The following is a 57,671-nucleotide window of genomic DNA, read 5'->3' on the forward strand; positions in this document are numbered from 1 at the left end:
TAGAAGATATTCACAATGATGTTATTACCAGTTTGCTAAATTCGGATTTATTTACAGAATTTAAGCAGATGATCGAACAAGATAACCAAACCCCTATTTCAGCATCGGATGTACTTGTGCTTGAAAAGTTAGTTCTGTTTCATAAACATCTTTATCGTTTACTGGTTAATTTTGCCTCGTTTGCTGATTTCTTCTCACTTAAAAAAAGAGCCGCTTTCCAGCTTGGTAAACTGTATATTGATGGTCGTTGTGCTACCCTATGTGTTGCCGTCGATAATATTGCCAAACATGCCAATATGGCAAATTATTCTGAGCTCTGTTTACTCTACTGCGAATGCACTCGTCAGGGTGAAAAGAAACTGATTGCGGCAGCGATGACCGCTGGACAAGGTGATTTATTGATCGAAGGTCGTAATGGTGTATTTATTGATAATAATGGCAATGATTGGGATGCCAATGTGGTTAAAATAATCACTAAGCCAATTAGCATTCAACAAGCCATTTGGGCGCCTTATCAACGTATTGGTCGTTTAATTACCGAACAAATTAATAAGTGGGCAACAGACAAAGATGCTGATATCGATAAGTCTAGCGAACAAGCCTTACAAAATCCTGCTAATAAATTTGATATCGGTAAAAGTATGGGGATTTTTGCTGCAATTGGCTTAGCCATTGGTGCTATTGGTACCGCTTTGGCGTCTATCTTTCAGGCTATCTTTTCGCTCGCTTGGTGGCAATTTCCATTAGTCATTATTGGAATATTTTTGATTGTATCCGGTCCTTCGGTGATTTTAGCATGGTTAAAACTACGTCGTCGTACTCTCGGACCATTACTTGAAGCATCGGGATGGGCCATTAATGGACAAGTAAAAATCAACTTAATGTTAGGGGGATTGCTCACAAGCAAAGCCGAACTGCCTGACAATGCTAAACGCAATTTAAGCGATCCATTGAAGCAACATCATTATAAATTCATCATTATTCTATGGTTAGCCATATTATTAGGTGTGGGTATTAGTGGTGGCTGGCTTTGGCACGAAGGTTATTTAGATAAAATTTTTGAACCACAACATCATACTCAACAAAATGTGCAACAGCAGTCAGAGAAGCAAAACAATAGTAACACAAGTGAAAATCATTAAAAAACAAAATGGCTATTGGAGATTTAATCCGATAGCCAATACAAACTAATTGCCGATCGATTTATCGGCAATGCTTAACTAAATAATAGTTAATCAGTGTTGATAAACCGGTAAACGGCGACAAATATCTAACACTTTAGCTTTTACTGCTTGAATGATTCGCTCGTCATCAATGTTATCTAACACATCACAAATCCAATTTGCCAACTCACGTGATTCTGCTTCTTTAAAACCTCGACGTGTAATGGCTGGTGAACCGATACGCACACCTGAAGTTACAAATGGACTTTGTGGATCTTTTGGTACACTATTTTTATTTACCGTAATGTTTGCGCTACCTAACGCGGCGTCTGCTTCTTTACCGGTAATTTTTTTATCGACTAGATCAATTAAAAATAGATGATTTTGCGTTTCGCCTGAAACCACTTTATAACCACGTTTCAAAATTACATCAACCATGGCTTGCGCATTTTTAATCACTTGATGTTGATACTCTTTATAGGCTGGTTCCATCGCTTCTTTTAAGGCTACAGCTTTGGCGGCAATCACATGCATTAAAGGCCCGCCTTGTGCACCAGGGAAAACCGCCGAATTTAATTTTTTATAAAGTTCTTCACTGCCACCTTTGGCTAGAATTAACCCGCCACGTGGTCCGCCTAATGTTTTATGAGTTGTCGTGGTAACAACATGAGCAAAAGGTACTGGATTAGGATATACGCCTGCTGCAACTAGACCTGCCACATGCGCCATATCCACAAACAAGAACGCTCCGACACTATCAGCAATTTCACGCATACGTTTCCAATCGACCACGCCTGAATAAGCAGAGAACCCACCAATAATCATTTTAGGTTTTGAATCTAAGGCTATTTTTTCTAATTGTTCATAATCAATATGGCCAGTTTCGTCTACACCATAAGCGACGACATTATATAATTTACCAGAAAAACTTACAGGTGAACCATGTGTTAGATGCCCGCCTTCTGACAAATTCATGCCTAGTACTGTATCACCTGGTTTTAATAATGCCATATAAACAGCAAAATTAGCCTGTGAACCCGAATGAGGTTGCACATTAGCATAATCAGCACCAAACAAAGTTTTTGCTCGCTCAATAGCTAAAGTCTCGACAATATCAACATACTCACAACCACCATAATAACGTTTGCCAGGGTAACCTTCGGCATATTTATTGGTTAATTGCGATCCTTGTGCTTGCATTACTCGAGGACTGGTATAATTTTCCGATGCGATTAATTCAAGATGATCCTCTTGACGTTGCTCTTCACCTTTAATTGCATCCCATAATTCTTTATCATAAGTGGCAATGGTCATATCTTTACTGAACATATTGACTCCTAGTTATTAATTGCATTAACTATTAAGCTTTACTGCACTGATTTAAAAAAAAAATCATCATTAGCAATTATCCTCACTTAATCAGCGTATTATTTCAATCTTTTTTTTTAATTATAAAAAAAATTTATATTAAAACGGTAATTAAATAAGGCAGTTTTTATTATTACCCTAATCTTTGAAAACTACTAGGAGTGACAATTTTAAGTCTCAAAATCCCCCTTCTTTTGAGACAAAATAAAATTCGCTAAAACCACCATACGAACAATCAATCCTATTTTTAGGTGATTCAACTGTATCAATTTTAGTGATAACTTGATAACTTTTGCCATCATCGTCATAAAAAACGAAATTATAGATATTTGTATAGATAAACTTCTTTTTAATCATTTTATTGGTGTTAATTTTTTTTTCTGATGCCAATAAATTTATTTTAGTTTTTGAAGAAGCTATATCCTCCTTAGCAAGGATGCCTTCATTCTGCATCCATGTCGCGGCAGTATTCATCGGAAAAGAAGCACAATCGGGTGCTTTAGCAAAGGAGTATGTTGACCATAACATTACTCCTACAATAAGAAAAATTTTTTTCATTTTATAACCTTATGTTTTAATTTTATTTTTACCTGTTTCCTTGACAAGTAAAATTGAACATTAATGGATTAAATCTTTTTTTAATTTAATTGTTTAGTTTAAATGGTTGATCTGGCGTTTTGAAATAAAATAACTATCTACGTCACCAAAACATTCTGTTTTAGAGGCATTACTTTTAGTGATCACATCATAAGCTTTATTTTGATTATCATAAAAAATAAAATGATAAATTTGTGTATAAAGATTTTTACTTTTTTGTTCAGTCGCTAAAAGTGTGATCCTCATTTTTGATTCACTCAAGTTTTGACTATCAACAATATTACTACTTTTTAACCACTCTTTGGCTTTATCTAAAGACCAAGCTTTGCAATCAAGCTCTTGGGCGTGGGACATCAGTGGAAGTGATACCAACAGCATTAGAATAGAAAGTTTCCTCATATTATTACCTTAAAATTCCTTTGTTACTTTATAACAAGCATTAAAAATATTGAATTTACTAATATAATGTTATATTCACCATTAATGTACATTACTTTGTGATACTAAGTAATGATTGACCTGACTCATTGAGCATTCTTCGTCCGAAGCATTATTTTGAGTAATAACTTCGTAACTATTCCCTTTGTTATCGTAGAAAACAAAATGATAAATTTGATTATATAAACCTTTTTCGATCTCTTGTGATGCTAATTGGATAATTCGAGTTTTCGATTCATCTAAATCCACAATATCCACAATATTCATATTTTTTAACCAACCTTCGGTCATATTCATAGGCCAAGTATAACAATCAGGTCCATTAGCAAAGGAGAGTAACGGACTAAACATAAACAATACAAAGATAGTTAATTTTTTCATATCATCACCTTTAATTATTCCTTTTTACTTGATGAGGTTAATATTCAAACTAAAAAAGTTAATTGCCAATTATTTAATTAACATAAATCAATTTTACCTGTAGATTATTATATAGAAATAAATAATTAAGTAATTATAAAAGTAACATAGCAAATCAATTTTGATTATCACAAAATTACAATAGCACTTTTTTATTTATTAGTATTATGTATATACTGTTACCAAAATTGATTATTGAGTAATACGTTTTATGCCCTTATCTACGCTCGTTATTTTGCCTTTTTTGGTATTAACTATTATTTTTGCTTCACTATTTCAACAAAAAAAATGGCAATTAGTGACCATCACATTCATGACCGTTCTTATCGTGATGGAACTCACCTCTGTCTACTTTAGTGGAGGTTTTATTGACTATCAGTTTTATGTGAATTTAAATGTAAATGATATCATTGAAGGGTTATTCATTTTCAAACTGCAAGCAGTATTAGTTATTGCGGTCTTTTTAGGATTGGTATTTTTATTGTCAAAATTAGCCAATCTATGCAAATCTAAATGTCGGTTATTTATCCGCTTATTATTTGCCAGTCTTGCAATCATCTCAATAAGTTACCATAACGGCCCTTTAAGTCGTTTATATGAAATATATCAAGTAACAAGTGCACCTCGCGAACCATTTAAACAAGCACTAGCATCATTAAATATGGTTGATTATCCAACCAAAGATCAGATTGTGAGTCAAAAGGGCAAAAATATTATTGTTTTATCTCTTGAATCCTTTGAACAAGGTTTTTTTGATTTTGAAGAAATTACACCCAACTTACGACAGTTACGCCAAGATTATACTTTCTTTGCTAATATGCCAATGAGTGCTGGCAGTAGTTGGACTACCGCTTCAATGTATACTTATATGACAGGCATGCCGTTTCTAATTGGAGGATACACAACTTCCCCATTAATGAAAGCAGATCAAACACAATTAGTAAGCTTGGGTGATGTATTAAGACAAGCTGGCTACCAAACACGTTATGTAATGGCAGGCCCTAATTTCGCTGGAATTGGTCATACGGCAGGGTTATTTGGTATGCAAATCATCTCGGAAGAAAATTATGTTGGTCAATACCCTAATGCCCCATTTGGATTATATGACAAGGATATTTTAGATATAGCTCAAAAACAAATTACCGAGATGAATCACTCAGGTAAACCATTTGCGTTATTTATCTCAACAGTTTCAACTCATGCGCCTAATGGCTTTAATGATGAGCGCATGAAGTCAGTTATATCACCTAAAAATGATAACATGTCATTTGTTGCTGCTTCACTCGATTATAATGTTGGACAATTTATCCGACATTTAAAAGATAATGGATTATTAGATAATACTGTATTTTATATTTTTCCCGACCATTTAATGATGGGAGCTGGTACAGCAACAATTAATCGCCTATCAGAAAAAGAGCGTAAACTTTATTTACTAACCAATGCTAAGAGTGAAAATTTACATAAAACGCCCGATCAAGTCATCTACCAAATTGATTTACCGCGTTTAATTTTAAATGGTGCACAAGTTGAAAGTAATGCTAAATTTTTAACAGATTACCTAAATGAGCCAAATTTCAATAAAAAACAGTTTATTGAACGAAATAAATCAAAAATTGCAACAATAAATAACTCTGCGCAACTATTTAAATAGGTACAAAATGACGGCTGATACATTAATTTTAGTCATTACTATCAGTTTTTTAGGGATGATTTCTCCTGGGCCAGATTTCTTTCTGATTTTAAAAAACAGTTTAAGTTATAGCCGAAAAATCGCGTTGTTGTCTTGTCTGGGCGTAATAATGGCAATATTAATTCATATGAGTTACTGTGTTGCAGGTATTGCCATACTCATTGCAACAACACCAATACTTTATAATGGGTTACGTTATGCAGGTTCAGCTTACTTGTTATGGCTCGGAATAAAAGCATTACTAGCAAAAAACACCAGTACAACTTATCTTACACAGCAATCAAACAACAAATGTATTTCTGCTAAAACAGCCTTTATGCAAGGCCTGTTTTGCAACCTACTTAATCCTAAAGCAACATTATTTTTCTTAGCAATTTTCACTCAGGTATTGAATGCCGATTCATCAATAATAGATAAATTACTCGTAGCACTTATTATTTGGATAGAAGCTGTTTTTTGGTGGCCTTTTGTTGTCTATATATTTCAAACACAAGCTGTACAAAGAAGATACTTTAAAATACAAATTATTATCGATAAATTATTAGGTATTATTTTAATAACTTTGGGGATAAAAGTTGCTTTAGGATTTTAGGGTAAATTCATCAATAATTTTTTACTGAAACGTTATCTTTTCCTGAAACTTTTTTACATAAAAACTTTCTTTTTTTGAATCTTGTATAGTTAATTGATACACTGTTAGCCATATGATTGACTGTAATCAGCTACTCTTTTTTATCGATTATAGTATTATGATTTAATTATAGTTAATTACATTAGGTTAGTAAATATGAACAAATTGTTACAATATGGTCGAGAACTTCTTGAATTAGAACTTCATGAAGCCCAAAAATTACCCGATAGACTAGGTAAAGATTTTGTTGAAGCTTGTCAGCTTATTTTATCGAATAAAGGGAAAGTCGTGGTATCAGGTATTGGAAAATCGGGGCATATTGGAAAAAAAATTGCAGCATCATTAGCCAGTACTGGTAGCCCCGCTTTTTTCATGCACCCATCTGAAGCCTTACACGGGGATTTAGGTATGGTCACTAAAAATGATGTAGCGATTCTTATCTCATATTCTGGACGAGCAAAGGAATTTAATTTTATTCTACCGATACTTTCATCAATGGACGTACCTGTGATAGCAATTACAGGTGGATTGGATTCGCCGTTAGCTAAATCAGCACAAGCTGTGCTTGATATATCTATCGAAGAAGAAGCTTGCCCAATGGGACTTGCACCGACTTCAAGCTCAACCAATACGCTACTAATGGGTGATGCACTTGCTATCGCCGTGATGCGCGCTCGTGGATTTAAAGAAGAGGATTTTGCTCGCTCTCATCCTGCGGGTAGTTTGGGGGCTAAATTACTCAACCATGTTAAAGATGTCATGCGACAAGGTGATTTAATTCCAAAAGTACCGCACACTGCAACCGTATTTGACGCCATGTTAGAATTAAGCCGTACAGGAGTGGGGTTAGTTGCAATCTGTCAGGATAATAATAAAATAATTGGTGTTTTTACCGACGGGGACTTACGTCGGTTATTGCTCAAAAATGGTACATTGCAAGATAGCATTAGCGCTGTTATGACTAGCCCTGGCTTTCAAATACCTGAGAATTGGAAAGCGGTCGAAGCACTAAAATCATTTAATGATCATAATATTACTGCAGCACCTGTTGTTAATAGTGCTGGTGAATTAGTAGGCGCATTAAATATTCATGATTTACACCAAGCAGGAATAAGCTAAAAACTATTATAAATACTTATTGCAAAAAGGTACTATCTATTGAGATAATTACCGACCTAAATTTTTGTCGTTAGACGGAGATCCAAGAAAAGTTACACCGTTAACAATGTAAATGATTAAATAAATCATAGAACGTTAACGTTGTGTTGTATATTTTAACCAAAATTAATAGATGATGAAACTACAATGGCAGAAAAGCGAAATATCTTTCTAATTGGCCCAATGGGGGCAGGAAAAAGCACAATTGGCCGACAGATTGCACAACAGCTAGGCATGGAATTTTTTGATTCAGACCAAGAGATTGAAAAACGTACAGGCGCTGATATTGCATGGATTTTTGATTTAGAGGGTGAAGACGGATTCCGAGCCAGAGAAGAAAAAGTCATTAATGAATTGACTGAAAAACAAGGTGTAGTACTTGCTACTGGTGGTGGTTCAGTGCTATCGAAAGAGACGCGCAATCGATTATCGGCTCGTGGCATTGTTGTTTATCTTGAAACAACCATTGAGAAACAAATGGCTAGAACTCAAAAAGATAAACGTCGCCCACTTTTACAAGGTAGCAATACTCCAAGAGAACTTTATGAAGAACTTGCTGGAGAGCGCGAACCTCTTTATGAAGAAATTGCGGATATTACAATCAAAACTGATGAACAAAGTGCTAAAGGTGTTGCAAGTTATATTATTGAGAAAATAGAGCAAATTTAAGTCACTTATTTTAGAAATAATGGTGCTTTGTGAGGCTATAAATCTTTTGATAGGTTAAGGAGTCAATATGCGTGTAGATAAAGACGATCGTTATATATCAGAACAACCTAACAAGGATTCAATGCTCCCATTAAAATGGCCAGATTTTCTTCAAAATTATCCAAAGAAAAAACTTATTATTTGCGGTTTAATAATCCTAATTATTTTTTTATTACTTAGCTTGATTATTTTCCGACCTTCACAAACAAGCGAACCAACGCCATTAACGCCTCCTGTGGTTAACGGTGTTGCTTCAACAGATGAAACGGATACAACTAATGCTATTCACAATGGGCAAAGCAATGTTACAGATAATGGTAAGACACCTGATAATGCTTTAGCGAATTCAGAAAGATCAACTCCATCTAAACCTGATGTGCCAAAACCATCTGAAAATAGCAGTAATAGTATAAATTCAACTGATAATCCAAATGTGGCGTCAAATGCCAATCGTAATGGCGAAAAAAAACCAACTAAAAATACAGCTAATCTAAACGATGACAACAATAGTTTAGCTAAAAACTTTAGGATAAGAGATGATCATTATGTGATTCAAATTACTGCATCTAGGTCGGCTGAGGGCTTAAAAAAATTTGTTACACAAAATAAAATAACGGATTACCAGATTTATGAAACTCAATACAGCAATGGTAAATGGTTTATTTTAGTTAAAGGTAATTATTCATCACTTGATGAGGCTCGTAAAGCGATCAAATCACTACCCGCTGCTCTCCAAAAAGATAAACCATGGGTTAAATCTGGAGCAGAAGTAAATAAAGAAAAAATAGTAAATTAATAAAGGATATCGTCCATTTATCCTACTAGCAACGAAAAAATAGGAGCAACCGTTGAAGAAGCAACGAGCCTTTTTAAAATGGGCCGGAGGAAAGTATGCGCTTGTAGACACAATTAAGCAATATCTACCAGAAGGGGAGCAATTAATTGAACCTTTTGTAGGCGCAGGTTCTGTTTTTTTAAATACCGATTACAAAAGTTATATTTTAGCTGATATCAATCATGATTTAATTGCACTATTCAAACTACTAAAAACAAACCCTGATCAATTTATTAATGATCTTAGACCATTATTTAATGAGCAAAATAATCAATCTGAGGCATTTTACCAACTCCGAGATGTTTTTAATGGTAGCAACGATCAGTATTTAAGATCGTTACTCTTTGTCTATTTTAATCGACATGGTTATAACGGTTTATGTCGTTATAATACTAACGGAAAATTTAATGTACCTTTTGGTCGATATAAAACAGTCTATTTTCCTGAAAAAGAACTCTACTTTTTTGCTGAAAAAGCACAAAAAGCTGAGTTTATTTGTGCGCCCTATCACGAAGTGATGCAAAAGGCTGGACAAAATTCGGTGATATATTGTGATCCACCTTATATTCCACCTAATAAATCAGGGGGATTTACATCTTATTATTCCAATATATTTGGCTTTGAAGAGCATGAAAATTTGTCAAAATTAGCGGAAACAGTGGCATACAAAAAAAATATACCCGTACTGGTGTCTAACCATTATACTGATTACACCATGACGCTATATAATAAAGCGAGTCATCTTTATCGAGCAGAAATGCGTCGTTCAATCAGTTGTGCTGGTGGAAGTAGAAAAAAGATTGATGAAATTTTAGCTTTATATAAAAAGTCATGAGTAGACTCATATGTAAAGTTGATTATTTAGAGGTAGGTTATGAAAGAATTTATTATAGCACCATCCATACTATCCGCTGATTTTGCTCGTCTTGGTGAAGATACTCAAAAAGTACTTGATGCTGGTGCCGATGTTATCCATTTTGATGTAATGGATAATCATTTTGTACCCAATCTAACTATGGGTTCAATGTTTTGCAAAGCGTTACGTAACTATGGGATCACTGCACCCATTGATGTGCATTTAATGGTTTCACCGGTTGAAGAATTAATTACATCTTTCGCTAAAGCGGGTGCTACTAATATTTCTATTCATCCCGAGGCGACCATCCATTTGGATCGCTCAATACAATTAATCAAAGATCATGGTTGCAGTGCTGGTATTGTGCTTAATCCAGCTACCCCTTTAGATTACTTAGATTATATTATTGATAAAATTGATATTATTTTATTAATGAGCGTTAACCCTGGTTTTGGTGGACAGTCTTTCATTCCATCTACCTTAAAAAAATTACAACAAACCAGAAAACGCATTATTGAATCAGGACGAGATATTCGTTTAGAAGTCGATGGTGGCGTAAAAGTTGACAACATTGCCGAAATTGCCAAAGCTGGGGCCGATATGTTTGTTGCGGGCTCAGCTATTTTTGGTGAACCCGATTACAAAGCAGTAATTGACGCTATGCGCCAACAGTTAGCAGGAGTAACACATGCATAAATTACAAGATATTCAAGCAATCGCCTTTGATTTAGATGGTACACTCGTTGATAGTGTGCCAGGACTTGCACTTGCTGCACAAAACATGCTTGCAGATTTAAAACTACCCACAATAACAAACGAACAAGTAAAAAACTTTGTTGGCAATGGCATTGATGTAATGTTAGAGCGCATTTTTAAAGCGATCAATGTTGTTCCATCAACTGAACAACTTGCCCAAGCTAAAACCCTGTTTAATCAACATTATGACAAAGTGATGGATGCTGAAACTAAGCTGTTTCCGCATGTGAAAGAAACCTTAAAAACGCTGCATGAGAATCAATATCCACTGGCACTGGTAACCAATAAGCCCGCTCAATTTTTGCCTGCCCTATTATCGTCGCTTGGCATAAAAGAGTACTTTTCCCTAGTGCTTGGTGGTGGTGATGTTATTAAATTAAAACCCCATCCTGCTCCGTTATACCAAGTCATGGCAACCTTTGGTTTATTTAGCGATCAATTATTGTTTGTAGGCGATTCTAAAAACGATATTACTGCCGCACAAAATGCCAAATGCCCGACGGTTGCACTAACTTATGGGTATAACTATGGCATCTCGATTGCAACGAGCAATCCCGATTTTTTATTGGATGATTTTAAAGATATATTAACCTTATTACCTCAGCCTAAAGCTGAAGCTAAGAAATAATAAGCAAAGATAAAAAATAACTAGATTAGGAATAAATTATGAGTAAACCGATTGTATTTAGTGGCGCTCAGCCATCAGGCGAACTAACACTTGGCAACTATTTAGGGGCTTTAAAAAACTGGGTAGCGTTGCAAAACGAATATGATTGCGTTTATTGTATCGTCAATCAGCACGCAATTACTGTACGTCAAGACCCACAAAAATTGCGTAAAGCGACCCTTGATACATTAGCCTTATATTTAGCATGTGGCATCGATCCGAAACAAAGCACTATTTTTGTACAATCTCATGTACCCGCTCATGCTGAACTGGGTTGGGCATTAAACTGTTACACCTATTTTGGTGAACTCAGTCGAATGACGCAGTTTAAGGACAAATCAGCTCGCCATGCCGAAAACATCAATGCGGGTCTATTTGATTATCCAGTTTTGATGGCTGCCGATATTTTATTATACCAAGCCAATTTAGTACCTGTTGGTGACGATCAAAAGCAACACCTTGAATTATCGCGTGATATTGCTATGCGTTTTAATGCGCTTTATGGCGATATCTTTACTGTGCCAGAGCCTTTTATTGCTAAAGTTGGTGCACGGGTCATGTCATTACAAGATCCAACCAAAAAAATGTCTAAATCAGATGAAAACCGCAATAATGTGATTGGATTACTTGAAAATCCTAAAGACGTTGAGAAGAAAATCAAACGAGCAATGACCGATTCTGACGAACCACCAGTCGTACGTTACGATTTAAAAAATAAAGCTGGTGTATCTAACTTACTTGATATCTTAACAGGTATTACAGGTAAACCTATTGCTGAACTTGAAAAAGAGTTTGAAGGCAAAATGTACGGACACCTTAAAACTGAAGTGGCAGCTCAAGTGATTGATATGTTAACAGCGTTACAAACTAAATATCACCAATATCGTGATGATGAAAATTACTTACATTCAATCATGCAAGAAGGTGCAGAAAAAGCACGTTCAAAAGCCGAACCAACCTTGAAAAAGGTTTATGACGCAATTGGTTTTGTATAAACAATTTTAATAAACTGTTTTAAACAAAATAAACCATTAACTGCTAAACCACAAATTGATAGTTATAACTTAAAATCGCTAACTATCACAAAAAAATAGTATAGATTGGCTTTAATCAACGAAGTTAGTGAATAACGATTAAAGCCATCTAAATATATGGGTTAGTTATGAAGATTATTATTCTTGGTGCTGGACAAACAGGCAGTGCTTTAGCTGAATACCTTGTTACCGAAAAACAAAACGATGTAACGGTGGTCGATGAAGATCATGATAAATTGCAATCTTTACAAGAGCGTTTTGATTTACAGGTTATTTGTGGCAAATCATCTTATCCACAAGTATTAGAAAGTGCGGGTGCTGAATCGGCTGATATGCTGGTTGCCGTCACTAATTCGGACGAAGTGAATATGATGGCCTGTCAAATAGGTCACGTTATGTTCAATATTCCGCAAAAAGTCGCACGTATTCGTGCACCAGAATATAACGACGAAAAATATCCATTTTTCAATAAAGATTGCATTAATATCGACCATATTATTGCTCCAGAAAATCTAATTACTAATCACGTAAGTCAGTTAGTACAATATCCAGGCTCGTTACAGTTTGCCTCTTTTTACGATAACCGTGTATGTTTGGTTGCGGTGACGGCCTACTATGGTGGAGCCTTAGTCGGAAGCGAATTGTCTGAACTGAAAGAACATTTACCCCATGTTGAAGCCAGAGTGGTTGCAATATATCGAAAAAATCGCTTTATTCGCCCATTAGGCTCTACACTCATTGAAGCGGGTGATATGGTTTATTTCATCACCCCACCTAGCAATATCAAAGCAGTAACAAGTGAATTACAGCGGCTGGAAAAACCTTATAAACGCATCATAATTAGTGGTGGTGGTGGCATCGCGATTGCTTTAGCTAAACGTTTAGAGAATGACTATCAAGTTAAATTAATTGAACGTAACGCTGAACGTGCCGAATTAATTGCCGAACAACTGGTTAATACCACTGTTTTACATGGTGAATCGTCAGATCAAGAGCTGCTATCACAAGAACAAGTTGAACTCACAGATCTGTTTATTGCTGTAACAAGTGACGATGAATCTAACATTATGTCATCCATGTTAGCTAAAAGAATGGGCGCTAAAAAAGTGATTGTTTTAATCCAAAAGCAAGCCTACCTTGAACTGATTAATGATAGCGTTATAGATATTGCTATTTCACCACAACATGCCACTATTTCAGAGCTATTAAGCCATGTAAGACAATCGGCGGTTGTTAAAGTGGTCTCTTTAAGACAGGGCGAATCTGAAATTGTCGAGGTGATTGCACATGGAGATAAAGAGAGTTCCAAACTGGTGGGTAAAAATATCAACGGTTTAAAATTACCTTCTGGTGCTACCATTGGTGCGGTAGTGCGTGGTGAAGATGTAATTATCGTTAATACGGATTTAACCATCGAAACGAACGATCATCTCATCATCTTCTTACCTGACCGACGTGACATAACCGATATAGAAAAATTATTACAATAACTTGTGTTAAATTATTAGTCAGTCCATAATAAAAGCTCTTTTGACTCAGGGTGTTTTTTGTTACCCACAAAAAACTGAGATTTTACCCGTTGAACCTGATCTGGATTATACCAGCGTAGGGAAGTCTAAGCCTTAAAAGTCCTCAATTGGCACACTCTTCCCTAAGCTAACTTTATAACTTGTTGTAAGGAAAGAATATGTCTGCCACTCAAGCCCTGCAAATAACCCAAGCAAGATCTTTTATCGATCATGTAAAACAACAACATCCATTAGTACACTGTATTACTAATGATGTGGTTCAAAATTTTACAGCGAATGTATTATTAGCAATTGGCGCATCACCAGCCATGGTCATTGCTAAGCAAGAAGTTGCCTCATTTGTGCAAATTGCCAATAGTTTACTAATCAATGTTGGCACCCTTGATAGCAATAGTGCAGAAAGCATGTTATTAGCAGCTGCCAGTGCTCAAAAAAATCACATACCATGGGTACTCGATCCGGTCGCAGTCGGACCAGCACTTGCTTATCGTACCGATATAGTCCATCAATTAATTGGTTATAAACCTACCGTTATTCGTGGTAATGCTTCAGAAATATTAGCTTTAAATGGTGATAACTCATCTGCCAAAGGTCCCGACGGCCAAGATTCTACTGAATCGGCCTTAAATGCAGCTAAACAGCTTGCCCAAAAACATCAAACCATCGTTAGCATTACCGGAGATATTGATTATATTACTGACGGTAAACAGACTTACAGCATCACAGGCGGGGATATAGCATTAACTAAAATTACTGGTACTGGTTGCTCATTATCAGCCATGGTTGCAGCTTTTATTGCTGGCTCATCTAATACCTTACTTGCTACAGCATCAGCCTGTTTTATGATGAAAAAAGCTGGAGAGCTTGCCAACAAACAACAAGGGTTAGGCACTTACGCAGTATCGCTGATCGATCAGCTTTCACTATTTAACCCATCACAAATATAAGGAAATCAGATGAATAAACTTCTCGACTTAAGTCTCTATTTAGTCCTAGATCCAATTTTATGTGGTGGTATTACTGGCATGGTAGAGACCACAAAAATCGCTGTTGCTAATGGGGTAACCGCCGTTCAATTAAGATCAGAACATGAATTTTCTGGTAAAAATTGGTATTACGCAGCAGAAGCGTTAAAAGAAGTGTTAAGCGATACCCGTGTTCCTTTACTTATTAACGATCATGTTGATATAGCCCTAGCAATTGATGCCGATGGTGTCCATATTGGGCAAAGCGATTTACCAGTCGATGTCACACGTAAATTAATTGGCAATGACAAATGGTTAGGATTTTCGGTTGCTAATCGCCAACAACTTAATGAAGTCCCATGGCAACTTGTCGATTATATTGGGATTGGTCCAATTTATCCTACCAGCACTAAACAAGATGCCGCACCAGCAATGGGCATGCCACAATTAACTCAATTAGTTAAGCTAAAACAGCGCCCTGCTGTGGCAATAGGTGGCATTAATGCCAATAATGCTACCCCAATATTGCAAAGTGGTATTGAAGGCATTGCTGTCGTTTCGGCAATTTGTGGTCAAAAAGATATACAACAAGCCACATTATCGCTAATTGAAAAAATCCAACAAGCTCAAAAAAAATAAGGGGTAATATTATGACAACCGTTGCTTTAACCATTGCCGGTTCTGATCCAAGTGGTGGTGCAGGTATCCAAGCAGATTTAAAAGCCTTTTCAGCTCTCGGAGCCTATGGAATGTCAGTAATCACCGCCCTTACCGCACAAAGTACCCAAGGCGTTGATAGTGTATTGGCAATTGATCCTACATTTGTGGCTGAACAATTTAATACCCTATATCACGATATAAAAATTGATAGCGTGAAAATGGGAATGCTAATGAATAAAGAGATCATAACGACTGTTTATCATCTGCTGAACAATAACCCTATTGCTAACATTGTGCTTGATACGGTGATGATCGCTAAAGGGGGACATACGCTGTTAAAATCTGACTCTGTTAGTGCTATTCGTGAACTATTAATACCTTTATCAACGGTAATAACACCCAATCTTCCCGAAGCAGCAACGTTACTCGATTGTGAAGAAGCAAAAAACGAAGATCAAATGCAACAACAAGGTCATGAGTTATTGAAATTAGGTTGTAAAGCAGTTTTAATGAAAGGTGGGCATTTACCCAGTCCAGAGAGCCCGGATTATTTAATAACCCCAATGCAAACGATTAGAATGGTCTCACCGCGAATTCAAACTAAAAATACTCATGGTACGGGTTGCACATTATCGGCAGCAATTGCGACACTGCTGCCTAAACATGGTTTAGAAGATGCCATACAGCAAGCGAAAGACTATTTGCAAGGTGCAATTACTCATGCAGATGAGTTAAACATTGGTCAAGGAATTGGTCCAACGCACCATTTTTATCAGTGGTGGTAGATTAAATTTTTTAATAAATACTGAAACTGGTGTGTCGAAAAAAGAGTTAATATGATTTTTAAACATAACAACACACCAGCAGAACATAAATATCTAAAATTATCTTAATCCCAATTTCAATTAATCAATGGAATTGCTTTTTTATTACTCAAAGACCAATAACCATCAAAAACATAGGAATTAAAATCACAATTACATCTAACATGAATCACAAATACGCTATCTTTAAGAAGTAATCCTTAAAGATACGGGTCATGATTCAAAAGGTTTTGCTCTCTCTTTCCATGCAATCATAATTTTTGTATTGAAAGATTTGTACATCAAATAAACTAATGCAGATTCTTTGCTTCACTCACACTACAGTGGAGCGATCCTTGTTTTGTATCTTTATCTTCTGAATAGAGCGCCCAGCAACTCTTCATTGAAAGATCAATCTTTTTGGTGATTGCAACTCCGCTCGCATATTGACAAACAACATAATAAGGAGCGGTATCTTTGACATGATTTACTTCCCATACTAATTTTTGTTGTTTACCATCAATTGTGCCTCTTGCAGGTACCAACGAAGCTTTGTTAGCGGGTTTATCATAAAAAAGTCCTAAATTAAAAAAAGATGAAGTGTAAGTTCTATCTTCCGAAATTTCCCATCCATCTGGCATTTCTTCAACTTTGACTTTGATTGTCATCTCTTTTGGGCAATCAATCTGATACGCATTTATAGTAAAAGCACTCGCCAAACAAGCGATGGTTATCATAGCGCTGTATAATCTTTTTCCTTTCATATTCTATTTTCCTTTAAAAACTGTCTTTGCTATTCATAAATTGGAAAAACAATTAATATTAAAATAATTACGACAATTACATAAAAATATTGGGTCGTTATAATTGCCCTTTTAATAAATTCGATTATTAATTATTCTAGTTTGATAATAAAGTTTAGACCTAATTATTTGTTTCGTTTGTTTCATTATTGGTACAGTTAAGTGAAACAATACTATTTTCTACTTTGCCGTATTTATCCTCAGAATAAAAACTCTTGCAAATATTCACCGAACGATCAATTTTTTTTATCAATTGGATAAAACTTCCATCATAACTACAATTGACATAAAATGGCACATCTTCAAGAGGCGGACTTACTAGCCATGTAAGCTCAAACTGTTTACCCCAATTTTTACGACCGATTAAAGTTTCTTCAGGCTTTTGTTCTATCATTTTAACGGGTTTATTGTAAAAAACAGATAGGCTAGCAGGTTCATATAAAGCACTATCTTCACTCTCAATAACTTCCCAGCCATCAGGAAGGTTTTCGACAGATGTTTTAACTTTGAGTGCTTTAGGACATTCAATTTGATAAGCATTCACAGCAAAAACGGCAGCCAACCAAGCCATTGAAACGACAGTAATGCGTAAGATTTTTTTATTCATCTTATAAATCCTTTTAAAATCAATTATTACTTAAATGATTATGCCAACACCGTAACAAAGATCAAGATGAATTAATCTTTTAAATAAAATAAGAAATTTTTCATAAAACAAATTTGTTAAAAAGTTTCAGGTAACGCATACGTTTCAGTAAAAAACCGTGATATTTGTAAAAATTATTCAGGAGTCTATACCGTTTCATTATCAATTTGAAAGGCAATTTGTTTACTATTACGAGATATTTTTTTAGCTATATTCATTAAATCATTCAGAATGATAAATGATATTTTCCGCTCTATCTTTCACTGAACTTTTCTTCGGAAATCTGCCTGCATTGATATCCATATAAAACGGTTTAAAGCAAATCTCAATTTAATGCCATATTGGATTAGTTTAAATAGCATTATTTAGTCAAAAAACAGACCGATAAGTATAACATTATTAATAAATATTAACCTGTTTTATTAAAAAATCCCCAAGTTAAGTTTACTAAGGTATCAATCTTTTCGATAAGAATATCGAAATTATCTGTTAGCATAAAATAGATATTATTTTAATAATATTTGAGATCCTTAAAAGTAAGAAAACTTATCTGGTACTAAAACCAAAGTCATATTTATTAATAACTGTAGTTAATAATTTGCATATATCGTAATAATAAAAGAGGAACTCAAATGCCAAGTATTACAATTTATACATCAGAAGATCAAAAGATTGGAACGAATGCTTTTTCTGAATTTTCAGTTTGTTTAAAAAATATAACAAAAAAAGTGTTACAAGCTGAAGATAATAATATACACATAGCCTATTTAACATCCGATATCGGCTATGGAAAACCAATCTACTTTGAAGCTAAGTTGAGAAAAGAAGTTTTTCGTAGTGAAGAGGTGATGATAACCTATTTACATCAAGTTGATTTATTAATTGAAGAAAAGATGGGAGTTAAAGCCAGAATTCGTTGTTTTATGTATGACGTTGATTACATATTTGCCAAAAATTGAAGGTAACAAGCTATGAATAAAGAATTTTCAAAGAAAGAACTAGGAAATATTTTAGTTACAGCAATAAGTGATGGTTATTTGGATGCTAACTTTAATTTACTGGCTAATATTAATGTTAAAGAGTGTGAAATTATCCAGCGAAATGCACATCAAAAAAAACTAAATTCTGTACATATCAATACGTTTTTAGTACAACAACAAGGAATGAATATTTTAATTGATGCTGGCGCAGGTGGGGTTAAAGGTTGGGGAGGAGAGTTAGTTAATAATCTAACTAAATTAACTCTTAAACCTAAAGATATAGATGCTATCCTACTTACTCATGCTCATCCAGATCATATTGGTGGTTTGCTTACTTCTAATGGAGAAGTTGTTTTTCCAAATGCAAAATTATTGATTAGTCAGGAAGAATATCATTATTTGGAAGATGAAAAATCTTTTCTCTCGGCTTCTGACCGTATAAAAAATAACATTATTTTTGCTCGCAATGTTTTCAAACAGTATCAAGATAGTTTGTGTTTCATTAATAAAAATGAGGTATTTCCTAATATATTTGCTATTCCGATGCAAGGCCATACACCAGGACATACAGGTTATAAAATTATTGGTAGCAAGCAAAGTTTATTAATTTGGGGTGATATTGTCCATTTTCCATATATCCAATTATTAAAACCAAACGTCTCGATCGCTTTTGACTATGATCCAAACTTAGCTATAGAAACACGAACTCAAGTTCTAAATATGGTTTGTCGCGACAATATTCTTGTTGGTGGAATGCATTTTGGACCTAAAGGTTTTGGTTATATCAAAAAATCTCAGACAGGATACAAAATAGTTACAGATGGTTAATTAAACATTGTTATTTACTAAAATCATTATTTCTTTGAATGGTGATTTAAGAATATTTAATTATATTAACGGTAATATCAATTAGAGTTATTTAAAAAATAACAGAGTAATTGCGAGTAATATTTTTATAATATTTATTAAATAAATATTGTGGCATTAATAACCGATATAGCTTAATCGTGGGTCTTGAAAAACCGAAATCATCATATTAATTAATTTATTGATATCAAAATAAGAGTAATTAGTATGATGAACCAATTCAATTTTAAAATCATTGAATGGAGTATCTAGTTTATGTACTTTAATCTTGCGTTTGATCTCATTACTAATTGAACAACGTAATACCAATGCAACACCTTTACCTAAAGCGATATTTGAAAAAAGCACAGGATAAGAACCACATTCAATTACACGTTCTGGTTTAATATTACCAGCATTAAATAACATTTCGAAGTTTCGTTTTGATGTTGCACACTGTTTGCTACTAACTAAAAAAGTTTTGCCATTTAGATGAGAAATATTGGTAATTGTTGGGTAACTTTTGTCTGTTACTATGACGAGTTCAGTCGAAAGTAAAATTTTACTTGTATGTTTTTCATTTGAAAAACCAGCACCAATAATTACAGCATCAAATTCATTTTTATCATAGGCACTAAGTAAACTAATAGTGTTGCCTATTGTAACATTAATATTCAATCCAAATTCTTGACCTAAATTAATCAAAGAAGTAATGATATAAGGTGGTAAACACTCAATTATTCCTACATTTATACTTAAATAATTTTCTTTAGTATTGGCTATATCTTTTTTACAATCTTCCGCTAATCTTAAAATTTTCAGTGCATATTCATACAATATCAATCCTTGTTTAGTTGGAATGCATCCCCCTGTTTTTCTATCCAATAAAAGGGTATCAAGATTATCTTCTAGACTTCGTATTCTGTGAGAAATACTGGATTGTACACGATTCAAACGTTCAGCAGCTAGAGTGATATTTCCTGTCTCAACAACTGTTACGAATGCTTGAAGTTCACTTATTTTCATTCATCACCTTTTGTTATTAATTAATTTAATATAGAGACTGATTTATATATTTTGAGTTGGGAACTATTTTCAAATAATTGTATTTAAATAACAGAGTTCGTACTAAGTACCATATTTTAGTCTAGCTAATATCTATTTCATTATCCATTTAGGATCAACACCATTATCGAATTAATCATCTAAAAATAGGTATGTTTAAGGTATCAATCTTTTCGATGAATACTTCGATTTTATTCGTTGGTTTTATTGCATTTTAATAAATATAATTTTTAGCAATAAGTTCATTTAATTACTTTATAGCAAAATGGTTACACGATCAAATGACGAAACATGATTATGGATTATTAAAAAATTGTGCAACCTTTTAGTGCTGTGTGAAAAATAAACCAGTGATGCTATGGCAATCTAAAATAAATAACTTTAAAAAAGACATATTAGAATGATAAAAAAACTTCATAAACAGGAATTCGATACCTCAAAAAGTTACTTTGCTACAGCAGCAATTTTGATCGGAGTCGGGATGTCGGCATTAGATAGTTCAATAGTGAATATTGCATTACCTTCTATTGTTAATGCATTAAATATAGAAGTTTCATCAAGCATTTGGATTGTCAATAGTTATCAGATTGCTAGTGCTGCAACTATGTTAATTTGTGCATCATTATCTTCAAGAGTTGGAGAAAAACTTTTTTTCAAATTAGGAATGCTATTGTTCACACTCTCATCACTAGGTTGCAGCCTTTCTCCAAACTTTTCAATTTTGATTGCTATGCGAATGGTACAGGGAATCAGTTATGCAATAATGATAAGTGTTGGGTTAGGTTTGTACCGAACCATTCTTCCGACAAATATGCTCGGAACAATATTAGGATTGAATGCAATGGTATTTGCTGTAGGTACAGCCATTGGGCCTGCATTAGGAGGATTGATTATTTCATACTTATCTTGGCCTTGGTTATTTTATATCAATATTCCCCTTGGTATCATTGCAATTACTTTATCTTTTATCTTTCTAGGAAAAGATAGCGAAAAAGAAAAAGGGTTTGATTGGTTAGGTGCAATAAGCTCTGCAACTGCATTGGGGTTAATTGTCGTTGCAGTTGATCAAATAGGGCATTGGAATAATAAAACACTTATATCTTGTGTTTTTATTGCTATGATTTTATTTATAATATTTATTAAAATTCAAAATCATTCTAAATATCCCTTATTGCCGTTAGATATATTTCGTTCCAAGATATACAGTTTGGCAGTAATTTCTTCAATTTTGATTTTTATCTCTCAAGGAATAGCATTGGTCAGTTTACCATTTGTATTACAGCATACTTATGGTTATTCAGTACTTGTATCAGCATTTATATTTACTCCATGGCCTATAGCTGTGGCTTTTTGTGCACCACTAGCGGGCATACTTTCTAATCATTTTAATCCAACTAAAATATCTTCAATCGGTGCAGTCCTTTTTTGTTTAGGATTAAGCTCATTAGCTTTTTTACCTGAAACTGTATCTACGATTAATATTTTATGGCGAGTCGCTATTTGTGGAGTAGGCTATGGTTTATTTATCCCTCCTAATAATAAAGAAATGTTTACTAATGTTAAAAAAAATCGAACTGTTATTGCTTCTGGAATGTTGTCGACAGCCAGAACAACTGGTCAGTCAATGGGTGCCGCCATTGTGGTAGTGATAATTATCGCATTAGATGGTGTTGGAGGAATAGACTTTGTACGATTTGTTTTTTATGTTTTTAGTTTTGCAAGCCTTATAGCTGCATTCTCGTCTATAGTGAGTATATCACGTATCCACCGTTAACTAAGTTACGCATCCACTTGTGACGGTATAGACTCCTGAATAATTTTTACAAAAACTAAACATAATCTATTAAAATTTCTAGAGAATTTGCTTTAGCGTTTCTTCAATTATTCTGTGAGATAAAAAAGGCGATTTTTAAATTAATCGCCTAAATTTATTAATATTTAAGTAGATATTATTAATTTCTAATACGAAATACCCACAAATTCAAATCCAGCGTCATTAATTGCTGCAATTGCTGCTTCTTGCGAGATTGTACCACCTTCTATATCAACTTCATGCTTAGCAAGATCTACCGTTACTTTCGCTTTGGAATCGATAGCATTGATTGCTTTCGTGATGGTATTGACACAATGTTGGCAACTCATATTATCGACTATTAATTTCATCATTAACCCCTTTTGGTTATTTAATAATTTAATTACTCATTTAGCAAAATTAAGGTATCCCCTAAATAAAAATAAGTTTGCTAGCTAAGTAAGGCGTAATAACTATATTACGCCAATAAACTGATAAAAAAAATAGTTTGGAATATTATTAAAACCACTCAATTAAATACACTGTTCCAATAAACAACTGATCATCATAATTGAAATAAATAACGGTACTAATATTAGCTCGTGACCTTCAATAAAGCTATCTGACTTATTTTTTTAAATATATCGTCATATCCGCCATATGTGTAGGAATAGATGGTAATGCCAAATGTTGCTGTATTTATTGTGAGTAATCTCCCTTTATTTTAGCTGCTAAGCTAGCCATACCACTAAAAAAGACAAATTGATGTTGGAATTTACGAAGTAGGTAACTGATATAAAAAATCCCAGTTTTTAGACTGGGATCTTAATTATTTGCCAATCATATTAATTCCTAAACGACGGCACTCTAAATACCAAAGATAGATCCCGATTGGAATACCTAAAGGAGCTATTTTGCAGGCTATATATATATCTTCAGTGTTAATTACAAATTGATTTGTATTAAAATAAAACAAAATTGAAGATATTAAACTTGTAATTAAAATAATCAAAAACAACAGTAAAGGCATCGCTATACATAAAAACAATAATGCTAAATATTTTCTATACTTCATCTTACTTTCTCCTTTTTAAATTATTAATTTTATTATCAATTAATTCTCATCTAGCGAAATTTACGACTCTTTTAGTAATAGTGGATATAAAGCTTTGCGCAGCAGGTTTAGTAATTATCAAAATACTAATTAAGACTTATTTATATTGCTTCAAAATAAAACAGTAACTGTGTTTGACTTACTTATCAGATCAAAATGAAAGAAAATAACTTAAAAAAATTATCGGTAAATATAACCTCAATAGTGCCACAAGCTCTAAATGACTATTTAAAAAAGCCAGATAAAAAAGGGCATCTAATGAAGTTACCTAAATTAAAAAACATTTGTTGTCTATTTTATCAACAAATCTATGAATATTACATCTAATTCAGATAAAAAAAGCAAACAGCACAGAAATAAAATTGGTAACGATATAATTAACTTTGAAATATAAAAAATTAATCATCCTTTTGATAGGTTAACGTAAAAAACTATTTAGAATAAATCGATAAAAGATTATTGATAATTGCAACACATACCTTTTGAATTTAGTTAGTCGATATTTTATGTAGAAATAATTTAGACATGCATACCATTTAATTAATATTTTTACATTTGATATGATTATATATGTTTGATAATTTGCCGTATATTTTAATAATATACCTTGTATTACTTTTAATAAAAGATAAAATCAAACTTATTATTTAACCGTTCAAATATTAATTGCATGAGTAAAAAATCAAATATTAAATGTACGAGTAAAGATTTAGAGAAGATTAGTCGATTTTTAAGCTATATCTTAAGGCATAAACCAGAAGCGATAGGTATCACATTAGATAGTAATGGTTGGGTTGGAGTAGATGTTTTAATTCGGCAAGCGAAGAAACATGGTATGCAAATTTCTCAAGATTTAATTACCGAAGTCGTGAGAACCAATGATAAAAAACGCTTTACTCTGTCCGAAGATAATCTAAAAATTCGTGCAGCACAAGGGCATTCAACTAAGCAAGTTAATATAGCGTATAATGAGAAAACTCCGCCTGAATATTTGTATCATGGTACAGCAACCCATTTTCTTGATTCAATTTTTCAACAAGGTTTGATTGCAGGCGAACGCCATTATGTTCATATTTCAATTGATGAAAAAACAGCCGTAACCGTTGGTAAACGTCATGGAAAACCAATTGTCTTAAGAATTAACGCATTAGCAATGTTTCAACAAGGTTTTAAGTTTTATTTAGCCGATAATGGGGTTTGGTTAACGAATAATGTGCCAAGCCAATTTTTAGAAGTTATTTAAAATAAATCAGTATAACTAAAAAAATAATTTCTATTCATTTGCATAAAAATAATTTAATTAAGGTAGAGCACACTTTTAGATTAATTAAAAGTATCTCTATTAGTCAAATCTATTTCTATTTTTTAGAATCGATAATAGTGCGGTTAGTTTAACGTATTCTTTCCTCATCCTTCGTAAGTTCATATCTTAATACAAGTTTGACATAACAATTTTCAAATATTACATGATAGAAATCATCGACATCAGCAAAAATTGAGGGTATTGTATATTTATTCATCTAAGCAGGTGTTGTGATTAATTTGTCTGCTGTTTTTCATTTTGATCTTGGCTCAGATGTGTAGTCGTCTTTTTTTTATTTTTTTCATAAACGATATTCAGGTTAATTAGGAGCCGAAAAATGCAACATATTATGGAAACAATTAGGAAAACAGAACAAGAATTTATTGAGATTCGACATCAAATTCATCAGCACCCTGAAGTAGGTTTTGAAGAGAATAAAACCAGCGATTTGGTTGCAAATAAATTGGATGAGTGGGGATACGAGGTTCATCGAGGGTTAGCCAAAACAGGCGTCGTTGGTGTTTTGAAAAATGGTACCAGTAATAAAAAAATTGGTATCCGAGCCGATATGGATGCTTTACCTATAGTTGAAGCCTCCGGAAAACCTTGGAGTAGTCTTATCCATGGCAAATTTCATGGTTGTGGTCATGATGGGCATACCACTATTTTACTGTGTGCAGCTAAATATCTTGCCCAAACCCGTAATTTTGATGGCACGTTACATGTCATTTTTCAACCTGCAGAAGAGTTATTGTATGGTGGAAAGGTGATGGTGGATGATGGCTTATTTAAAAAATTTCCTTGTGATGTTATTTTCGGTATTCATAATATGCCCGGATTTAAAGAAGGCCATTTTTATTTTAGAGCCGGTGCACTTATGGCTTCATCCGATACCATTCATATCAATATTAAAGGGAAAGGTGCTCACGGCGCCATGCCTGAACGAGGAATTGATGCGACCCTTGTCGCATGTTATATCGGCACTGCACTGCAAAGTATTGTTTCTCGTAATGTTTCTCCGTTTGAGCAAGCTGTTATAACCATTGGTTGTATTCAATCTGGTGAAGCGCCGAATGTTGTTAATAGCGATGCACTTATGAAACTAACCGTTAGAGCATTAGATAATGATACTCGAACTTTATTACTTAAACGTATTACTGAAATTGCCACTTCTCAGGCGGAAAGTTTTGGTGCCTGCGTTAAAATCGAGCATGTCAATGGTAGTCCTGTTTTACATAATGGTGCGGATGCAACAAAATTTGCATTTGACGTTGCCCAAAAATTATTCGGAGAAGATCGTGTTCATGATAATTGTCATCCTTTTATGGGCAGTGAAGATTTTGCATTTATGTTAGAGAGTAATCCAAACGGTTGTTACATGATTATTGGCAATGGTGATGAACCTGGTTTTTGTAGTGTACATAATCCTGGTTATGATTTTAATGATAAATGTATTGTTCCTGCTGCGTCATATTGGGTTGCATTAACTGAAACATATTTAAGTAAATAAGGATAGCGTACATCTATGGCTAATTTAAATATGTCAAATTCAACAAATTCTGAAGCTGTGCCATTTAAAAATGATAACCGGTTAATATTAGGTATTGTATTAGGGGTCATTACTTTTTGGCTTTTTGCTCAATCAATTGTCAATGTTGGGCCAGCAGTTCAGCATTCTGTCGGTATTACACCTGCGTCTTTTAATTTGGCGGTGAGTTTGACCGCCCTCTTTTCTGGTTGTTTTATTGTGGTTGCTGGCGGACTTGCTGATCGTTTTGGGCGGGTTCGTTTTACCTATTTAGGTTTTATTTTAAGTATTATTGGTTGCCTTTGTTTGATCTTCGCTCAAGGTGAAGTGTTATTCATCATTGGACGCATTATTCAAGGTTTGTCTGCTGCCTGTATTATGCCCTCGACTTTGGCATTAGTGAAAACTTATTTTCAAGGTAAAGAGCGCCAGCGCGCATTAAGCTTTTGGTCGATTGGCTCTTGGGGCGGTTCAGGTACTTGTGTGCTTGCTGGCGGTGCTATAGCAACTTATTTGGGTTGGCAGTGGATTTTTATTATTTCTATCATCTGTGCTGTGCTCGGTATGCTGTTATTGAAAGGTACACCAGAAACCAAAATCGAAGATCCTTCAAGTTTGCCAAAATTTGACTATGTAGGACTATTTGTTTTTGTTATTACTCTGGTTTCATTAAATCTTGTGATAACTAAAGGATCAACATTTGGTTGGACAAGTGTCGTGACATTATCCTTGGCTACGGTATGTTTTGTTTTTCTTATTTTATTTTTTGTTATTGAAACACGTAAAGCGAGTGGCGCTTTTATCGATTTTTCATTATTTAAAAATGTTCCTTACCGTGGTGCTACCTTATCTAACTTTCTGCTTAATTCTGTTGCCGGTACATTAATTGTTGCCAGTACTTATACCCAACAAGGACGAGGCTTTACACCTTTCGGAAATGGATTATTGACCATTGGTTATTTAGTGTCAGTGCTATGTATGATTCGAGTTGGAGAAAAAATCTTACAAAAAGTAGGCGCAAAAAAACCAATGTTACTCGGACCATTAATTACTGGTTCAGGAATTGCGTTGATGACGCTGACTTTCTTACCCGATACGCTTTATATTATTTCGGTGTTGGGGGGCTATATTTTATTTGGTCTTGGCTTAGGTTTTTATGCAACGCCATCAATCGATACCGCAATATCAAGCGCTCCTGAAGATAAGGTTGGTATTGCATCAGGAATTTATAAAATGGCAAGCTCATTAGGCGGTGCATTTGGTGTAGCCATTTCAGCATCCACCTATTCAGCAATTATTGCCAGTGGTCAAAGCATAGCAATAGCTGCAGCACTGGGACTCTGGATTAGTGTTGGATTTTGTCTGTTATGCTTTACTTCAATTTTAATTTTAGTTCCAAGCAATGCCGGTAAGAATAAATAAATCAGGTTAACTTTTTATAATATTAAAACTTATCATTGGGGTGGAACTTTTAACTTCTATCCCTATTTTTTTAAAGATAGATGAATTAAACCCATAAAGCTTAAAAAGCAATATGGGGTTAATTATGAGAAATATTCATTAACAGTATGAATTTTTTGGCACATTTAATTTATTTGCCAATACAGAATGAACTGAATATTCTTCCTAATAAATCATCAGAAGTAAACTGCCCAGTGATTTCACTTAAGGCTTCTTGAGCTAATCTTAACTCTTCGGCTAAGAGTTCGCCTGCATGGAATGTTATAATTAGCTTCTATCCCTATTTTTTTAAAGATAGATGAATTAAACCCATAAAGCTTAAAAGCAATATGGGGTTAATTATGAGAAATATTCATTAAAATATGAATTTTTTGACACATTTAATTTATTTGCCAATACAGAATGAACTGAATATTCTTCCTAATAAATCATCAGAAGTAAACTGTCCAGTGATTTCACTTAAGGCTTCTTGAGCTAATCTTAACTCTTCGGCTAAGAGTTCTCCTGCATGGAATGTTATAAGTTGGTATTGACCATTATTTAAATGCTCAGAGGCTTTTTCAAGTGCTTGCAAGTGACGACGTCTAGCCAAAAAGCCACCTTCTGTACTACTTGAAAATCCCATAGCTTGTTTTAGATGCTCACGCAATAATGTCACACCCTCTCCTGTTCGAGCAGATAATTGAATAAGCGCATATCCCTCTTCTTCGCTATAACCAAGTGCCTCGCCCGTTAAGTCTGCTTTATTGCGAATCACTGTAACAGGTATATTTTTTGGTAATCGTTCAATAAATTCTGGCCAAAGTTTTTCGGGATTAGTTTCATTCGTTGTTGTGCTATCGACCATAAATAAAACGCGATCGGCTTGTTCGATTTCTTGCCATGCACGCTCAATACCTATCCGCTCTACTTCGTCACTTGCTTCACGTAGTCCAGCGGTATCAATGATGTGCAAAGGCATACCATCAATGTGAATATGTTCACGAAGTACATCGCGAGTAGTACCTGCAATATTGGTAACAATAGCTGCATCACGTCCAGCTAACGCATTAAGTAAACTGGATTTTCCGGCATTTGGTCGACCAGCAATAACCACTTTCATCCCTTCGCGCAATAGAGTGCCTTGTTTAGCTTCTTGGCGAACTTCGTTTAATCGTTCAATAACTTGATTCAGTTCTGCTTCTATTTTACCGTCAGAAAGAAAGTCAATCTCCTCTTCCGGAAAATCAATAGCCGCTTCCGTAAAAATACGCAAATGAATCAAGGATTCAACCAGTGCATTAACCTTTTTAGAAAATACACCTTGCAAAGATGAAATAGCAGATTTGGCCGCCTGTTCTGAACTGGCATCAATTAAGTCAGCAATCGCTTCGGCTTGGGCTAAATCAAGTTTATCATTTAAAAATGCTCTTTCCGAAAACTCACCTGGTTTGGCAATGCGTACGTTAGCGATTTCAAGTACGCGTTTTAAAAGTAAATCTAAAATAACTGGACCGCCGTGTCCTTGTAATTCAAGCACATCTTCACCAGTGAATGAGTGCGGATTAGGAAAAAATAGAGCAATACCTTCATCAAGTGTTGAGCCATCGTTAGCTAAAAATGGAAGATATTCGGCATACCTTGGTCTAGGTAATTTACCTAATACTGCCTGCGCAACCTCTTGCGCTTTAGGGCCTGATATACGCAAAATACCTACACCACCTCGACCTGGTGGTGTTGCTTGCGCTACAATTGTATCTGATTTCATATTTGTTTATAGCTAATTTAAATTTTGATGATTAATGATATCATGGACGCTCGGCAAAAACAGTAGTGACTAACGCTTTTGCCGTTATTCGTTAATTTTAGCGTATTTTATCCATCGTTTCGTAGTTAATTTGTGGTTTTTGTATTATCACTAGGGTGATCAAAGAGCCAAGAATTTGCTAATGCAAGTGGCTCGCGAATTAATGCAACATACTTATCACCATTATTAAACGCTAATGGTGCCGATAAACCCGATACATCATGCACACCTGAACGTTTAGCAAGCATTATTGAGCGTAAAATATGAAAATCATTGGTAACGACCACCGTGTTGCCTAGAGGTAACACCTGATTGGCAAAAATAAATTGCTCAGCAGTACGCCTTGATTTATCTTCTTGATAAACTCGGTTTGCCTCTATCCCTTTATCAATAAGATATTTTGCCATTACACTGGCTTCTGTTGCTGATTCGTCTTCACCTTGTCCACCACATACAACCACTTTAGTTTCAGGATTTTGGTAAAGATATTGAACAGCGACATCTAATCTGTCAGCTAAAGTTGGTGATGCTATAGCGGGAGTACCAATGACTTGGGAGCCTAATATAACCATAGTTTGGGCATGTTGACTCGGTTTTTTCTCAGCATAAATATAGATAACAATGTTACAGACAATGAAATAGATTAATATTAATAAAAAACCATACTTTATTAATTTCATTAACATTACCTTACCCCTTGTTTCACTTTTTAAAACAATTTTCAAAATGATCGTCGACAAGTCCCATTGATTGCATGAAAGCATAGCATATGGTAGAGCCGACAAAGGAAAATCCTCGTTTTTTTAATGCTTTTGACATTCGATCAGAGATGTCAGTATTAACAGGTACTTCACTCTTATCTTTAAAGTGGTTGATTATCGGTTTATTATCAACAAAAGACCAGATAAATTGTGAAAAATCTTCACCATTTTTTTGCATATTTAAATAGGCATGAGCGTTTTTGACAATACTGTTGAGTTTTAATCGGTTGCGAATCAATCCTTTGTTTTCAAGCAAATGTTCAATATCCTCAGGCATAAGTTGGATGATTTTATAAGGGTCGAAATTAAAAAAACAACGACGATACTCATCGCGCTTTCTTAAAATAGTAATCCATGATAATCCTGCCTGTTGTCCTTCAAGACAGATTTTTTCAAATAATTTTAAACTATCATATTGGGCTATTCCCCATTCATTATCATGATAATCAATATAAATTTGGTCATTTAAAACCCAATCACAGCGTGTTTTATTAGTATTATTCATTCTTGTTTTCATCCAAATTATTCAGTATTTTAAAAAATTTATTAATTTAAATTATAAATCAAATCCTCAGTTTTATAGCAAACATTAAATTTTTTTATGAGGGAAAAAAAGTCATTTTTTTGTGGCAGAATAATTTCTACATTTAAAAAAATCAAAAAGGATAGATTTTTTCTGGCTATCTCAAATAAATAGAAGGTTTTTCATGAGTCAATCTGAAATAAATGCCCAATGGCAACCTAGTGCTCGGCCATTAAATAGTAAGGATTTTAAGACATTAATATTGTCATCTTTAGGTGGAACACTTGAGTTTTATGACTTTGTTATCTACGCGCTATATATTGATACCATTGTCAAACCGCTGTTTTTGCCCCATACCTTATCGCCATTAACGTTAGATTTATTTGCTTGGGGTATTTTTGCTGCTGGTTATTTGGTTCGTCCAATTGGCGGCATCATCATGGCACACTTTGGCGACAAAGTGGGCAGAAAGCAGATGTTTACTCTTAGCGTAGCAATGATGGCTCTACCAACCTTTATTATTGGTGTGTTACCAACTTACGAAACCATTGGTATTTTTGCTCCTTTACTGCTGTTAGTTATGCGTATGTTACAAGGGGCTGCAATTGGGGGCGAGATGCCAGGTGCTTGGGTATTTATCGCTGAGCATACCCCAAAACAACGTTATGGTTTGGGTGTTGGTACGCTAACATCTGGTATTACGGGCGGTATTTTACTTGGATTTTTCGTCACGATTATTATTGATCTCTATTTTACTAATCAAAATATTTTAGATTTCGCTTGGCGTATTCCATTTATTATTGGTGGTATTTTTGGCGTCATTTCCGTCTATTTACGAAAATTTTTATCTGAAACACCAATTTTTAAGGAATTAGCTGCCCGTAAAGCTTTAGAAAAAAGTATTCCCGTTGTGACTGTTATAAAAAAACATAAAAAAGCTTGTTTAATTGTCGCTTTATTAACTTGGTCATTATCAACCGCAATTATGGTGGGTATCTTAATCACTCCCGGACGTATCGTGGGTGGTATGTATCATTTTGCTAATCTTGATTGGCGTATTGGTGGGTGTATTGCTGCTTTAACATTATCAATTGGCTGTGTTATTTCTGGTTGGTTAGATGATAAATTAGGAACAGCAAAAACCGTTATCGTGACTTGGGGCGGATTAGCAATAGCCAGTATCTATTTTTACAGTTCATTAAGCGCAGATATGTCATTAACAAAACTTTATTCGATTTGGGCAGTATTTGGCCTATTTATTGGATCCATCGCCATGACTCCAATTATTGGTACGAGAACGTTTCCCCCTGCTATTCGTTATTCTGGGTTATCATTATCATATAATTTAGCTTATGCGCTATTTAGTGCAATCACACCGACTTTAACGATCTATTTATTAAGTCCTGATCATATTTTAGGTGAATATAGTTATCTTGGTGCAGGTATTTATATCTCAGCTGTAGCTTTACTTGCGGTTTTAGTTGGGTTTTCTCAGCTAGCCCAAAAGGGTTGGCAAAATAACGCACCTAATTAATCCGTCAATTAATCAAGATACCAAATTAGAAACAGGGCAAGCGCCCTGTTTTTTAGTTCAAGATATGATGAATCTTTAATGTATTAACACAAATACATTAGCGCATTGTAACAAACTCTTCTGCAGCTGTTGGGTGAATAGCAACAGTGTTATCAAAGTCTTTTTTAGTTGCACCCATTTTTAGTGCCACAGCAAATCCTTGTAACATTTCGTCCATACCATACCCTATACCATGTATTCCAACAATTTTTTCGTCAGGTCCCACACAAACCAGTTTCATTCGACAAGGTTGGCGGTGACTTGTGACAGCCGTATACATAGCCGTAAAGCTTGAGGTGTAAACTTTGACGTTTTCATCACCGTATTCTAAAATCGCTTGCGGTTCGGTTAAGCCTACAGTACCAATTGCTGGATGCGTAAATACCACTGTTGGAATATTAGTATAATCTAAATGTTCATCAGGTTTGTTATTAAACAATCTTTCCGATAAACGACGCCCAGCCGCAACAGCAACAGGTGTTAAAGCCATTGCGCCAGTATCATCACCAACAGAATAAATGCCAGGCACGTTCGTATTTTGGAATTTATCGACAATAACAAATCCGTTATCATTAACGTCAATACCTGCCGCAGATAAGTTCATATCCTGTGTAGCGGGTTCACGACCTATTGCCCAAATTAGACAATCAACCGTATAACTTTCACCATTTTCAAGGGTTAAGGTTAAACTATCATCGCTATTTTTAGTAACTGATTGTGGAATAGCAAACGTGTGTAGATGCTGTCCTTCTTCCGTTATTACTTCCATTAAGGTTTTAATAATCAACGGATCAAACGATCTTAATGGTGTTGCTTGACGAATAAATTGGTGAGTCTCTGCCCCTAATGCATGCACAACCCCTGCAATTTCACAAGCAATATACCCTGCCCCAACCACAGCAACGCGTTTAGGTAAAGATTTTAATGCAAAAAAACCATCAGAGGTAATACCATATTCTGCACCAGGGATAGTTGGGATTGTCGGTTTACCCCCTACTGCAATTAAAATGTGATCGGCACTGTAATGTTCACCATTTACTTCAATTGTATGTGCATCAACAAATTTAGCGTAACCGTATATGATATCAACATTGTTATTAGTTAAAACACGATCATAGGATTGGTGAATACGATCGATATAGGCATTTCGGCTATCAAGTAATTTATCCCAATTAAATTGATTAATTGTCGTATCAAAACCGTAATCCGGACCGTAGTGATTAATTGCTTCGGCGATTTGTGCACCATACCACATCACTTTTTTAGGTACACAACCTACGTTAACACATGTTCCACCTAACAATTTTGCTTCTATAATTGCACATTTTTTACCATATGACGCTGCTCGGTTCACTGATGCGATACCGCCACTTCCACCGCCAATCGCTATATAATCATAATGTTTGGTCATTAAATATCCTCTGTAATCGTTCTCCCAAATTAAGTAATAGCTTTGCACAAAGTGAATAATAAAAAAAGCGTTAATTATAAAATTTAACAATAGATTTTAACGATTGATCTTAGGTATATTGGATAAAAAACCATTTTATTAGGGCGTTAGGTATATAAAGCTCTTAATTTTCAGCCTATCTGGGGAAGTAATATTAAAATGAAAAGCGAGTATAAAACGTTTGATTAGTGTAACGCCCGCTAGACTAATCGGTTACTTGATTCAGTAACCGATTTTGTCGAAGAAAGTTAGCGGTTTTTAATGGCATTGATAATGTTGGTGGTTGAGCAACCATCTTCAAAATTGAGGACTTTGACTGTGCCACCGGCAGCAGTGACTTCTTTGCCTCCCGCAATATCTTCAGGTTTATAATCACCGCCTTTGACTAATACATCTGGCAGGATGCTGGCAATAAGTCGTTGTGGTGTCTCCTCTTCAAATGGAACAACCCAATCAACTGAATTGAGTGCACCCAGAACAATCATGCGTTGCATAAGTGGATTAATGGGTCTTGATTCACCTTTTAATTGTTTTACCGATGCATCACTGTTAACTGCAACGATGAGACGATCGCCCAGCTTTCTTGCATTAGCAAGGTAAGATACATGTCCTGCGTGCAGGATATCAAAACAACCATTGGTCATCACAATTTTTTCACCACGCATACGAGCTTTTTTTACTTCTTCTTTAAGCTCATCTTCAGTCATTACTCCAAAACCATCATCGGCACGTGCACGGATAGCGTTGCTCAGTTCAACCTGCGAAACGGTTGATGTACCCAGTTTGCCAACCACAACACCTGCAGCAGCATTGGCAAGGAAACAGCTCTCTTCTAATGATTGACCGGCAGCCAAGGCCGCGGCTAATGTGGCAATAACGGTATCACCTGCTCCCGTTACATCAAACACTTCTTTCGCTTGTGTTGGTAGATGATAAATTGGTTTATTTAATTGCAACAAGGTCATGCCTTTTTCACTACGAGTCACTAATAGTGCTTTTAGATCATATTGCTTAATCAGTTGATGACCTTTTTCAACAATATCTTCTTCTGTTTGGCATCGACCAACTACGGCTTCAAATTCCGACATATTTGGAGTAAGTAACGTAGCGCCTCGGTAACGTTCAAAATCCGTACCTTTAGGATCGACCAATACCGGAACATTTGCTTGATTAGCCAGTTTTATCATGGCTTGTACTGCCGATAGCGCACCTTTGGCGTAATCCGATAAGACCATAACTTTATGTGTTTCTAATGCGGTTTGAATGCGTTCAAGCATAGGTGTAGAATCAACATTACCAAACCCCTCTTCAAAATCAATACGAATTAATTGCTGATTGCGCGATAAAACGCGTAATTTGGTAATAGTCGGATGTGTCGATACTGATACAAAATCACATTGTACTTTATGTTTACTTAATTGTTCATCAAGAATTTTGGCAGGTTCGTCAATCCCTGTTAAACCAATTAAACGTGCATTACCACACAGTGAGGTGATATTCATTGCAACATTGGCCGCTCCGCCGGGTCTTTCTTCTAAGGCATCAATTTTGACAACCGGTACGGGCGCTTCAGGCGATATGCGATTAGTGCCTCCATACCAATAGCGATCGAGCATGATATCACCCACAACGAGTACATTAGCACGGTTAAAATCAGGTAATGATGTTTTCATTATGATTAGTTATCCTTACTGGTTATTTAAATCATAGTCATCTGTTATTACTTTTCATTTTCATCTTCAGATGCAAAAGCATCTTCTTCACTATCTTCGTGTTTACGTGGTTGGTAAAAACGTGCAAAGAAAGTTCCGATTTCAAAAAGCAGACAGATAGGTACAGCTAATAAAATTTGAGAAAAGACATCAGGAGGTGTGACAAACATAGCGACAGCAAACACCCCTACAATGATGTACGGGCGTTTTTTACGTAGGCTTTGAGGTGTAGTTATGCCTGTCCAACAAAGTAATATAATAGCAACAGGAACCTCAAAAGCGAAACCAAATACAATAAAAAGTGTCATCACAAAATCAAGATATTTTGTGATATCAGTATTTATCGCCACATCAATCGGTGCCGTGTGGATAAAAAAGTAAAACGCCAGTGGAAATACGACAAAATAGGCAAAAGCAATGCCAAGATAAAAAAGAACAGTGCTTGATACAATTAATGGCATAACTAAGCGTTTTTCATGCTGATACAACGCTGGCGCAACAAATCCCCAGACTTGGTAAAGTACATAAGGAATTGAGATAAATATTGCCACTACAGCCGTTAATTTAATCGGGGTAAAAAATGGCGCGGCAATATCTGTTGCTATCATACTGCTACCTTGTGGTAACTGACTGATAAGTGGATTTGCCACAATATGATAAATATCATTAGAAAAATAGAGTAAACCGCTAAATACGACTAATATACAAATAATACAACGTAGTAGGCGTGTTCTGAGTTCGACAAGATGTCCAATTAAAGGTTGTGTAGCATCGTCAGTCATGATTTATCTTTATCTGAGTGAATTTGAGGATCCAATTGAGAGGCCGAATCGATCTCTTTTTGTAACGATTCTGTTACGCGTTTTAAGTCATCAATTGATTCCTGAATTTCTGGAGTCAGTGCTTTTAAACCGCTTTGTTCAGCTTTTTTTAAACTGTCTTGCAACTCTTGCAATTTTAGTTCTTTGTTTAATTCCAGTTGCACTGTTGCTGACATACGGCGCAGTACTTTTATCCAACCAGCAACAGTTTTAATAGCGACAGGCAATCGCTCTGGCCCTAATACCACCAGTCCAATAATTAATACTAATAATAGCTGACCAAAGCTGATGTCAAACACGTGTTACTCTTTTTTAGAATTATTGTCATCAGTCGAATTAAGATTTTCAACTTTTGCTGAATTACTGCTTTCGGGTTTATCATCGTCATCATTCATGGCTTTTTTAAAGCCTTTAATTGATGCACCAAGGTCAGAGCCCAACGAGCGTAACTTTTTAGTTCCAAATAATAACACAACAACAGCAATTAATATGAGTAGTTGAGGCAAGCTTGGCATCATGATATTTATCTCCAATAAAGTTGAGATTTAAATTATACACTTAAATAATAAGATTCCAACAGTAACAATTAATGAATAATAAGCAATGCAATACCTGCAACACTCACTAAAGCAAGTATTGTCATTAAATATTGCTGACATCTTTTACTTTGTTGTAACTCTTGGTTAATTTGTTTTAATTGGGTATTCATCTGTTTGGTTATTCGTTCATAATCATTCAATTTCGCTGGTAACTGAGGCAAAATGATTCGCCATTGCGGTAATGATTCCCATGCTTGTTGCAATAGCTTTTGCGCACTATATTTATCTTTATACCATTTTTCTAAAAAAGGTTTGGCAGTTTGCCATAAATCAAGTTCAGGATAAAGCTGGCGACCCAATCCTTCAATATAAAATAGCGTTTTTTCAAGCAGTATTAATTGTGGTTGGATATCCATCTCAAATTGCCGAGCTACCTCAAACAATTGCAATAAAATGTGTGAAAATGATATTTCGGCCAGTGGCTTGGCAAAAGCAGGCTCACAAACATTTCGCATAGCCCTTTCAAGAGCTACAATATCGGTTGTTTCAGGTACCCAGCCAGAAGCAATATAGGTTTCCGCTATTTTTCGATAATCGCGATTAAAAAAAGCTAAGAAGTTTTCTGCAAGATAACGTTGATCATCATTACTTAATATGCCAACAATTGCACAATCAATCCCGATATAACGAGGATCGTTAGGATCAGAGATATCAACAAAAATATTACCTGGATGCATGTCCGCATGGAAAAAGTTATCACGAAAGACTTGAGTAAAGAAAGCTTGAACGCCACGCTGAGCAAGTAATTTCATATCGACATTATGTTGTTTAAGTTGCTCAACATTGGCAATAGGAACCCCTTTTACTCGTTCTTCAACAAGGACGTTCTTACGACATAACTCTTGATATACATAAGGGATATATAAAATATTACTATTGATAAAATTTTCGCGTAACCTAGCAGTATTATAAGCCTCTTGCAGTAAATCGAGCTCTTTTAATAGTGTTGATTCATAATCTCGTACGATTTCAACAGCACGCAGTTTCTCGCCAAATCTTATACGTTTAGTAAATTGTTTTGCTACCCAATACATCAAACCAATATCGGCTTGAATTGCTGGCATAATATTAGGACGTAATACCTTGATTACGATTTCGGCTTGACTATGTTTTAATGTAGCCGTATGCACTTGAGCGATTGATGCTGACGCTAATGGTTTTTCATCGAAATTAGTAAAATAATAGTCGATGGGTTGTTCAAGTGCTTGTTCAATAAGTTGTTTAGCAATTTTACCGTCAAAAGGATCGACCTGATCTTGTAATTTTGCTAATGCATTCGCAATGTCTTTGGGTAACACATCACGTCGAGTTGAGATCATCTGCCCGAATTTTATCCAAACCGGTCCTAACTCTTGTAAAGCTTGACGTAAACGTTCACCAATTGGTTGTTGCTTGGCTTTCGGTTTCACCCAAAATAGACAAAGCAATAAAAAGCGTAGCCATTTTGATAAACGATGTGCTGGCAAAAGCTCATTCAAACGATAAGCATGAAATACTGTTAATATTTTATAAAGTCGAAAAAATGTCATTATTTGTCATCGCTTCAAAATTTAAAGCCAGTATGTAATGCGACAATACCACCTGTCATGTTGTGATATTTAACATCGACAAAGCCTGCATCTTCCATCATTTTTTTTAGGGTATTTTGATTTGGATGCATGCGGATTGATTCAGCTAAATAACGATAACTATCAGAATCGTTTGCCACAATTTTGCCCATTAATGGTAACATGGTAAAGGAATAAAGATCATAAGCTTTATTTAGAATTTTGTATTGTGGTTTAGAAAATTCCAGAATGAGTAAACGTCCACCCGGCTTTAATACTCGCCACATAGATCGTAATGCTTTATCTTTATCAGTAACATTGCGAAGACCAAACGAAATGGTAATACAATCAAAATAGTTATCCGCAAAAGGTAATTCTTCAGCATTAGCCTGTACATATTCGATATTTTTAAATAGGCCTTTGTCGCGCAGTTTATCACGTCCAACTTTTAACATGGATTCATTGATGTCTGCCAAGACAACTAAACCATTATCACCGACAAGTTGAGAAAATTTTGCAGTTAAATCACCCGTTCCACCAGCAAGGTCTAACACTTTTTGACCTTTACGCACACTGCTATATTCAATGGTGATTTTTTTCCAAATACGATGAATACCAAATGACATCAAATCATTCATTACATCATATTTATCCGCAACAGAATGAAATACATCGGCGACACGTTTAACTTTTTCTTCTTTTAAGACTTGCCGATAACCAAAATCAATTTTTTCTTGATTTGTATTATCTTGATTGTCAGATGATTGAGACATAAAAATTTACCTATCACAAAGATTTAGCTTATTTTAACATAAGCATGAATAAATGTGATGAACTAAATCAATAATGCTTCAACCATCTTGCTTACCGTTTCAAAATGTTGTGCAGGAGTATGATTAGGATCGAGATCATTTTGATGAATCACTAAATCGAAATGATAACTGTCTTTCAGCCCTTTCAACACTTGATTTTCTTTTTCAAAAATCTGTGTGTAATATTGAGCTAATGTATCAAAGTCAATCGTTGTGAAAAGCAGTTTATTGCTATTTTCTACTGCTCTTGAAAGCCGTTCCACATGTAAAATTGCAATGCGAATATAATCTGTTTCACTAAGATAACGTTGATTATATGGAGTTGAAATCTCTCGGTCTATATAGTTAATGTAACCATTACTGACATGTTGCGTATTATAAATATTGGCCAGTTGTAGCGACAACTCATTGAATTTACCTTGGCCAATAATTGCGACTTTTTTGACAAAAAATGGTTTAGCCGCATCAGCAATAAATGACCAGTTTTTATAAGGATTTTGGCGAACTTGCGTCGCGCTGATGTTCATAAAATTACGATCAGCATCAACAATAATTACTGGGCAATCGAAATAGAATTCATAATCTTTGACATCTTGTGGTTCACTGGTGAATACAACATTTGGTTTAATTTTATGCTTAGATAAAATCTGTTTAACACGATCACTCCAATCTTTCCAGCCATTGGGGTAAGATTTAATGCCCGCTTCATCTAAAATGTGTATATGAATATTATGACGATCTTTAAACGTTTCTTTTAACCATGAAAAACGATCGCTAACTTGAGGTTGTCTTGGTAGATGACTTTTATCAAAAAGTTCTTTATCTCGTGTTGCTTCACAACCTAAAAAAATATGCAGCTCATCAACTTGAGTCATTGCTTTTTCAATTAAATAGATATGGCCACAATGTAAAGGATAAAACTTACCAAAAATTAAACCAACTTTATACTCATACGTCATAACAAACACCAACACATTTATATGCTTTACTAGTTAACAATGTACAGAAAAAAAAAGCTATTTCTAATCAAATGATGCTATTAAATATATTTCACCAAAGAACCTTTCAGGTCCTTCAGCGTAACATTATGATAATATTTAATTAAATTATAATTCAATATTTTTATAAATTTGATAATAAAATCCCTGTAGCAACTGAAATATTCAGTGCCGGCATATTATCATTACCTTTCAAATGTACAACGACATCAGCACAGTTAACAAGTTTCATATTAATTTGCTGAAAAATAACTAAAGCAATCTTTTTATTAAATTGAACTTTATGTAATTCGCTCGAAGCAACCGATTTGGTTTGACAAGGTAGTAAAGCAACGATTTGATAACCTTGTTGCTTTAACATATCAAGCGAAGCAACAAAATCATCACTTTTAATGGATTCAACTGCTTCTATACCACCCTCAGCGACTCGCATTGCAGCGCCACTATCAAGCAGATTTGTTTGACGTAACATGACAGCATTTACACGATAAAAAGCTGCACTTCTTATTAATCCTCCTAAATTATGCGGATTATTAACATCATCAATCGCTAAAATACAATCCTTATCAGCATCACTTTTTTGTTCTAAATAATTTAATAAGTTTAATGGAATACGTTTTTTAACAATCAAACAGACTCCACCATGATGCTGTGTTTGGGTTATTTTATTAAGCTGTTCATTAGAAACAATATCATAACCTAAACGCTCTTGAACTAACCAATTGATTAACTCTTTAAACTGATAAGTCATCTCTTGGATAATAAACAATTTTACAATAGCACTGCGTCGATGTTTGAATACCGCTTTACAACTATTTTCGCTGTAAACTAAAGTTTCTTCTTTACGTTGTCGATATCCGTCATAACCAAATGTCGGTGTTTGATCATTGGCACGTACTTTCTTCTGCCATGGAGAATCGTGTTCAATTTCTGATGGAGATCGATTTAATTCAATAACAATACTTTTTTTTGCAAACCTTGGTCTATCACTGCGTGCTTGAAAAGTTTCAATACGGTCATTACGATCACGCTTCGGTTTAGACTGAAAAGCATCATTTTTACGCTTATCTTTCCATCCAGTTGATTTTTGTTTATTAGCACGAGAGTCTTTTTTAGGCTCGCTATGTTTAGCGTAAAAAATAGTTGGTTTACTTTTTTCAGTATTGTCGGTCATATCAATCTCACAATTAATCGGTTATCGCGTTCGGATGGTTGGGGCTATCTTATCTAATACACCATTAACAAATTTATGGCTATCAGCTGCACCGAATGTTTTAGTCAAGTCTATCGCTTCGTTTATCACAACTTTATAAGGTACATCTTGACGCTTCATTAATTCATAAAGTGCAATACGTAATATGGCAAGTTCTACTTGACCTAGTTCTTCGACTTTACGTTCAGTGAGATAAGGAGCCATTTTTTCGTCTAATTCCGCAGTGTTTTTAGCAACACCATGTAACAGTTCTCTAAAATACTTAGTATCAACACCTTTCATGTCTTGTTCTGCAATAAAACTGGTCTCAACATCAGCAAGATCGTTTCTAGAAACTTGCCAAGAGTAAATGGCCTGTACCGCACACTCTCTTGCTCGACGACGAGGATTAACTAATGCCACTAAATTACTCCTTAATTGCTTTGATAATATTTAGCATTTCTAATGCAGTTAACGCTGCTTCGGCACCTTTATTGCCAGCTTTTGTACCTGCACGTTCAATAGCTTGTTCAATAGATTCGGTTGTTAAAATACCAAATCCCACCGGAATGGTATGATCCAAACTTGCATTTAATAATCCAGAACTCGATTCACCTGCAACAAAGTCAAAATGAGCTGTGCTACCTCGAATAACCGTACCTAACGCCACAATTGCATCGTATTTTTTTGATTGCGCTGCAACTTTAGCGGTTAAGGGAATTTCGTAAGCACCTGGCACCCAAATTATGGTAATGTTTTTTTCGTCAACTTGACCAATACGAGTCAACGCATCGACAGCACCATTGACCAAACTTTCGTTAATAAATTGATTAAATCGAGCCACAATAATGGCAACTTTAGCATTGGGTGCTGCAACTTGACCTGTAACAGTTTGCATGTTAATTCCTTATTTATTGATTTTAAATGCAATTTCACTATCTTTATTTGTGAAAATTTTCCTATAAAATTGTATCACAAATTAACGGCTTATCCTATTGGCAAATAACGCTTCGAACAAGCTTTATCTAACAATTTATTGGTAAAAGAAATACAAATATTTTGTCTATTAATGCACAATAATTTTTTTTCATTCGTTAACATAAAAAATTTATGCAATTAATAAGCTAATTTGCTTAATTCCTCTTCTTTTTTTACTTAAACATATGCCTTACCTGAAACTTTTTTACAAAATTTGTAATTTAATTTTTATTATCGCTTGCAAGCAGTTAGGAAAAAACTACAATGGTGATAAAGCTTTTTTAATTACGAGGTAGGACTGATGTATATTGACAATATTCGAAACGAATTAACCCAAGCAATTGATGTACTAACAAAATTTATTTCGGATGAAAAAAATCTTAAAGCTATTCAACAAGCAGCGATATTAATTGCCGATTCATTTAAGCAAGGCGGTAAAGTATTGTCGTGTGGTAATGGCGGTTCTCATTGTGATGCCATGCACTTTGCTGAAGAGTTAACGGGTCGTTTTCGTGATAATCGTCCTTCCTATCCAGCAATTGCAATATCGGATGTAAGCCATATTTCATGTGTAGGTAATGATTATGGATTTGATTACATTTTTTCACGCTATGTTGAAGGTGTGGGTAACAAAAGCGATGTGTTACTCGGTATTTCAACATCAGGCAATTCAACCAATGTAATTAAAGCCATTGAAGCGGCTAAACAAAAAGGCATGAAAATCATTACACTAACGGGCAAAGATGGCGGTAAGATGAATGGACTTGCAGATGTGGATATCCGTGTTCCACATTTTGGCTACGCTGATCGCGTACAAGAAATCCATATCAAAGTTATCCATATCCTTATTTTACTTATTGAAAAAGAGATGGCCAAATAAAATGTGTGAACTATTGGGTATGAGCGCTAACGTGCCAACGGATATCTGTTTTAGTTTTACCAGCTTAATTAAACGAGGTGGGGATAAAGGTCCCCATAAAGATGGCTGGGGAATCACGTTCTATGAAGGAAAAGGTTGCCGAACATTCAAAGATCCTGAGCCTTGTAGTTACTCTGCAATCGCCAAAATGGTTCAAGAGTATCCTATTAAGTCTAAGGCGGTAGTTGCACATATTCGACAAGCAAATCGTGGCGGAGTCGCACTTGAAAATACCCATCCATTCACGCGTCAGTTGTGGGGAAAAAATTGGACTTTTGCCCACAATGGTCAATTAACTGATTACCAAAATCTGGATACAGGCCTTTTTCAACCCGTAGGTGAAACAGACAGCGAGTATGCTTTTTGTCACTTAATTAACCAACTGCACCAAACGTATCCCCAGCAACCTACTGATGATTTAGCCTTGTTTCGCTTTATAAAGCTTTGTGCTGATAATCTCAGTAAGCTGGGAATATTTAATATGTTACTTTCTGATGGACAATTTGTCTTTGCTTACTGCACCACCAATCTACATTGGATAACCCGTAGAGCTCCATTTGGCAAAGCAAAACTACTTGATGAAGATGTAGAAATTGATTTTCAAAAACATACAACACCTAATGATGTAGTAACCATTATTTCGACTTTACCTTTAACATCAAATGAGACTTGGAATAAACTTAATGCAAATGAAGCAATCTTGTTTAAAAATGGTGAAATCAACCAATCTTTTTCATCTTAACGCGAACCATTGGCGGTTCGTCTTTGAATAAGTACTGTAAATACGCTAATGTTAATAAGCCAATAAAGGTTAATATAATCCAAGGTAAGTGTGGAAAACCAATCTCCATAGCAATATCATAAAGCCATCCCGCACCGGTATAACCAATAAATCCGCCTAGAGCCAGCCCTAACCGACTAAACCCCATGTAACTGCCTTTAGCTTTAGGATTTGTTAAAACCGTTGATAAAGTTTCTCTGGCAGGTTCAGCAACAATTGCCCCTAAATAAAAGAGTGCAATTAGTGTTAAAAGCATAGATAAATGTGTCGTAAAACCAATAATGATAAAAGCAAATGACATCAAGAACAGACCGAATTTAAGACGTTGATCCAATCTAAAATATTTTTCACTTAAGCGCGCAAGTGGATAAAGTAATACCAGTGAAATACCAGCTTGAATTGCATACATCCATTTTACATAACTAGGGCTACCAGATACTTGGGTTATAGTGAGCGGTAACATTAACATTATCTGTACCCATAACACATAATAACCGGTTAAAGTAAGCACATAACGGGTAAATTTTTTATCTTTAACAACCATTTTCATACCTTTGATGATTGGCGCTTTACCTATGGCTATGTGGTAAGCTGGCAAAAAGAGAATATTAAAAATACCACACAAGAAGAAAATAAAAGCCCCACACCAACAGACTAAATGGAAGTCATAATCAATTAAAATCCCACCAATAAGCGCACCAATAACTGCTCCTGCATTATCTTGTATCATTAATAGCGAAATAAATTTGCCACGCTCATGTGGACGAGTGAATTTAATAGTCAATCCCATACGAGGAGGATCAAAGAGTAATCCTCCTAATGCTGAAAGCAAACAAGAAAGTAACAATAGCCAAGGTTCGCTAGCAACCGCCATCGAAATAAATCCGACGCAACGCAAAAACATTCCAGTAACAATCATTGGTTTTGCACCAAAACGATCAGCAATCGCGCCACCAATAATTCCAAAACCTTGTTGCACAAATTGTCGAAAACCTAAAGCAAAACCGACAAATAGAGCACTCCATCCGACTTGACTTACAAAATGAGTCGAAACCAGAGGAAAAACGACGTAAAATCCTAAGACAATAAACAAATTATCCAACAACAGTATTTGTCTGCCAGTTTTGCGAATTTGGGATGGTATTGGCATTTAATTAACTCTTTCGGCTAAATAACCTTGATAATCAGGAATTTCGATATCAACTTCTTGTTTAAAAATGGCCGATTGAATTAATGCATTGGCAGTAGCTTGGTTGGTTGCAACTGGGATATTCCAAACTGTTGATAACCGTAATAACGCTTTAACATCTGGATCGTGAGGAACGGCGTTAAGTGGATCCCAAAAAAAGATAAGAATATCAATTTTACCTTCCGCAATTAGTGCACCTATTTGCTGATCACCACCCATTGGTCCACTAAGCATTGGGGTAATATTTAATCCTGTTTCTTTTTTAATTAAGGTGCCCGTTGTTCCTGTTCCACATAAATTATGATGTGCAAGTTCTTCTCGATTTTTTTGACACCAATTTAACAGTGATTCTTTCAAGTGATCATGCGCAACTAATGCAATATTTTTTTTTGCTGGTAATTTACGAGTGGTATAACGCATTTTTGTTGTCCTAATTCTTTATAATTTTTGTTAATTTTTTAACAGAGTATGAATTAAAGTGCAAGGGATATTTATTGATCAATCGATAATAAAAAAGGCACCGAAGTGCCTTTTTAGAATTTAACAAGTTACAACCAATTAGAATTGATAGATTAAACCAAGTGCAACGGTATCTTTCGTTGTAGCTTTAATTTGTGATTTAGTAAATGCACCGTCTTCGTAAAGAGCACGACGTGCACCAATATCATCTTTATCTAACAAGTTGATTTTGTAATCAATGATAGCTTGTAGGTTTTTGTTGAAATCATAAGTTAGACCAACATCAACATATTTAGCTAGGTCATTACCTTTAAGGCCTGCATCACTTGTTAAGCTAGATGCATCTTTAACTTTATGTTGGATATAAGCTAAAGATGGAGTTAAACGACCAACTTCAAAGTCGATACCATATTGTGCTACGAATTCAAAACCTTTAGTTTTTAAATCATCCGCACGACGCTCTGTTGTAGCATTGTCCCAACCATATTTTTGTTTGCCTTCAATATATAGCGCTGCTAAATAAACATTATTGTTGTCGTATTTAACACCTGCTGACCATGATTTAGCATCTCTATGACCGCCTGTTTGTGCATAACCAGCACCAACAGATAGACCTGTGTCAAGCACATCCCAATCTACTACAGAACCCCATGCTTCGGCACTGTTGTGACCATTTCGAGCATGTTCATTGAAATGACTAGTTGAACTATTATCACCATTGTCAGCGTATTGAACAGCAAAGCGTAAACCATTAACTAGACCGAAGAAATCTGAGTTACGGTAAGTTGCTACAGCTTTAGTACGTGCAGTTAAAGCATAAAGATCATTATCTGATGCATCGCCACCAAATTCAGGTAAAACATCGGTATATGAAGTTAAGGTTTTTAACACACCATCATTACGACCATAATCGAATGAACCGAAATCACCAAAGTTTAAACCTGCAAATGCATAACGAGTTTCGTTATCAGCATTTTTTCCAGTTTTTGCTTCATATTCCCAACGACCATAACCGGTTAAACTATCAGTAACTTGAGTTTGTCCTGACATGCCTAAACGAGCGGTAGTTTTGTCACCTTCGCCAGTTTGATTGTCGCGATCAGTAATATAGTTTAAAGCATAAACTCGACCATAGAAGTCAACTTTATTACCATCTTTGTTCCATACTTCAATAGAAGCGTTAGCTGTACCTGCAATTAAAAGCGCAGGAATTGCGATTGCTAATAGATTACGTTTCATTTTGTTACCCTCGTAGGTATATTTTATTATTAAAGAAGCAAATTACTTTGCTCTGGATTTAATAATTAACTACTAAAAATAGCAATTATATTATTACAGTGATATCTATTTTAATTTTTATAAAATAGATTTTAATCGTATACACTATCTATTTAACAATGTTCTTTAGATTAAATCTGAGGTTTTGCGATTATTTTAATATTTAATATTAAATTTTTTAAACATTAAATGTTTTTTTGCTCAAAAAGAGGTTTTTTTAGGTATTAAAAAAGGCACCTAAGTGCCTTTTTATAAGAGGTTAAGAGATTAGAATTGGTAAATTAAACCAACGCCTAACACATCTTTTGTACCTGGTTTGTTCCCGTGTTTACCACGTGGAGTTTCAGTATTCCAATCAGCACCGATATCTTTATGATCTAACAAGTTGAATTTATATTCAACAATTGTACTAAAGTTTTTATTTAAATCGTAAGTTGCACCTAAAGACACATACTTAGCTACAGGAGAATTATATCCTGCCGCATAATAATGGTAATCAGCATCAGAGAAGTGCATAGAATCTGCTTTAAGTTTATGTTGAACATAAGCTAAAGATGGAGTTAAACGACCCACTTCTAAATCAATACCATATTGAGCAACTAATTCAAAGCCTCTGAGTTTAAGATCACGATCTCTTTCAACACCATTATTCCATACAACAGTAGTGGCTCTTTTTACTTTACTTTGGAAGTAGTTAGCACCTAAATATAAGTCATAGTTTTCATATTTAAGACCAGCTGCCCAAGTATTATGGCGGGTATCGCTCACAGTTGATTGAGCATAGCCTGCGCCAGCAGTTAAACCTGTATCAAAAATACGCCATTGTACGTTTGCACCGTAGGCTTCTCTTGAATTTCCTTTGATACCGTCTACAGTAGTAGAATTATCACCATTATCAGCATATTGTAAAGCAAAACTGATGTCATCAGACAAACCAAAGAAGTTGTTGTTACGATAAGTCGCTACAGCTTTAGTACGTGAAGAAAGTACATTCCAATTATTGTTTGCTGCGTCACCACCAAATTGCGGCAATACATCAGTATAAGCAGTGATTGCTTTTAACACACCATCGTTACGACCATAATCGAATGAACCTAAGTCACCAAAGTTTAAACCTGCAAATGCATAACGAACTTCATTGTCAGAATTTTTACCTGCTTTCGCTTCATATTCCCAACGACCGTAGCCTACTAGGCTATCAGTAATTTGAGTTTGGCCAGACATGCCTAGACGAGCTGAAGTATCATCACCTTCATCTTTTTGACCGCGGTCAGTGATGTTATTAGCTGCTTTTACTCGACCATAAAAGTCAACTTTGTTGCCGTCTTTGTTCCATACTTCGATAGAAGCGTTTGCACCAGCTGCAACTAAAAGTGCAGGAATAGCGATTGCTAATAGATTACGTTTCATTTTTTACCCTCATGGTTATTTTAATACTGACACAGTCCATAGGATTTGAGTCAATTTCAACTACAATGATTATTCATCCAAAAATAATATCTTTATCTATTATTTTTATCTAATTTTCACAGTAGTGTAAATTATGTATAAATTTTACTTAAAATCAAGTGAACTTTTCGTTAAACAGGATGTCTAACGCTAAAAAAGGGTTTGTTTGGATACTTTTTGTACTTTTTTTGAATTTCTATTATGCTTTTTTCATCTAAACCAACTTAATATCGGTTTAGATGAATAAAAATGCAATCAGTTTAGAAATTTGCGTTACGCGGAGTTCTTGGGAATGGAATAACATCTCGGACATTTTGCACACCCGTGACATAAACAATTAAGCGTTCAAATCCCAGACCAAAACCAGAGTGAGGGACTGTGCCATAACGACGTAAATCACGATACCACCAGTAATCTTCTTTTTTAAGACCCATTTCGTCCATTCGTTTATCTAGCATATCTAAGCGTTCTTCACGTTGTGAACCGCCAATAATTTCGCCAATGCCTGGCGCTAACACATCCATTGCTGCCACAGTTTTACCATCGTCATTCATACGCATATAAAATGCTTTGATATCTTTAGGATAGTTTTTAACAACAACTGGTGCTTTAAAATGTTGCTCAGCTAAATAACGTTCATGTTCTGAAGCTAAATCAATACCCCAACTCACTGGATTTTCAAATTTGGCATCACAATTTTGTAAAATAGTAATTGCATCGGTGTAATCAACTTGTGCAAAATCGGCACTTATAAAATTTTCTAGCCGAGTAATCGCATCTTTATCAATATGCTGAGCAAAAAATTGCATATCATCAGCACGTTTTTCAAGTACTGTCTTAAATACATATTTCAGCATATCTTCAGCTAGCTTGGCGTTGTCATCAAGATCAGCAAACGCAACTTCAGGTTCCATCATCCAGAATTCGGCTAAATGACGCGTAGTATTTGAGTTCTCAGCTCTAAACGTTGGACCAAAAGTATAGACTTTTGAAAGCGCACATGCATAAGTTTCAGCATTTAATTGGCCGGATACTGTTAAAAACGCTTCTTTACCAAAAAAGTCTTTATCGTAATCAATTTTATCATTATCGTTTTTTGGAAGATTCAACATATCAAGCGTTGAAACACGAAACATCTCGCCTGCACCTTCGGTATCCGATGCGGTAATAATTGGCGTAGAAAGCCAAAAAAAGCCACGTTCATCAAAAAATTGATGAATAGCTTGAGCAAGCGTATGACGAACACGCGTAATTGCACCGACAATATTGGTTCTTGCACGTAAGTGGGCAACTTCACGCAGATATTCTATTGAGTGACGTTTCGCCGCCATAGGATAAGTTTCAGGATCATCCACAAAGCCATACACATCAACCTGTGTTGCTTGTAATTCATATTTTTGCCCCTGTCCTGGTGATTCCACAACTTTACCTGTGACTTTAACCGAACAACCCGCAGTTAAGCGCAAAATATCTTGTTCATAATTAGGTAAATTATTTTCGATAACAGCTTGAATTGGCGAAAAGCAAGAGCCATCATAAACTGCTAGAAATGAAATACCTGCTTTAGAATCACGGCGAGTTCTCACCCAACCTTGAACGGAAATGGTGCTACCAACGGCGATTTTGCCTTGTAACACATCAACAATAGGAGCAACTGAATTCATTTTAATTATCCATCTCTACATTAATTTGTTTAAATAAATTTTAAGTAATACTGATATATTTTAACGATTTCCCATAATAAAATGGAATCAATACCCAATTAAAAAATTTTTATACGGATTTACTTTTATAAGATTAATAATAATTTATTATTAATATTTAACATTGAAAGTTCGTTTTAACTCATCAATAAAATCTAAATCTTGAGATATTGTTTTACCTGGACTATCAGATAATTTAGCCACTGATTGATTATTGCATTGCGTTAATTTAATCACAATATTCAAAGCTTTGGTATTCGCTTCGGTTGAAGGAATATCACACGCCAAAAAGCCACCAATACCGAATGACAGTTTTACTCGATGATTAAAATGGTTATAAATTTTAATAGCCTTATCAAAATTTAAACTATCAGAAAAAACGAGTAATTTAGTTTTAGGATCTATTCCTAACTGCTGATAATGCGCTATAGCTTTTTCACCCCATTCAATAGAATCACCTGAATCATGGCGAAGTCCTTGATAACAAGAAGCAAAATGATGATCGAAATCACGCAAAAAAGCATCCATGGTAATACAATCAGTTAAAGCAATATCTAAATCATGAGGGTACTCGTCTAACCAAACTCGAAGCGCATCTTTTTGACAATCTTTCAAAATTGGACTTAATCGTTGATGCGCTTGGAACCATTCATGAGCTTGAGTGCCAACGGGATTTAACCCTAAACGATAGGCAAGTAAATAGTTGCTAGTGCTATTAAAATCTTGAAAATTATCTTTCAAATAGCTGACAACGGCTTCTTGTACCGCAAACGAATAACGCCGACGCGTACCAAAATCCATTAAATTAAAACCAGACATATCCATATTAGCCGTTTTTTCATTAAATAGAGCCAATTTATCTTTTAGTCTAGCGATTGCTTCTGGCACACCGATTTGTGGTGAACGATCCTTATGTACAATTTCACTGATTACCGCAAGCAAAGGGACTTCCCATAAGATAACATCTAACCATTTACCTTCAATCGAAATTTCAAGTACACCATCTTCGTTTTTAATGGTGAGTAAATCACTATTGAAGCGCCAATCTTTAAGCCAATTTAAATAGTCGGATTTAAAAAATGGAATACCAGATAAATAGTTAAATTCATCATCTGTAAGCGATAACGATTCCATTAATTTAACTTGATACATTATTTCATCAGCATAATGTCCTAATAAATCATCACTTCGACAACGGAACTGCGCAACAACGGTTGCATCTGGGTAATGATGAAAAACGGCTTGTTGCATATGCAATTTATATGCATCAGTATCTAAAATTGATGTAATTATTGCTGGTAACATATGTATCTATTATTACTACTATAAAGAAAATTCCTCAGATTATAGCAGAATAATAGTGAAGAGATAGACTAATTATGTAATAAGATTATTTTTAATCAGCTATAATACTATCTAAATAGGATAAAGATTGAATACCAACTAAAAAGGTCACGACAAAAATGAATACCAAAACAGCTGAATTACAACCCATTGCTAAATATCGTCTCGATTATAAAACACCAGATTTTACCATTACAGACATTGATCTTGATTTTGATTTGGCGCCAGAAACAACCACAGTCACTGCTCGTAGCCGTGTTGTGCAAAAAAACCAGCAAGCAAACGATCTCATTTTAGATGGTGAGGACCTTAAGCTCATTTCGATCAACATTAATGAACAATCTTGGCAAGATTATCAAATCACTGAAACAGGTCTAATCATTCAGAATGTTCCAAGCGAATTCACCCTTACCATTGTTAACGAAATTAAGCCAATTGATAATACAGCGCTGGAAGGATTATACGTTTCAGGTGAAGCACTATGCACTCAATGCGAAGCAGAAGGATTTAGACATATCACCTATTATCTTGATCGTCCTGATGTTCTTGCTCGCTTTTCAACTCGAATCACTGCCAATAAACAACAATATCCTTATCTACTTTCTAATGGTAACCGTATTGCACAAGGTGAATTTGCTGACGGTCGTCATTGGGTTCAATGGCAAGACCCTTTCCCTAAGCCAGCCTATCTATTTGCATTAGTTGCAGGTGATTTTGACATATTGAGAGATCAATTTACCACTCAATCAAATCGTAAAGTTGATTTAGAAATTTATGTTGATAAAGGTAATTTAGACCGTTCACATTGGGCTATGACGAGCTTAAAAAATTCAATGCGCTGGGATGAAACACGTTTTGGTTTAGAATACGATTTAGATATCTTCATGATCGTTGCGGTTGATTTTTTCAATATGGGCGCAATGGAAAATAAAGGTCTAAATATCTTTAACTCCAAATATGTATTAGCCAAACCAGAAACTGCAACCGATACAGACTATTTGGGGATTGAGGGGGTAATTGGTCACGAATATTTTCACAATTGGACTGGCGATCGCGTCACTTGCCGAGATTGGTTCCAACTTAGCTTAAAAGAGGGATTAACGGTATTTCGAGATCAAGAATTCAGTTCTGACATGGGTTCAAGAGCCGTTAAACGTATTGATGATGTTAAATTAATGCGCACTGTACAGTTTGCCGAAGATGCAAGTCCGATGTCACACCCTATTCGCCCTGACCAAGTTATTGAAATGAATAATTTTTACACGGTAACCGTGTATGAGAAAGGCGCAGAAGTGATTCGTATGATGCATACTCTATTAGGCGAAGACAAATTCCAAGCGGGTATGAAGCTCTATTTTGAACGTCATGACGGTAGTGCAGCAACATGTGATGATTTTGTAGCAGCAATGCAAGATGCATCAGGAATCGATTTAACTCAATTCAAATTATGGTATAGTCAATCAGGAACACCAGAATTAACTGTTACTGATAGTTATGACTCCAAAAATCAGCAATATACTTTAACAGTCGAGCAACATACTCCTGCAACTCAAGATCAAGCGAAAAAACAAGCACTGCATATTCCGCTAGATATTGAATTATATCAACATAATGGTCAAGTGATTACACTACAATATCAAGGTAAATCTATTCACCATGTTTTAAATTTAACTCAGTCTAAACAGCAATTTATTTTTGACCATGTTAATGAAAAACCAATTATTTCACTATTACGGGATTTTTCAGCACCTGTTAAATTAACTTATGATTATCAAGATGATGATCTTATTTTCTTGATGCAACATGCGACTAATGCTTTTAGTCGTTATGATGCCGCACAAATGTTGTTAGCAAAATATGTACGCTTAAATGTAGCAAATTTCCAAGAAAATCGTGAATTAACATTGCCAGAATCAGTATTAGATGCCTTTAGAGCAGTATTATTATCAGAAACGGCTGATCCAGCTTTAATTGCACAAATTTTGACTTTACCGTCTGAAAACGAATTAGCCAATTTATTTAAGGTCATCGATCCAACAGCCATTTATCAAGTTCGTCAGTTTTTACTAAGTCGTTTTGCCAATGAACTGAACGACGAATTAAATGCAGTTTATTTTAATAATAAAGTCGTTGACTATCATATTGAACATAAAGATATTGCTAAGCGATCACTTAAAAACTGCTGTTTAACTTTATTAGCCTATGCGGATAATAAATCCCATGCCAACACATTAGTAAGTCAGCAATACTATCACGCTAATAACATGACGGATTGCTTAGCTGCTCTAACTACAGCAGTTAAAGCGCAACTTGATTGTTACAATGAATTGTTAACTGATTTTGATAATAAATGGCATCAAGATGGCTTGGTAATGGATAAATGGTTATCCCTTAATGCAACAAGTCCAGATACCCATGTGCTATCAACCGTGAAGAAATTATTAACTCACCGTTCATTCTCAATGAGTAATCCAAATCGCATTCGTGCATTAATTGGAGCTTTTGTAAATAATAACCCTGTTGCTTTTCATGCTGAAGATGGAAGTGGTTATCATTTCTTAGTTGAAATCTTGACTGAGTTGAACCAGAAAAATCCACAAGTTGCCGCTAGATTAATCGATCCACTGATTCGGTTGAAACGTTATGGCGAAAAACGTCAACAACTGATGCGAACAGCGCTTGAAAGATTACTAAAACTTGATAATCTCTCTAAAGATTTATATGAAAAAATTAGTAAAGCTTTAGCAGCATAATCAATAAAACATATCATCCTACATAATTATAGTAGGATGATATGACTTTATTATTCGATATTTTTACTAAAACGTATAGGTAACCTCAAACTTTTTGACATTTCTACCTTTTAAAAAATAAGATAACGGACTTTAAATGACAATTACCATAAAAGAAATAACACCTGCTGAGCTAGCACAAAAAATAGAGGCATTTGATAAGTTATTCTTACTTGATGTCCGTGAACCTAATGAAGTTGCCATTTGTAGTATTAATGGATCAACACATATTCCAATGAATCTTATTCCATTATATTTAGATGAAATTCCAGATGGAATTGATATCGTTATTTACTGCCACCACGGTGTTAGAAGCTTAAATGTGGCTAACTATTTAGCCGAAAATGGCTTTGATAGCGAATATTTATATAATCTCACGGGGGGAATCGACGCTTGGGCGCTCACTATTGATGAACAGATGACAAGGTATTAAAAAGCCCATGACTACATGGGCTGTATGCAACTATATATACTTTATCCTAATGAGAATTTTGATCTATTCCTGAGGCATTACCCAATAACCATTTTGATTATGCTCTTTCATATAATCTTTAAACTGCTGGGATTGATAAATGCGCTTAATATCTTGAGCCCACTGACTGTTTTCATTACCGCCGTTCACAACAACCATAATTTCTAAATCAGGAATAATAGTTTCTAAAAGTAACGCTTTATTTGAGTCAATGTTAGCTGAGTAAACGATACTTCCTGGTATCACCGCAAAATCTACTTCGTTCATGACACGAGGTATATTAGCTGAATCCATTTCAACAATATCAATGCCTGCAATATTTTGAGCGATATCATTTTTACTAACGATGATTGGATTAGCATTTTCTTTCAATTTTATCCAACCTGCTTTTTCGAGTAAGTTATAAGAACGGGCTGCATTTGACGCATCTTGTGGAATCGCGACTTTAGCCCCCGCAAACACTTGCTGCAATGAGGTATATTTATTCGAAAATATGGCTGCCGGTACAGACGGCACATGAACCACTGGCTTTAAATTAGCTTTGCGCTGACTATTAAAAACATCCATATAAGCAGTATGCTGAGCGACCGTTAAATCAATACTACCTTCACTTAAAGCCACATCTGATTCAAGTAAATGAGGAAAATTAACTAACTTAACCTTATATCCTTCTGATTCTAATATTGGCATAACAGCATCTTTAAAAAGATCATTATAGGGACCAGGTGACACCCCCATACTAATCTCTTTTTTGGTTTGATTATTAGCTTGCTTGGATGAATCGTTACAAGCATTTATAAAAAATGCAGAACATACGATTAATGCTAATGATAGGTATTTAAATAATTTTTGTTTGATAAAACATATTTTCATGTGAGCTACCCTTTGTAAGCTAGAAACATTAGATACACTCTAACATAGAAAAAATAGTTCATTTATTCCATGTAATTCTATCTTATAACTTTTTGGAATAAGATATAAAAAACGATTATTAGAGAGATAAATATGCCTATGTTACCGTTAATAGTATCAATCATTATTAATCGTTGGATATATTATGAGTCAAACTATCGCAGATACTATTCATCGACTCTTTGTCGAGTTACACCAAAATCCTGAACTTTCTAATCAGGAATTTGAAACCACAAAACGATTAAAATCTTATTTACAACAAGCCAATATACGCATTTTGGAATTAGGCGCTAAAACAGGTGTGATAGCAGAAATAGGCTCCGGTTCACCAGTACTAGCATTACGTGCTGATATTGATGCATTGCCTATCCAAGAACAAACCACGTGTGAATATCGTTCAAAAAATCCAAATGTAATGCATGCCTGTGGGCACGACGTACATACTGCTATTTTAATGGGAGCAGCATACTTACTAAAAGCACATGAAAAAGATTTAAAAGGAACAATTCGTCTACTATTTCAGCCTGCTGAAGAAAATTTTAGTGGTGCATTACACTTTATTGAAATTGGTGCATTAAAGGGAGTTGATGCAATCTTAGGGCAACACAATAATCCCAATTTAACCATAAATCAGATGGCATCATGTGCTGGGCCGTTTTCTGCTAATGTTGACCGTATTGAAATTACTGTTAAAGGTGTAGGTGCGCATGCAGCAAGGCCAGAAACAGGGGTTGATCCTATCGTTGTTGGTGCTCAAATAGTTAATGCAGTTCAAACAATATCAAGTCGAAGTGTGAGCGGATTAGATGCGGTTATCGTTAGTATTACCAAATTTCAAGGAGGAAATACTTGGAATGTAATTCCCGAAACGGTAGAAATGGAGGGAACGGTTAGAACGCTCACACCTGAAATTAGAGCTAAAGTTAAACAGCAGCTAAAAAATATTACTGAAAATATTGCTTCTGCCTTAGGTGCGAAAGCTGAGCTACGCTGGTTTGATGGTCCACCATCCATTATTAATGATGCTAAATGGGTTGAATTTGCCAAACAAGTTGCTAAACATGCAAATTATGAAATCGTCGACTTTAAACCTCAACTTGGTGGCGAAGATTTTGCTCATTACTTACATCACGTTCCCGGCGCTTTTATTAACCTTGGTTCACAAAGTCCTTACGCTGTGCATCATCCTAAATTTCAGCTTAATCGAGATATGATAATGCCTGCCGTTAACTATTTATCTGAACTTGCCAAGCAAGCACTAATTCAATTAGCACAAGATAAAAAAGCAGGTGGTAACTTATGATTAAATTTGAAAATGTATCAAAACAATATGAGCGCAATGACATTACTACCCAAGCATTAAATAATATCAATTTAACCATAGCAAAGGGGGATATTTATGGCATTATCGGTTATAGTGGTGCCGGAAAAAGCACACTTGTTCGTTTAATTAACTTTCTCGAAAGACCGACTCAAGGCAGTGTCACAATTCAAAATCAATTACTCAATCAACTATCTAGTCAAGAGTTACGTCAAGTTCGTCGAAAAATCGGCATGATCTTCCAGCACTTTAATTTACTTGAATCAAAAACCGTATTTGAAAATGTTGCTATTCCATTAGTCCTAATCAAAAAAGATAAACAAACGATTAAACAAAAAGTGTATGAACTATTGGAGTTTGTTGGATTAAGAGATAAAGCTAATAGCTATCCTAAAGAGCTATCGGGTGGGCAAAAACAGCGCATAGGTATTGCGCGAGCTTTAGCTAACAATCCAGATATACTGCTGTGCGACGAAGCCAC

The 57,671-nt window shown here is 35.0% G+C and carries 56 protein-coding genes, 2 pseudogenes and 1 riboswitch (2 of these 59 running past the window's edge); of the genes and pseudogenes, 27 read left to right on the forward strand and 31 right to left on the reverse strand.

What is annotated here, in order from left to right; all coding sequences use genetic code 11:
* Positions 1 to 1,142, forward strand: the 3' portion of a protein-coding gene (locus H3S88_RS04645; RefSeq protein ID WP_198226950.1) for a MerC domain-containing protein. It extends 1,054 nt beyond the left edge of the window; 1,142 of the gene's 2,196 nt are visible here — the last part of the coding sequence; the start codon falls outside the window, past its left edge; the stop codon is at positions 1,140 to 1,142.
* Between the two features lie 93 nt (positions 1,143 to 1,235).
* On the opposite strand, the gene glyA is transcribed toward H3S88_RS04645, so the two are convergent.
* The 4 genes from glyA to H3S88_RS04665 form a co-directional block, all read right to left on the reverse strand.
* Complete coding sequence (gene glyA, locus H3S88_RS04650; protein ID WP_198226948.1) at positions 1,236 to 2,492, reverse strand: serine hydroxymethyltransferase; 1,257 nt, start codon at positions 2,490 to 2,492, stop codon at positions 1,236 to 1,238.
* A 216-nt stretch (positions 2,493 to 2,708) separates the two neighbouring features.
* A complete protein-coding gene (locus tag H3S88_RS04655) occupies positions 2,709 to 3,089 on the reverse strand; it encodes a hypothetical protein (RefSeq protein ID WP_198226946.1) in 381 nt (126 codons plus the stop codon).
* A 93-nt stretch (positions 3,090 to 3,182) separates the two neighbouring features.
* On the reverse strand, positions 3,183 to 3,527 hold the full coding sequence (locus H3S88_RS04660) for a hypothetical protein (RefSeq protein ID WP_144091512.1): 345 nt from the start codon (positions 3,525 to 3,527) through the stop codon (positions 3,183 to 3,185).
* Positions 3,528 to 3,608: 81 nt separating this feature from the next.
* Positions 3,609 to 3,947 carry a hypothetical protein gene (locus H3S88_RS04665; protein WP_039127520.1) on the reverse strand — a complete coding sequence of 113 codons (339 nt, stop codon included), beginning with the start codon at positions 3,945 to 3,947 and terminating at the stop codon, positions 3,609 to 3,611.
* A 250-nt stretch (positions 3,948 to 4,197) separates the two neighbouring features.
* Here H3S88_RS04665 and H3S88_RS04670 point away from each other — a divergent pair, with 250 nt between their 5' ends.
* The 13 genes from H3S88_RS04670 (at position 4,198) to thiD (ending at position 16,263) form a co-directional block, all read left to right on the forward strand.
* The gene (locus H3S88_RS04670) at positions 4,198 to 5,640 is read left to right on the forward strand and encodes an LTA synthase family protein (RefSeq protein ID WP_198226943.1); all 1,443 of its coding nucleotides are present in this window, start codon (positions 4,198 to 4,200) and stop codon (positions 5,638 to 5,640) included.
* Positions 5,641 to 5,647: 7 nt separating this feature from the next.
* Positions 5,648 to 6,271 (forward strand): LysE family transporter, encoded by a 624-nt coding sequence (locus H3S88_RS04675; RefSeq protein WP_198226941.1) that lies wholly within the window; start codon positions 5,648 to 5,650, stop codon positions 6,269 to 6,271.
* 195 nt (positions 6,272 to 6,466) lie between these two features.
* Entirely contained in the window at positions 6,467 to 7,429 is a 963-nt protein-coding gene (gene gutQ, locus H3S88_RS04680; RefSeq protein ID WP_198226939.1) for an arabinose-5-phosphate isomerase GutQ, read from the forward strand.
* A 186-nt stretch (positions 7,430 to 7,615) separates the two neighbouring features.
* Positions 7,616 to 8,137, forward strand: coding sequence for a shikimate kinase AroK (gene aroK / locus H3S88_RS04685; protein WP_039127531.1), 522 nt, complete (start codon positions 7,616 to 7,618; stop codon positions 8,135 to 8,137).
* Positions 8,138 to 8,204: 67 nt separating this feature from the next.
* Positions 8,205 to 8,972, forward strand: coding sequence for an SPOR domain-containing protein (locus H3S88_RS04690; protein ID WP_198226937.1), 768 nt, complete (start codon positions 8,205 to 8,207; stop codon positions 8,970 to 8,972).
* 52 nt (positions 8,973 to 9,024) lie between these two features.
* Entirely contained in the window at positions 9,025 to 9,846 is an 822-nt protein-coding gene (locus H3S88_RS04695; protein ID WP_039127536.1) for a Dam family site-specific DNA-(adenine-N6)-methyltransferase, read from the forward strand.
* A 39-nt stretch (positions 9,847 to 9,885) separates the two neighbouring features.
* Positions 9,886 to 10,563: a ribulose-phosphate 3-epimerase gene (gene rpe, locus H3S88_RS04700; RefSeq protein WP_198226935.1), complete on the forward strand. Its 678-nt coding sequence runs from the start codon at positions 9,886 to 9,888 to the stop codon at positions 10,561 to 10,563.
* A complete protein-coding gene (locus tag H3S88_RS04705) occupies positions 10,556 to 11,251 on the forward strand; it encodes a phosphoglycolate phosphatase (protein ID WP_039127542.1) in 696 nt (231 codons plus the stop codon). The genes rpe and H3S88_RS04705 overlap by 8 nt, the downstream gene beginning before the upstream one ends.
* Positions 11,252 to 11,289: 38 nt before the next feature.
* Positions 11,290 to 12,285, forward strand: a complete 996-nt coding sequence (gene trpS, locus H3S88_RS04710; protein WP_198226933.1) for a tryptophan--tRNA ligase — start codon at positions 11,290 to 11,292, stop codon at positions 12,283 to 12,285.
* A 167-nt stretch (positions 12,286 to 12,452) separates the two neighbouring features.
* On the forward strand, positions 12,453 to 13,814 hold the full coding sequence (gene trkA, locus H3S88_RS04715) for a Trk system potassium transporter TrkA (protein WP_039127547.1): 1,362 nt from the start codon (positions 12,453 to 12,455) through the stop codon (positions 13,812 to 13,814).
* Positions 13,815 to 13,850: 36 nt separating this feature from the next.
* A riboswitch (TPP riboswitch) is annotated at positions 13,851 to 13,953 on the forward strand.
* Between the two features lie 58 nt (positions 13,954 to 14,011).
* Positions 14,012 to 14,800: a hydroxyethylthiazole kinase gene (thiM, locus tag H3S88_RS04720; protein ID WP_198226931.1), complete on the forward strand. Its 789-nt coding sequence runs from the start codon at positions 14,012 to 14,014 to the stop codon at positions 14,798 to 14,800.
* A gap of 9 nt (positions 14,801 to 14,809) precedes the next feature.
* Positions 14,810 to 15,457, forward strand: coding sequence for a thiamine phosphate synthase (gene thiE / locus H3S88_RS04725; protein ID WP_198226929.1), 648 nt, complete (start codon positions 14,810 to 14,812; stop codon positions 15,455 to 15,457).
* A gap of 11 nt (positions 15,458 to 15,468) precedes the next feature.
* Complete coding sequence (gene thiD, locus H3S88_RS04730) at positions 15,469 to 16,263, forward strand: bifunctional hydroxymethylpyrimidine kinase/phosphomethylpyrimidine kinase (RefSeq protein ID WP_198226927.1); 795 nt, start codon at positions 15,469 to 15,471, stop codon at positions 16,261 to 16,263.
* Positions 16,264 to 16,592: 329 nt separating this feature from the next.
* Here the strand turns inward: thiD and H3S88_RS04735 are convergent, their stop codons facing one another.
* Positions 16,593 to 17,045 carry an STY0301 family protein gene (locus H3S88_RS04735; protein ID WP_198226925.1) on the reverse strand — a complete coding sequence of 151 codons (453 nt, stop codon included), beginning with the start codon at positions 17,043 to 17,045 and terminating at the stop codon, positions 16,593 to 16,595.
* Between the two features lie 160 nt (positions 17,046 to 17,205).
* A complete protein-coding gene (locus H3S88_RS04740; RefSeq protein ID WP_198226923.1) occupies positions 17,206 to 17,691 on the reverse strand; it encodes an STY0301 family protein in 486 nt (161 codons plus the stop codon).
* Positions 17,692 to 18,362: 671 nt separating this feature from the next.
* On the opposite strand from H3S88_RS04740, the gene H3S88_RS04745 reads away from it, so the two are divergent.
* A complete protein-coding gene (locus H3S88_RS04745) occupies positions 18,363 to 18,689 on the forward strand; it encodes a hypothetical protein (protein ID WP_198226921.1) in 327 nt (108 codons plus the stop codon).
* Positions 18,690 to 18,701: 12 nt separating this feature from the next.
* Positions 18,702 to 19,538 carry an MBL fold metallo-hydrolase gene (locus H3S88_RS04750; protein WP_198226919.1) on the forward strand — a complete coding sequence of 279 codons (837 nt, stop codon included), beginning with the start codon at positions 18,702 to 18,704 and terminating at the stop codon, positions 19,536 to 19,538.
* Positions 19,539 to 19,694: 156 nt separating this feature from the next.
* On the opposite strand, the gene H3S88_RS04755 is transcribed toward H3S88_RS04750, so the two are convergent.
* Positions 19,695 to 20,582 carry a LysR family transcriptional regulator gene (locus H3S88_RS04755; protein ID WP_198226917.1) on the reverse strand — a complete coding sequence of 296 codons (888 nt, stop codon included), beginning with the start codon at positions 20,580 to 20,582 and terminating at the stop codon, positions 19,695 to 19,697.
* Positions 20,583 to 21,021: 439 nt separating this feature from the next.
* On the opposite strand from H3S88_RS04755, the gene H3S88_RS04760 reads away from it, so the two are divergent.
* The gene (locus tag H3S88_RS04760; protein ID WP_198226915.1) at positions 21,022 to 22,395 is read left to right on the forward strand and encodes an MFS transporter; all 1,374 of its coding nucleotides are present in this window, start codon (positions 21,022 to 21,024) and stop codon (positions 22,393 to 22,395) included.
* A gap of 185 nt (positions 22,396 to 22,580) precedes the next feature.
* On the opposite strand, the gene H3S88_RS04765 is transcribed toward H3S88_RS04760, so the two are convergent.
* Together H3S88_RS04765 and H3S88_RS04770 are read right to left on the reverse strand one after the other, a co-directional pair.
* A complete protein-coding gene (locus H3S88_RS04765) occupies positions 22,581 to 22,784 on the reverse strand; it encodes a heavy-metal-associated domain-containing protein (protein ID WP_198226913.1) in 204 nt (67 codons plus the stop codon).
* A gap of 458 nt (positions 22,785 to 23,242) precedes the next feature.
* Positions 23,243 to 23,488 (reverse strand): hypothetical protein, encoded by a 246-nt coding sequence (locus H3S88_RS04770; protein ID WP_198226911.1) that lies wholly within the window; start codon positions 23,486 to 23,488, stop codon positions 23,243 to 23,245.
* Between the two features lie 709 nt (positions 23,489 to 24,197).
* On the opposite strand from H3S88_RS04770, the gene H3S88_RS04775 reads away from it, so the two are divergent.
* From H3S88_RS04775 to H3S88_RS04785, 3 genes are all read left to right on the forward strand, one after another.
* Positions 24,198 to 24,770, forward strand: coding sequence for an RNA 2'-phosphotransferase (locus H3S88_RS04775; protein ID WP_198226909.1), 573 nt, complete (start codon positions 24,198 to 24,200; stop codon positions 24,768 to 24,770).
* Positions 24,771 to 25,167: 397 nt separating this feature from the next.
* Positions 25,168 to 26,340 carry a M20 aminoacylase family protein gene (locus H3S88_RS04780; RefSeq protein WP_198226907.1) on the forward strand — a complete coding sequence of 391 codons (1,173 nt, stop codon included), beginning with the start codon at positions 25,168 to 25,170 and terminating at the stop codon, positions 26,338 to 26,340.
* A gap of 15 nt (positions 26,341 to 26,355) precedes the next feature.
* Positions 26,356 to 27,780: an MFS transporter gene (locus tag H3S88_RS04785; protein ID WP_232352441.1), complete on the forward strand. Its 1,425-nt coding sequence runs from the start codon at positions 26,356 to 26,358 to the stop codon at positions 27,778 to 27,780.
* A 169-nt stretch (positions 27,781 to 27,949) separates the two neighbouring features.
* Here the strand turns inward: H3S88_RS04785 and H3S88_RS13485 are convergent.
* The 4 genes and pseudogenes from H3S88_RS13485 to H3S88_RS04805 form a co-directional block, all read right to left on the reverse strand.
* Positions 27,950 to 28,075 (reverse strand): annotated as a pseudogene (locus H3S88_RS13485) (hypothetical protein); the annotation flags it as partial.
* A 129-nt stretch (positions 28,076 to 28,204) separates the two neighbouring features.
* Complete coding sequence (mnmE, locus tag H3S88_RS04795; RefSeq protein ID WP_086318505.1) at positions 28,205 to 29,566, reverse strand: tRNA uridine-5-carboxymethylaminomethyl(34) synthesis GTPase MnmE; 1,362 nt, start codon at positions 29,564 to 29,566, stop codon at positions 28,205 to 28,207.
* Between the two features lie 125 nt (positions 29,567 to 29,691).
* Positions 29,692 to 30,285 carry a YdcF family protein gene (locus tag H3S88_RS04800; protein ID WP_198226905.1) on the reverse strand — a complete coding sequence of 198 codons (594 nt, stop codon included), beginning with the start codon at positions 30,283 to 30,285 and terminating at the stop codon, positions 29,692 to 29,694.
* A gap of 22 nt (positions 30,286 to 30,307) precedes the next feature.
* Positions 30,308 to 30,871: a DNA-3-methyladenine glycosylase I gene (locus tag H3S88_RS04805; RefSeq protein ID WP_065738616.1), complete on the reverse strand. Its 564-nt coding sequence runs from the start codon at positions 30,869 to 30,871 to the stop codon at positions 30,308 to 30,310.
* Positions 30,872 to 31,073: 202 nt separating this feature from the next.
* On the opposite strand from H3S88_RS04805, the gene H3S88_RS04810 reads away from it, so the two are divergent.
* Positions 31,074 to 32,423: an MFS transporter gene (locus H3S88_RS04810; protein WP_198226903.1), complete on the forward strand. Its 1,350-nt coding sequence runs from the start codon at positions 31,074 to 31,076 to the stop codon at positions 32,421 to 32,423.
* Between the two features lie 97 nt (positions 32,424 to 32,520).
* Here the strand turns inward: H3S88_RS04810 and gorA are convergent, their stop codons facing one another.
* The 11 genes and pseudogenes from gorA to ribE form a co-directional block, all read right to left on the reverse strand.
* Positions 32,521 to 33,873, reverse strand: coding sequence for a glutathione-disulfide reductase (gorA, locus tag H3S88_RS04815; RefSeq protein ID WP_086326092.1), 1,353 nt, complete (start codon positions 33,871 to 33,873; stop codon positions 32,521 to 32,523).
* A 287-nt stretch (positions 33,874 to 34,160) separates the two neighbouring features.
* The gene (hldE, locus tag H3S88_RS04820; protein ID WP_144091348.1) at positions 34,161 to 35,585 is read right to left on the reverse strand and encodes a bifunctional D-glycero-beta-D-manno-heptose-7-phosphate kinase/D-glycero-beta-D-manno-heptose 1-phosphate adenylyltransferase HldE; all 1,425 of its coding nucleotides are present in this window, start codon (positions 35,583 to 35,585) and stop codon (positions 34,161 to 34,163) included.
* A gap of 47 nt (positions 35,586 to 35,632) precedes the next feature.
* Positions 35,633 to 36,406, reverse strand: a complete 774-nt coding sequence (tatC, locus tag H3S88_RS04825; protein WP_198226901.1) for a twin-arginine translocase subunit TatC — start codon at positions 36,404 to 36,406, stop codon at positions 35,633 to 35,635.
* A 14-nt stretch (positions 36,407 to 36,420) separates the two neighbouring features.
* Positions 36,421 to 36,744, reverse strand: a pseudogene (tatB, locus tag H3S88_RS04830) (Sec-independent protein translocase protein TatB); the annotation flags it as partial.
* A gap of 3 nt (positions 36,745 to 36,747) precedes the next feature.
* Complete coding sequence (gene tatA / locus H3S88_RS04835; RefSeq protein WP_232352440.1) at positions 36,748 to 36,963, reverse strand: twin-arginine translocase TatA/TatE family subunit; 216 nt, start codon at positions 36,961 to 36,963, stop codon at positions 36,748 to 36,750.
* 68 nt (positions 36,964 to 37,031) lie between these two features.
* A complete protein-coding gene (gene ubiB / locus H3S88_RS04840) occupies positions 37,032 to 38,573 on the reverse strand; it encodes a ubiquinone biosynthesis regulatory protein kinase UbiB (protein WP_198226898.1) in 1,542 nt (513 codons plus the stop codon).
* Between the two features lie 14 nt (positions 38,574 to 38,587).
* Entirely contained in the window at positions 38,588 to 39,364 is a 777-nt protein-coding gene (gene ubiE / locus H3S88_RS04845; protein ID WP_086326087.1) for a bifunctional demethylmenaquinone methyltransferase/2-methoxy-6-polyprenyl-1,4-benzoquinol methylase UbiE, read from the reverse strand.
* Positions 39,365 to 39,426: 62 nt separating this feature from the next.
* The gene (nadR, locus tag H3S88_RS04850) at positions 39,427 to 40,362 is read right to left on the reverse strand and encodes a multifunctional transcriptional regulator/nicotinamide-nucleotide adenylyltransferase/ribosylnicotinamide kinase NadR (protein ID WP_198226897.1); all 936 of its coding nucleotides are present in this window, start codon (positions 40,360 to 40,362) and stop codon (positions 39,427 to 39,429) included.
* A 163-nt stretch (positions 40,363 to 40,525) separates the two neighbouring features.
* Positions 40,526 to 41,575 carry a TrmH family RNA methyltransferase gene (locus H3S88_RS04855; RefSeq protein WP_198226896.1) on the reverse strand — a complete coding sequence of 350 codons (1,050 nt, stop codon included), beginning with the start codon at positions 41,573 to 41,575 and terminating at the stop codon, positions 40,526 to 40,528.
* Positions 41,576 to 41,596: 21 nt separating this feature from the next.
* Complete coding sequence (nusB, locus tag H3S88_RS04860) at positions 41,597 to 42,016, reverse strand: transcription antitermination factor NusB (RefSeq protein ID WP_025316228.1); 420 nt, start codon at positions 42,014 to 42,016, stop codon at positions 41,597 to 41,599.
* 4 nt (positions 42,017 to 42,020) lie between these two features.
* Entirely contained in the window at positions 42,021 to 42,491 is a 471-nt protein-coding gene (gene ribE / locus H3S88_RS04865; RefSeq protein ID WP_065738607.1) for a 6,7-dimethyl-8-ribityllumazine synthase, read from the reverse strand.
* A gap of 381 nt (positions 42,492 to 42,872) precedes the next feature.
* Between ribE and lpcA the strand changes: the two genes are divergently transcribed.
* Entirely contained in the window at positions 42,873 to 43,451 is a 579-nt protein-coding gene (gene lpcA / locus H3S88_RS04870) for a D-sedoheptulose 7-phosphate isomerase (protein ID WP_198226895.1), read from the forward strand.
* A gap of 1 nt (position 43,452) precedes the next feature.
* Positions 43,453 to 44,232: a class II glutamine amidotransferase gene (locus H3S88_RS04875; RefSeq protein WP_198226894.1), complete on the forward strand. Its 780-nt coding sequence runs from the start codon at positions 43,453 to 43,455 to the stop codon at positions 44,230 to 44,232.
* Here H3S88_RS04875 and mdtH read toward each other — a convergent pair.
* The 6 genes from mdtH to pncB all read right to left on the reverse strand — a co-directional run bounded on the left by mdtH (position 44,210) and on the right by pncB (position 51,654).
* Positions 44,210 to 45,421, reverse strand: coding sequence for a multidrug efflux MFS transporter MdtH (mdtH, locus tag H3S88_RS04880; protein WP_198226892.1), 1,212 nt, complete (start codon positions 45,419 to 45,421; stop codon positions 44,210 to 44,212). The two genes, H3S88_RS04875 and mdtH, sit on opposite strands and share 23 nt — an antisense overlap.
* On the reverse strand, positions 45,422 to 45,880 hold the full coding sequence (locus H3S88_RS04885) for a methylglyoxal synthase (protein WP_198226890.1): 459 nt from the start codon (positions 45,878 to 45,880) through the stop codon (positions 45,422 to 45,424). It abuts the gene before it with no gap.
* Positions 45,881 to 46,018: 138 nt separating this feature from the next.
* Positions 46,019 to 47,158: a porin gene (locus H3S88_RS04890; protein WP_065738602.1), complete on the reverse strand. Its 1,140-nt coding sequence runs from the start codon at positions 47,156 to 47,158 to the stop codon at positions 46,019 to 46,021.
* A gap of 306 nt (positions 47,159 to 47,464) precedes the next feature.
* Entirely contained in the window at positions 47,465 to 48,607 is a 1,143-nt protein-coding gene (locus tag H3S88_RS04895; protein WP_198226888.1) for a porin, read from the reverse strand.
* A gap of 299 nt (positions 48,608 to 48,906) precedes the next feature.
* Positions 48,907 to 50,310 (reverse strand): asparagine--tRNA ligase, encoded by a 1,404-nt coding sequence (gene asnS, locus H3S88_RS04900; protein WP_065738600.1) that lies wholly within the window; start codon positions 50,308 to 50,310, stop codon positions 48,907 to 48,909.
* Between the two features lie 150 nt (positions 50,311 to 50,460).
* Entirely contained in the window at positions 50,461 to 51,654 is a 1,194-nt protein-coding gene (pncB, locus tag H3S88_RS04905) for a nicotinate phosphoribosyltransferase (RefSeq protein WP_198226886.1), read from the reverse strand.
* Positions 51,655 to 51,812: 158 nt separating this feature from the next.
* Here pncB and pepN point away from each other — a divergent pair, with 158 nt between their 5' ends.
* Together pepN and H3S88_RS04915 are read left to right on the forward strand one after the other, a co-directional pair.
* The gene (pepN, locus tag H3S88_RS04910) at positions 51,813 to 54,446 is read left to right on the forward strand and encodes an aminopeptidase N (RefSeq protein ID WP_198226884.1); all 2,634 of its coding nucleotides are present in this window, start codon (positions 51,813 to 51,815) and stop codon (positions 54,444 to 54,446) included.
* A 142-nt stretch (positions 54,447 to 54,588) separates the two neighbouring features.
* Positions 54,589 to 54,918 (forward strand): rhodanese-like domain-containing protein, encoded by a 330-nt coding sequence (locus H3S88_RS04915; RefSeq protein ID WP_370528570.1) that lies wholly within the window; start codon positions 54,589 to 54,591, stop codon positions 54,916 to 54,918.
* Positions 54,919 to 54,981: 63 nt separating this feature from the next.
* Here H3S88_RS04915 and H3S88_RS04920 read toward each other — a convergent pair whose 3' ends face one another.
* Complete coding sequence (locus H3S88_RS04920) at positions 54,982 to 55,830, reverse strand: MetQ/NlpA family ABC transporter substrate-binding protein (protein ID WP_198226880.1); 849 nt, start codon at positions 55,828 to 55,830, stop codon at positions 54,982 to 54,984.
* A gap of 184 nt (positions 55,831 to 56,014) precedes the next feature.
* Between H3S88_RS04920 and H3S88_RS04925 the strand changes: the two genes are divergently transcribed.
* Together H3S88_RS04925 and H3S88_RS04930 are read left to right on the forward strand one after the other, a co-directional pair.
* Positions 56,015 to 57,172: an amidohydrolase gene (locus tag H3S88_RS04925; protein ID WP_198226878.1), complete on the forward strand. Its 1,158-nt coding sequence runs from the start codon at positions 56,015 to 56,017 to the stop codon at positions 57,170 to 57,172.
* Positions 57,169 to 57,671, forward strand: partial view of a methionine ABC transporter ATP-binding protein gene (locus H3S88_RS04930; RefSeq protein ID WP_198226876.1) — the beginning only. The gene runs 541 nt beyond the window's last position; 503 of the gene's 1,044 nt are visible here — the first part of the coding sequence; its start codon is at positions 57,169 to 57,171; its stop codon lies beyond the right edge, outside the window. Before H3S88_RS04925 ends, H3S88_RS04930 begins: the two co-directional genes overlap by 4 nt.

The sequence above is a fragment of the Gilliamella sp. B14448G11 genome (assembly GCF_016101765.1).
Taxonomy (GTDB): Bacteria; Pseudomonadota; Gammaproteobacteria; order Enterobacterales; family Orbaceae; genus Gilliamella; species Gilliamella apicola_N.

Coding starts and splice junctions, on each gene's coding strand:
- glyA (WP_198226948.1), bottom strand. CDS start 2,492: ATGTTCAGTAAAGATATGACCATTGCCACTTATGATAAAGAATTATGG.
- H3S88_RS04655 (WP_198226946.1), bottom strand. CDS start 3,089: ATGAAAAAAATTTTTCTTATTGTAGGAGTAATGTTATGGTCAACATAC.
- H3S88_RS04660 (WP_144091512.1), bottom strand. CDS start 3,527: ATGAGGAAACTTTCTATTCTAATGCTGTTGGTATCACTTCCACTGATG.
- H3S88_RS04665 (WP_039127520.1), bottom strand. CDS start 3,947: ATGAAAAAATTAACTATCTTTGTATTGTTTATGTTTAGTCCGTTACTC.
- H3S88_RS04670 (WP_198226943.1), top strand. CDS start 4,198: ATGCCCTTATCTACGCTCGTTATTTTGCCTTTTTTGGTATTAACTATT.
- H3S88_RS04675 (WP_198226941.1), top strand. CDS start 5,648: ATGACGGCTGATACATTAATTTTAGTCATTACTATCAGTTTTTTAGGG.
- gutQ (WP_198226939.1), top strand. CDS start 6,467: ATGAACAAATTGTTACAATATGGTCGAGAACTTCTTGAATTAGAACTT.
- aroK (WP_039127531.1), top strand. CDS start 7,616: ATGGCAGAAAAGCGAAATATCTTTCTAATTGGCCCAATGGGGGCAGGA.
- H3S88_RS04690 (WP_198226937.1), top strand. CDS start 8,205: ATGCGTGTAGATAAAGACGATCGTTATATATCAGAACAACCTAACAAG.
- rpe (WP_198226935.1), top strand. CDS start 9,886: ATGAAAGAATTTATTATAGCACCATCCATACTATCCGCTGATTTTGCT.
- H3S88_RS04705 (WP_039127542.1), top strand. CDS start 10,556: ATGCATAAATTACAAGATATTCAAGCAATCGCCTTTGATTTAGATGGT.
- trpS (WP_198226933.1), top strand. CDS start 11,290: ATGAGTAAACCGATTGTATTTAGTGGCGCTCAGCCATCAGGCGAACTA.
- trkA (WP_039127547.1), top strand. CDS start 12,453: ATGAAGATTATTATTCTTGGTGCTGGACAAACAGGCAGTGCTTTAGCT.
- thiM (WP_198226931.1), top strand. CDS start 14,012: ATGTCTGCCACTCAAGCCCTGCAAATAACCCAAGCAAGATCTTTTATC.
- thiE (WP_198226929.1), top strand. CDS start 14,810: ATGAATAAACTTCTCGACTTAAGTCTCTATTTAGTCCTAGATCCAATT.
- thiD (WP_198226927.1), top strand. CDS start 15,469: ATGACAACCGTTGCTTTAACCATTGCCGGTTCTGATCCAAGTGGTGGT.
- H3S88_RS04735 (WP_198226925.1), bottom strand. CDS start 17,045: ATGAAAGGAAAAAGATTATACAGCGCTATGATAACCATCGCTTGTTTG.
- H3S88_RS04740 (WP_198226923.1), bottom strand. CDS start 17,691: ATGAATAAAAAAATCTTACGCATTACTGTCGTTTCAATGGCTTGGTTG.
- H3S88_RS04745 (WP_198226921.1), top strand. CDS start 18,363: ATGCCAAGTATTACAATTTATACATCAGAAGATCAAAAGATTGGAACG.
- H3S88_RS04750 (WP_198226919.1), top strand. CDS start 18,702: ATGAATAAAGAATTTTCAAAGAAAGAACTAGGAAATATTTTAGTTACA.
- H3S88_RS04755 (WP_198226917.1), bottom strand. CDS start 20,582: ATGAAAATAAGTGAACTTCAAGCATTCGTAACAGTTGTTGAGACAGGA.
- H3S88_RS04760 (WP_198226915.1), top strand. CDS start 21,022: ATGATAAAAAAACTTCATAAACAGGAATTCGATACCTCAAAAAGTTAC.
- H3S88_RS04765 (WP_198226913.1), bottom strand. CDS start 22,784: ATGAAATTAATAGTCGATAATATGAGTTGCCAACATTGTGTCAATACC.
- H3S88_RS04770 (WP_198226911.1), bottom strand. CDS start 23,488: ATGAAGTATAGAAAATATTTAGCATTATTGTTTTTATGTATAGCGATG.
- H3S88_RS04775 (WP_198226909.1), top strand. CDS start 24,198: ATGAGTAAAAAATCAAATATTAAATGTACGAGTAAAGATTTAGAGAAG.
- H3S88_RS04780 (WP_198226907.1), top strand. CDS start 25,168: ATGCAACATATTATGGAAACAATTAGGAAAACAGAACAAGAATTTATT.
- H3S88_RS04785 (WP_232352441.1), top strand. CDS start 26,356: ATGGCTAATTTAAATATGTCAAATTCAACAAATTCTGAAGCTGTGCCA.
- mnmE (WP_086318505.1), bottom strand. CDS start 29,566: ATGAAATCAGATACAATTGTAGCGCAAGCAACACCACCAGGTCGAGGT.
- H3S88_RS04800 (WP_198226905.1), bottom strand. CDS start 30,285: ATGAAATTAATAAAGTATGGTTTTTTATTAATATTAATCTATTTCATT.
- H3S88_RS04805 (WP_065738616.1), bottom strand. CDS start 30,871: ATGAATAATACTAATAAAACACGCTGTGATTGGGTTTTAAATGACCAA.
- H3S88_RS04810 (WP_198226903.1), top strand. CDS start 31,074: ATGAGTCAATCTGAAATAAATGCCCAATGGCAACCTAGTGCTCGGCCA.
- gorA (WP_086326092.1), bottom strand. CDS start 33,873: ATGACCAAACATTATGATTATATAGCGATTGGCGGTGGAAGTGGCGGT.
- hldE (WP_144091348.1), bottom strand. CDS start 35,585: ATGAAAACATCATTACCTGATTTTAACCGTGCTAATGTACTCGTTGTG.
- tatC (WP_198226901.1), bottom strand. CDS start 36,406: ATGACTGACGATGCTACACAACCTTTAATTGGACATCTTGTCGAACTC.
- tatA (WP_232352440.1), bottom strand. CDS start 36,963: ATGATGCCAAGCTTGCCTCAACTACTCATATTAATTGCTGTTGTTGTG.
- ubiB (WP_198226898.1), bottom strand. CDS start 38,573: ATGACATTTTTTCGACTTTATAAAATATTAACAGTATTTCATGCTTAT.
- ubiE (WP_086326087.1), bottom strand. CDS start 39,364: ATGTCTCAATCATCTGACAATCAAGATAATACAAATCAAGAAAAAATT.
- nadR (WP_198226897.1), bottom strand. CDS start 40,362: ATGACGTATGAGTATAAAGTTGGTTTAATTTTTGGTAAGTTTTATCCT.
- H3S88_RS04855 (WP_198226896.1), bottom strand. CDS start 41,575: ATGACCGACAATACTGAAAAAAGTAAACCAACTATTTTTTACGCTAAA.
- ribE (WP_065738607.1), bottom strand. CDS start 42,491: ATGCAAACTGTTACAGGTCAAGTTGCAGCACCCAATGCTAAAGTTGCC.
- lpcA (WP_198226895.1), top strand. CDS start 42,873: ATGTATATTGACAATATTCGAAACGAATTAACCCAAGCAATTGATGTA.
- H3S88_RS04875 (WP_198226894.1), top strand. CDS start 43,453: ATGTGTGAACTATTGGGTATGAGCGCTAACGTGCCAACGGATATCTGT.
- mdtH (WP_198226892.1), bottom strand. CDS start 45,421: ATGCCAATACCATCCCAAATTCGCAAAACTGGCAGACAAATACTGTTG.
- H3S88_RS04885 (WP_198226890.1), bottom strand. CDS start 45,880: ATGCGTTATACCACTCGTAAATTACCAGCAAAAAAAAATATTGCATTA.
- H3S88_RS04890 (WP_065738602.1), bottom strand. CDS start 47,158: ATGAAACGTAATCTATTAGCAATCGCAATTCCTGCGCTTTTAATTGCA.
- H3S88_RS04895 (WP_198226888.1), bottom strand. CDS start 48,607: ATGAAACGTAATCTATTAGCAATCGCTATTCCTGCACTTTTAGTTGCA.
- asnS (WP_065738600.1), bottom strand. CDS start 50,310: ATGAATTCAGTTGCTCCTATTGTTGATGTGTTACAAGGCAAAATCGCC.
- pncB (WP_198226886.1), bottom strand. CDS start 51,654: ATGTTACCAGCAATAATTACATCAATTTTAGATACTGATGCATATAAA.
- pepN (WP_198226884.1), top strand. CDS start 51,813: ATGAATACCAAAACAGCTGAATTACAACCCATTGCTAAATATCGTCTC.
- H3S88_RS04920 (WP_198226880.1), bottom strand. CDS start 55,830: ATGAAAATATGTTTTATCAAACAAAAATTATTTAAATACCTATCATTA.
- H3S88_RS04925 (WP_198226878.1), top strand. CDS start 56,015: ATGAGTCAAACTATCGCAGATACTATTCATCGACTCTTTGTCGAGTTA.